Below are 56,306 nucleotides of genomic sequence, written 5' to 3'. Positions count from 1 at the left end.
TTTAGCTGCGATACTCGGCGGCTGCCTGCTCGGACTGTGGTTGCCCGCGGGCAAACCCGTTCTGGAAATCACGATCAATCCACTGATTGGGCTCTTGCTTTATGCCACGTTCTTGGCCTTGCCGCTAGGAAAACTCGGCTCTGCGTTCAAAGACCTGAAGTTTCTCGGTGCGCTGGTACTCGTGAATTTCCTCTTGGTTCCCCTCGTCGTCTTTGGCCTATCGCGCTTCGTGCAAAACGATCAGGCACTCCTGGTTGGCGTCCTGCTGGTGCTGTTGGCTCCCTGCGTGGACTATGTCATTGTGTTCACGAACATTGCCGGGGGAGCAGGCCATCGGCTGCTGGCCGCAACACCGTTGCTGATGATATTGCAGATGCTTCTGATACCAGCGTTTATCTTCTTGGTAATGGGCCCAAAAGCAGTGGAACTGTTCGCGCCAGGAAAGTTTCTGGGCGCCTTTCTGGGGCTCATCGTTCTCCCTCTGGTTGCGGCTACGCTGACCAGGTTTTTAGCCCAACGATCACCCCAAGCCGGTACCCTTATCTCGGCCGCCCAGTGGTTAATGGTGCCTCTCATGATGGCGACTCTTGCCGCGGTCGTAGGATCGCAGATCGCCCTCGTGGCGACGGAGCTGCAGCAAGTGCTACGTGTCCTGCCGATATTTGTGGCTTTCGCGATCATCATGGCTGCCGCCGGAACGCTTGTCGCCAAATTATCGAATTCCGATGTTGCTGCGGGTCGCGCATTGGTCTTCAGCGGAATCACCCGAAACTCGTTAGTCGTTTTGCCCTTGGCTCTGGCCTTGCCGGCAAAATACGAACTGGCACCCACGGTTGTGGTCACCCAGACGCTGGTAGAACTGCTGTGCATGTTGATACTCATACGTTTGGTTCCGAAAATTCTCCGGCAGACAAATCCTGTCCGGAACTAGGTGAGCACTCGGCTCCACGCCAGCCGAATTTGGCTCAACGCGCAAACCCGTCGACGATCTGCTCCAGCACCTGCACGCCGACGCCGAGGCCGTCTTCGGCTCGAATTGCCGCGCCTAGCCCGGCGGCGCGGATCGCGTAGGAGTCCGTGCGGACAAGGTCGCCGAGACGATCGTTCAGGCCGGTAACCAAGTTCCTGGCCGGTAGCGGAGCCGGCCCGACCCCCAGCGCGTGCAATCGCGCGCCCCAGAACGGCTGGTCTCCAAGGAACGGGACAACTAGTGTCGGCCGCCCCGACCGCAGCCCGGCCGCTGTCGAGCCGGCACCGCCGTGGTGCACTACCGCCGAGACGCGCGGGAAGAGCCATTGGTGGGCAGCGCCCTCCATGACGAGGACATCGTCCGTCCCGGACTCGCCCGCGGTGATCCCGCCCCACCCGGTCGCAACGATCCCGCGCAAACCGTTAATCCGCAGCGCGGCCAAAATCGCCTGCCGGCGTTCGTTTGCCCCCTTGCCAAAGCCCATGGAACCGAACCCGACATACACCGGAGGGGATCCATTCGCGAGAAAGTCCACCAGCCGTGCCGGTGGCTCCCAATTGGAGTCATCACCTTGATCCAGGAACCAGTATCCAGTGACGTGGGCCGAGGATGGGTAGTCGCGGGGGATTGGCAGCACGTGTTTGCTGTATGGGTACAGGACGTGGACCGGGCTCCCGTCGGGATTCTTGAGCGGGTCCGCGAGGCGTGCAACGCGGCCCAGACCGACCTCGCGCCGGAAATCATTGATCATGGCGCCGTAGAGGATCCCAGTCATCCGCCTGAATTCAAAAGTCGCACGGTTACCCCACGCCCCGAAGGAGGCGCCGCCGAGGAAAGGCACCGGATGCGCACGCGTCGGGGTGAAAAACGGGAGCGGGAGGGAAAGCACGCCGGGCACACCCAGCGCCTGCGCGATGTGCTGCCCGGCCAAGCACTTGGGGTGGTACACCACGATGTCCGGGCGCAAGGACTGCGCGGCAGCCCAGCATTCCGAGTTCAGCTCGCGCATCGCGGAGGTCATGATTCCCAGGGTCTTCAGCGCGTCGCGCGGACCGCGCAGCTCGGGCAAGACCTCGCGCAGCAGACGCAGCATCTCGGAACCGCAGGGGTAGTGCGTGACGCTTCCGGCTCCGCCCTGCGGTACCAGATCCGCGAACCGCTCGGGGACTGCAAAGGTGACGTCGTGCCCGGAACGTGCCAGCTCACCGGCCAGGGCGGCATAGGGCTGGATGTCGCCGCGAGTACCGAACGACATGATCAAGACGCGCATGGCTAGTTCCTTCCCGACGGGACCACCTGGCGAGCAGGCTTCCCGGCACACCGCCAATGCTACTCCTGCCGGAATTCCAGGGACCGCCGTAGAATCCGGAGAAACAGCGCGTGACCAACCGGCCCTGGTAATGCGTAGCTGAACAGGGACTTGCTGGCGGCAGCGATTCGCTGCGGAAGGCAGATCATTGGTGAGGGAACTGAAGACGATGCGGTTGTTTGTGAAGCTCCGCGCTCGGTGGCGGCGCCTCGCGATCGAGGGGTGCCGCGCCCCACATTTCGTTTACCGATCGGTGCCGGGCTGTTGAATCGCTGCCATGTCGGCGGTTTCTGCAAGTAAGAAGGCCGGGACCGGAGGCTAGTAGCCCGCGCCCCGTTCAGCAGGGAAGCACGTCTGGACTTGGGACGGGCGTTCGCCGTGGGCAACAAGCAGAAAGCGCTATTCCTCTCAGCCTGCCTTCTTCTGTGTCGTTGCGAACTCTTGTCCGGCCTTGGTGCCGCCATCGACCAGAATATCGATCCCGGTCAGGTAGCCAGGTGCTTCACTGGCGCAGAACGCGATAACAGCCGCGACTTCCTCGGGCTTGCCGAATCGCTTGATTGCTGCCGACTTGATGAGGTCGCCGGCCCCGTGGTTCTCCTCCAGACGCCCCATTGCGGTGTCGAAGCTCCCCGGGGAGACCGAAACGACCCGTGCTCCCAACTCGCCGAACCGCGCCGCAACGAAACGGCTGTACCAGTGGACGAAGTTCTTGCTGATCGCGTAGGCCAGACCAGCTTTCAGCTTTGGGCCGACGAGCCTCGCTCGCTTAACGATCGCTTGCTCAAAGGCGTCGGGCTGTTGCTCGGCGCGTCGGAAAGCACGCGACGGAATCAGCAGCTTGGGAATGCTATGCCCGGCGGTTGATGCCACATTGACCAGTGCGTCGCCGGTGGCCGCCCTGGAGAGAAACGCCTGCGCAATGTTGACTGTGCCAGTTGCATTTATGCGGGCGATGCGTTCAGCCGTACCCATTTGCGGACTGATGCCAGCGGCGTGGACCACCGCGCGAACGTGGCTTCCCTCAGAGACCGCGCACTGAAAAAGGTGCTCGACGGACGCTTTCTCGGCAATATCGCACACTATGCCCGTTGCATCGATTCCGGCCATATCCAGCTCGCGCACTGCATCATCGAGGCGCGTCTGGTCGAGGTCTGCCAGTACGATTCGGTGGTCGCGCCCCATGAGTCTTGCCGTTGCTATTCCCATGCCGCCGGTCCCACCAGTGATGATTACTGTCGGTAGTTCAATTGACATGGCGGTCCTCTTCATTTGGGAAGGCAGGGGATTGTGCCCTAGTTGGTAGACAGCTGGAAATTCGGGTTGAGTACAGAGCTGCAATATCGCTGGTTCCTAGCCGTAGCCATCGTTTGACTGATGGCTGCGGATGTCCCGGGTGCCGGGCCAGCGGATCAGCTGTGTTGCTGCGTTCCACGTCGAGGTCTGGCTGATCAGGATTCTAGCGTAATCTTCTTGGATCGTCGCGGGCCGGTTCCATGCCTAATAGTCTAAGCACCACTAGGACTAATTCCGTCTGGAAGGTTCTGAGTCATCTGAACCGAGGCGGGGGAGCGCGGAGCCGATCCCGGACATCGACCCGATTGACCCGCGTTTGGTAGAACGCTTCCAAGTGTTCGGGACTAGTGGTTGTCGCGGGTGTAGCAAAACAACCTCGCACCAAAATGCATTGGGCAGCCGGGCCGACACATCCATGGTCTATTGCAGGGTGCTAGCCGCGTCCGCCCGGAGGGCCAAGGACCAGCATGGTCGAGAAAATCCCGACTACCGCAAGCAACAGGATCGCTCCGGTCAGCACCGGACGGCCCACCATCCAACGCATGGCTGCATCGGTCCATTTTCTGTCATCAGGATGGTCGCTCGCAGTTGTGCGCCATGCGCCAACGAGCTTTCCCTTGTTCTCCAGCCACTTATCAAAGGGGATAGTGAGGTAAGGAATGATCGAGGTAGCCGCGGCGCCGATAATGAGACGTTTGCTCCAGCGCTGGTTCATGCCTACGAGAACCGACATGACCACGTAGGACAGGAAGACAAACCCATGGATAAAACCGGCAATGGATACGGGCCAATCGCCGACCTTTACCCCGTATTTTAGGATCATTGCGATGATGAGCATAGTCCAGGTGACGGCTTCGGCTCTGGCAACGGTGCGATAGAGGGCGCTTGGAGACATGGGCTGATTTCAGTCCTTGAGTGGTGGGGGAGAACAACTTCGAGATTATCTCTGCCTATAGACTATCGGCTCAGACTACGTGTGTTTAATTCGCGCATTCCGTTCAATCTGACAGCGCGTGAGCTGGCGCATTTTGCTTCCGCAGAAATGAGTTCCGCCATCTGTATGCCTTGCTTCTAAAAACAGTTGCCAACAGTCGCTATTTGGCAATCGATTCCCGCATCCGTGAAACCGATATCCTTGCCGTCCGGAGAGAATTATCCGCCCATATTGAACTGGATCTGCCTCAACTAAAATGAGACAGAAATTAGAATGCCCCCAACTGCAATTAGCCGGGGCAAATGCCATGAGCAAGACCGCCATGGGGAGTGCCAGATTTCCGTTACTTTACATAATGTAGATTATCGGCTCTATAGGCAAGGGTTGAGTAGGGGCGATTACTAGCTGCTTGGCGCAGGATTGATTCGGGCAATGCACCGCCGTGACTCGGCGTCGCCTAGATGGCCGGCTCGTCTTCATTGCTGATGCGAAGTCGGTATTCGGCGAAGTCCAATGTCTGCCCGATGAATTTCTTGAGTCGCTCGTCTTGCATCGAGTAGATGACGTGCCGACCGGATTTGCGCGTCTGCAGCACTCCGGTGGTCCGAAGCCTCGCAAGCAGCTGGCCAGCAACAGTTGGGCTGACTCCAACGAATTGCGAAAGCTCCGATAAGGAATGCTCTGCCTTGGTCAGCGCCCAAAGCATTTGCAGCCTGGCTGGATCCGACAAGGTCTTGAGGATCGTCATGGACATGTCGAGCAGATCATTGGATATGATGTCCTCGCGTGTTGGCAACCCAGCGTATTCACTGGTCATGATCCTCACTCCTCGACTAGGCGCTTGGCCGGAGTTTGTGATGCCAACGACTCGCCGCACAAAGAGGCCTCGGTGCAACCATTATGGTCACGAGAACGAATAAAGCGATAGCCAAGTCATGACTTTATGATTGCCTTGATCATAGGCGCGTCGAATGAGCGAGCCACTCCCCTAATAATACTTGAAGCTTAAATTACTGTAAATAGCTTGCTGACATGGTGCATTGCATACATTGCCGAATTTCTGTCAAGGTCACCTTACCTGCTTGGTCCCTCGTGCTCGCTGACATCGGCGTGAAGAAAATTGGCAGTCGCTAGAGCTAATGGGAAGATTTAGTCATGCCTTCACTTCTGCCTGCTAGATTGCTGCGCACCCGTCGAGTCGCGCAACGTAGGCGGCGTGTAATTTCGGCTCTGCAACGCCAGAGCTTCAGCCTCGATCAGCGTCAGCGAGATCTCGTCCAACTGCTGAGTCAAAAGTTTGCAAACCCGTCGGCTCAAGCCACACGTGGCGTCTACGTTTATGGTCCGCCGGGACGTGGCAAGTCGATGCTGCTAGACGCTTTCTGCGCGGATCTGGATCAGACCGTCACCGCGCGCTACCACTTCCATGAGTTCTTCCGGGCGATCAACAAGCCAGGCGAGCATGCCGAGAAGCAGAGCCTTGGCTCGGTTTTTGCGCAGGGGTTGGAGCGTGAACTGACCGGCATCAAAATATTGCTGTTCGATGAGTTCCATTGCGTTGAACCAGGTGATGCCATGTTCATGGCCAAACTCGTCAGCTACTGCCAAGAACATGAAATTTTCCTGGTTACGACCTCGAATTACGAGCCAGAGAAGCTTCTGGATGACGAGTACTTCCACCATCTCGCGGAGCCCACCATTGAGCTAATTCGTTCAACTTTTGATGTCTTCGAGCTGGATGCAGCCGTGGATTACCGCACGCTAGCGGCACCGGCTGGAATGCGTCGCGAAGGCTACCGCGCTGGCACGCTCAACCCGGGGTACTCCCCTATTGACGAATCAGATTTTGATGTGCACATTGAGGTTGGCTACGACAAAATCGGCCCCGCTAGATACCGCGGAGCAACCATTGAAATTTCTTTTGACCAGCTCTGCCGCACCCGCCGGAATACCGCGGACTACCTCGCCCTCGCCTCCCGATTCAGCTGCTGGCACATCACCTCGGTACCCTCAAGCCAGGCCATGCCAATGGACGAGGAACGGCGTTTCGCCAACCTCATAGACGTGTTCTATGACCGGGACCTGGAGGTGCACCTTTACACCCAAGATCGATTAGAACATCTGGGACACAGGCTGCACGACACAGAACGCGCCCGGCTCGAGTCGCGTTTGGCGCAATTGCAATATTCAGAAGAAGCGACTGATCGGATCACCCAGTGAATGACCGCAAAGTTCTAGATGCCAAAGACCTCACCGATCTGGTGGTGGGGATCTTGGCAGAGTCCAAGGATCAAGTAGTCCCGATTGTGCAGCTAGGACACCCGGTGCTGCGACAACAAGCTCAGCACTACGAGGGCCAGCTCCCCGCAGCGCTGCTCGACGAGCTGCTGGCGGTCATGAGAGCGACCATGTACGCCGCTCCCGGGGTGGGGCTCGCCGCGCCACAGATCGGCATCCCGCTGCAGATTGCGGTGCTCGAAGACTTGTACCCGATTGACGAGGAATCTGCTGCGCTACGCGAACGCACTCCCTTGGAATACCTAGAAATCTTCAATCCAAGCTATCGTGCAGTTGGTGTGCGCGAGGCGGTCTTCTATGAAGGCTGCCTGTCTTTCGAAGGATTCCAGGCTGTAGTTCACCGTCCTGCCGAGATCAGCGCCAGTTACAGCAACCGCGAGGGAGCAATGTTCACCCGCGAATTCTCCGGTTGGCAGGCACGAATTGTGCAGCATGAAACGGATCATCTAGCTGGCACCGTCTACATCGACAAGGCGCTCACTCGTTCGCTCGTTGGCGAGGCCGAACTCTACCGCTATCCAGGACTTGATCTGGGCCAGGCCCGAGAAGAGCTGAATTTCTAATGTCGAAAAGCACCACGGTTCTGTGCCCGGTCTGTGATCAGCCACTGGTCCTATCCACCGAGCCGCGACGCAGCCTGCACTGCCCGGACGGACACCGTTTTGATGCGGCTAGGCAAGGGTATTTCAACTTCTTAACCGGCCGCGGGACAAACTTCATCGAAGATACTGGTCCGATGGTCAACGCCCGCGAAGACTTCCAGAACCAAGGGCACTACGCACCCTTGGCGAAGGAGCTCAGTGCTTCCATTGCCGGACACCATTCTGAGAGCAAGCTTGAGGTGCTCGACGCCGGCGCCGGAACTGGCTACTACCTGGGTGAAATGATCGCTTCGGCATACGCAACCGAGATCGACGCGCTGGCCTTGGACATTTCACGCTATGCCATGCGTCGGGCGGCGAAACTGCCGCATACACTGGCCATGGTGTGGGACGTCTGGCGTCGCTTACCGTCGGCAGATCAATCGCGGGACGTGGTCCTGAACTGCTTTGCCCCACATAATCCAGCAGAGTTTCATCGTGTCCTACGCGAAAACGGTGTTTGCTTGGTCGTCACCGCGGCGCAGGACCATCTGCAAGAGATCCGTGAGTCTTTGGGAATGCTTGGGATCGCAGAAAACAAGGAGGTTTCGTTGATCGAAAAGTTCCGTGCCGCGGGGTTGCGGCATCAACAGTCGACAAACTTGACCTATGCCATGGATCTGCAGACCATCGACCTGTTCAACTTGGCCTTCATGGGGCCGGCAGGACATCATCTCTCCCCCGAGGATTTACGCGCTAAGACCGAATCCCTCGGCGCGCAAAGAGTCAACGCATCCTTTGGAGTACATATATTCGTCCGCGAAGGCTAGAAAATACCCCAAAATGACTACCGCTTTTCTTGTCGCCTTACGGCAGAATGGAGCAAAGGCCACTCGCAATTGGCCCTTGCTCTTTTGAACAAAGGTGGATGCCATGACAACGGCAGAATGGATTATCAGCAATGCCTGGGTCATTTGGCTCGCGCTATTCCTGCTGTTGGCCATAATCGAAATGATCTCGTTGGATCTTTACTTCGTCATGCTTGGCGTGGGCGCGTTGGGCGGTGTCGCCGTAGCGCTTTTCGACGGACCTATCTGGTTGCAAGTTGTCGTGTTCTGTTTAATGTCGCTGTTGATGATCTTCTTGGTCAGGCCGGTTGCCATTAAACATCTGAAGAAATCTCCCGAGGGCTTCCGAACGAATATTGAACGCTTGATCGGACAGGATGCGCTGATTCTGGAACCGACGTCACGTCTATCCGGATCTGCAAAAATTGCCGGTGAAATCTGGACTGCCCGAGCCGAAGCGAATGCAGCAACCATGTCTCCGGGTTCCTATGCGGTAGTCAGCCGCATCCAGGGCGCTACTGCGTACCTCACCCCCGCACCGAAAGACGAAGCTTAATCTCATCACGGCTTAACACCTCTATTACTACGCACTAGGAAAGAGAGTACACACCATGCAAAATGGATTTGGCACGACGATTGTACTTGTCGTCCTGGCGATCTTCGTGATCGTCGTTCTGTTGCGCAGTGTTCGTATCGTGCCGCAAGCACGCGCAGGCATTGTGGAACGTCTCGGCAAATACAATCGAACCCTCAACCCGGGGCTGACGCTACTGATCCCATTCGTGGATCGACTCCTGCCGATGCTTGATCTGCGTGAGCAGGTTGTTTCCTTCCCACCGCAGCCGGTGATTACCGAAGACAACCTCGTGGTTTCGATCGATACCGTGATCTACTACCAGATCACCGAACCACGCGCCGCCACCTACGAAATCGCGAATTATATTCAGGCGGTAGAGCAGCTCACCACCACCACGCTTCGTAACGTCGTCGGTGGCTTGAACCTGGAAGAGGCTCTGACCAGCCGCGACCAGATTAACGGCCAGCTGCGCGGTGTCTTGGACGAAGCTACCGGCAAATGGGGCATTCGTGTCTCGCGCGTCGAGCTGAAGGCCATCGATCCACCCATCTCGATCCAGGATTCGATGGAGAAGCAGATGCGCGCGGATCGAGATCGCCGTGCGGCGATCCTGACCGCCGAAGGCGTCAAGCAGTCCTCGATCCTGACCGCCGAAGGCCAGCGCCAGTCCTCGATCCTGAAGGCCGAAGGTGATGCCCAGGCATCGATCTTGCGTGCTGATGGCGAGTCCCAAGCTATTCAGAAGGTCTTCGATGCAATTCACGCCGGTAAGCCGGATTCCGAATTGCTCGCGTACCAGTACCTGCAGACCTTGCCAAAACTGGCCGAGGGTACGAGCAATACGCTCTGGGTTATCCCTAGCGAGCTGACCGAGGCCTTGAAGGGCATTGGCGGTGCGTTCAGCAACAGCCAGAACCCGGGCGAAGGACCGGTAGAATCGCCAAAAAACAACTCCGGAATCTAATTTCAGAGCATGTAGGGTGAATATCATCAGTTCGATGGCGGGGTGCGCATGACGTACCCCGCCATCGACGCGTATAATGGATGTTTTGGTGTCGCGAATATTCCCTGGGAATTATTTAGTGAGACCAATCGTTGGTACGTGTAGCGAATTCTTTAAAACACCGCGGAGGGAAATCATGAGCGATCGCAGCCTACGAGGCATGCGCCTGGGTGCACAGAGCATGGAATCTGAGGCAGGTGTGGAGCCGGCTGCCCGTCAGCGTGTGGAGTACCGTACCGAAGAGGGCGAAGGTATTTTCATCGTCTTCGCAGCCGAAGCCGAAATTCCTGCCACTTGGCTCACCAAGAGCGGCAAAGAGGCAAAGCTGGTCCACGGCGAGGCTAACGCCCCTGAAGCAGCGAACGAAAAGCCGGTACGTACCCACTGGGACATGCTGTTAGAGCGTCGTAGCACGGAAGAACTTGAGAAGATCTTGGGCGACCGCCTGACCCACCTGCGCGTTTCGCGTGGCGAATCAGCGTAGTTTTCGAGTCTTCTGCAGAAAAGGGAAGCGGTTTCCAACTCGATGAGTTGGAAACCGCCTCCCTTTTCTACGCTCTTGGCGCTACTTCTTGGAAGTCAGTTTCTTCCAACGTGCGCCTAGTCCCCAACGGGTCACGTTCCACATTGCTTCGAACACGATGTTTCCGCTCATCTTCGAATCGCCAAGTTCACGTTCCACGAAAGTCACCGGAACCTCGACGATCTTCTTGCGCAGCATCGCCACACGGAAGGTCATGTCGACTTGGAATCCGTAGCCGCGGGACTCTACCGCGTCGAAATCGATCGCTTCGAGGGTGGTGCGCTTGAAGGCGCGGTATCCGGCGGTAATGTCGCGCAGCGGCAGGCCGAGCATGGTGCGAGCGTAGAAGCTGCCACCGCGGGAGATCAGCTTGCGGTGCAGCGGCCAGTTGACGACCTCACCGCCCTTGACCCAGCGTGAACCAATGACGAGGTCGGCGCCGGCGGCGCTGGCCTCCAGCAGGCGTGGAAGCTGCTCAGGCATATGCGAGCCATCGGCGTCCATTTCCACCAGCACGTCGTAGTCGCGTTCCAGCGCCCAGCGGAAGCCAGCGATGTAGGCGGCGCCCAGGCCTTCCTTGCCGGTCCGGTGAAGGACGTGGACCGATGAGTCCTCGGCCGCGAACTTGTCCGCAAGTTCACCGGTGCCGTCCGGGGAGTTATCGTCCACGATCAAAACATCCGAATCCGGAACGGCCTGTCGAAGACGCCCCACCGTCAGTGGGAGCGACTCCAATTCGTTATAAGTCGGAATGATCGTAATGACGCGCACGCGGCGGCACCTTTCTAGATATACAACAGAAGTTCCAACCTGCGAACAGGGCGGAGAGTAAAGCCAAATTCAAAGTATAGTCACCCGGAAACCCGCAGCACTATTAGACACAGCAATCCCCGGTGACTTCGGCCCAATCTCACATACGTGAAGCGTGCGAAATGTTATCTAAGGTCACCGGGGATCGCTATCGTACTGCGTCGTTTCGAACGCAATGCAGTGCATTACGATGAGGCGCTGTCCCCCAGCCTAGTCGTTCCCCTACCCCGGCTGTCAACCATATGGTGACTACAATCTTCACTAAATCTATACTTGTCAAAGCCTAGATTTGTGATATCGAAGAACTTGAAGCAGAGGGGATTATGCTGAGGGCTAATTCCGCTAATCCATCCGGTCGAAGATCGTGGCACCGGCACGCACGGTTCGCAAGCACCGCGGAATCTCTTCATCAACCACCGGAAGCATCGGCGTTCCCGCCCGGGCATCGGTACTCCAGGAACTAATCCGCTCATCCGGGGTCTGAATCGCCAATTCGGACGCGCTCCACACCGCGAAGGTGGCCGGAGCGCCGATAACCAGCTGCCCGGCAAACGGGTTCAGTTCCCCCATCGCACGATAGGTCGAGCGGGTTTGGCCCATGAATCCGGCGCGAGCCGAAATACGTGCCTCCGGGTTGCTCATGGACATGGCCGCGCGCACCACGGCCCAACCATCGACCTCGGTGACCGGGGCGTCAGAGCCAAGCACCAACGGAACGCCGCTGGAAAGCATGGCAGAAAGATTGTTCATCGTTGCCGCGCGCTCGCCTAGGCGTTGCTCGTACATGCCTTCAGGGCCGCCCCAGAGCGCGTCGAAGCCCGGCTGCATGGACACGGTGATCGAGTAGGAAAGCAACCGTGCACGAGTTGGCTCATCTACCATCTCCACATGTTCCAAGCGGTGCCGCGCCGACTGCAGCTTGGCTACACCGATCCGCTGCGCCGCCGCATCAAAGCCCGCGAGCAGCAGATCCAGGGCCGCATCGCCGATCACGTGGAACGCTGCCTGGATCCCCTGCTCCGAGCAGGCGATCAGGTGTCCGGCGATCTGCTCGACGCTCAGATAGGCCTGGCCGCGGTGGCCGGGCTGATCGCTGTAGTCTTCGCGCAAGTACGCGGTGCGGCTGCCTAGCGATCCATCCACACTCAGGTCTCCGCCAAGTCCAAGCACCCGGCCCGGCGGGAAGGAGCGCATCAGTTCATCGGCCTGCTCGGCGCTGTCCACCAGCTCGCCCCAGTAAGCGTAGACCTGCGGCAAAGCAGTGAGGTCCTTGGCCAGCAGCTGGTCCAGCGCCGCACGGCCCTCGAGCTGCGGGGCGGCCATCTCCACGACCGTGGCAAAGCCACGCGAGGCGTAGTGCTCCAGGGCCAGCTGCTGGAATTGCTCCACCGCTGGGCCTTGGGTCAGCAACGCCCGGCGTACCTCGTCGTGCTCGGCGCCGCGGACCAGGCCCGAGGTGATGGAGCCCAGACCGAGGCGGTCCAGCAGCTCCCGGTTCACCAGGGCGCTGTGCACGTCGCGCCTGGACAGGTAATATGGCCGGCCAGCGGCGGCCGAGGTCAGATCCGTTTCGTTCGGAAGCGAAGGCTCGGACCACGCGGTTTCGTCCCAGCCCTGGCCAACCACCACATCTTCGGCGGTTTTGGCACGCTGCGCCAGCAGGCTGAGCAGTTCGGTGGCAGAGCCGGCGCCGGTCAGGTCCGCTCCCCCGAGGCTGCGGCCAAGGGCCGCCAAATGGGCATGGGACTCCACAAACGCCGGGGTCACCAAGGCGCCTTGGAGATCTATCACCCGATCGGCCTTTGCCGCATAACGGTCGGCGGCCTCTTCACCGCCCAGCCAGGCGACGGTATCCCCGTCGATGACCAGAGCCGTTGCGAAAGGATCGGCCGCGGAATAGATGGATCCATTGCGGTACAGGGTTAGTGCCACGAGTTATTTTCCTTTGTTCTCAAACCGGCTGCGATTAATCAAGGACGTTCGAATAGGCGATGACCCCACGCTTGACCAGGTCAACTGCCTGGCGTGCGGACCTGACCAGCTCCACCGGCAGGTCGGTGTTTTTGCCGAACTGGTCCAGGGTGTCGATCACCTGCTTGGCCCAGCGCACAAAGTCGCCCGGGGCCATATCTCCCCCGCGCAGTGCGCTGTTGAGCGAAGCGCCGCGCGACCACTTGTACATGGGCCAGATCAGTCCGGCCTCGGGCGGTGCGGTGGGGTTCAGCCCCAGTGCCTCCTCGGCGTCCGAGAGCGTGCCCCAGATATTGATCGTCTGGGTCCAGATATCGCCGACCCGGTCGGTGGGCATCTTCGGATCGGGCCTGTCGTAGTCACGGCGCCCCTGGTAGACCAGCGCCGCAACCACCGCGCAGAGCTCTTCGGGGTGCAGCCCGTTGAGCTTGCCAGTTTCCAGGACTTGGCTGGTCAACAGGTCGCGTTCGCCATAGATGCGACGCAGCCGACGGCCCGAGGCGGTAATTTCGTAGTCTTCGCCGTCATTGCTGGGAATCAGGTAGTCGAACCGCTCGAGGACCTTGCAGACCTTGTCGAACTCGGTGGCGATCGTATTGGTGCGCCCGCGGATCGCGCGGCGTGCCTTGTCCGTGTCCTTCTTCAGCTTCCAGTACCTATCGGCCCAGCGCATATGCGCGTCCCGGTCGGAGCAGGCGTGGCAGGGGTGGTCCTTCATGGCCAGGCGCAGCTTGTCGCTCTCGCGTTCGACGGAGTCCGCACCGTCAAAATTGAAGCTCTGGGCGTCCTGTCGCGGAGGGCGTTCATCGGCGATCGCATTGCGCAGGGCGGTGGCCAGATCCCGGCGTTCCTTCGGGCTCTTTCCGGTGAACCCCTTGGGGATCCGGATGCGGGAGATGATCTCTATCGGACCGTTGAGGTCATCGACGGAGAGCCGGCGCAGTTGGCCTTCTTCGGTCAGTACCGTGTGGCGCGGCTTGTACAGCGACTCGTCCAGGGCGACGATGACCGCCCGCCCGAATCGTCGTCCGCCGGGCAGATCAACGACATCGCCGCGGATCACCGACTGCAGGGAATTTTCTGCGGCCGAGCGGCGCAGGTTCTTGCGGTTCTTGGCCGCCCGCTTCTCGGCTTCGGAAAGGTCGCGTTGGAGTTTCAGATATTCGCGGAAGTCCCCCAGATGGCATTCCATGGACTTCTCGTAGCCGGCCAACGACTCCTCGCGCGAACGCACCTGCCGCGCCATGCCGACCACCGAACGGTCCGCCTGATACTGCGCGAAAGACGACTCCAGGATCTGGCGGGTCTGTTCGCGTCCGAACTGCGCCAGCAGGTTGGTGGACATGTTGTAGGTCGGGCGGAAGGAAGAGTTCAGCGGGTAGGTACGCCGGGAGGCCAACCCGGCCAAGGCTTCCGGTTCGATATCCGGATTCCACAGCACGATCGAGTGGCCCTCAACATCGATGCCGCGGCGTCCTGCACGCCCGGTGAGCTGGGTGTACTCCCCCGAGGAGATCTGCACATGGGATTCGCCGTTGAATTTCACCAGCTTTTCCAGCACCACCGAACGGGCCGGCATATTAACACCCAAGGCCAGCGTTTCGGTCGCGAAGACCACCTTGATCAGATTTCGGGCGAAAAGGTCTTCCACAATTTCTTTGAAGATCGGCAGAAGGCCTGCATGGTGCGAGGCGATCCCGCGCAGCAGTCCGTCGCGCCAGGACCAGAATTCGAGCACATCGAGGTCCTCACCGGGTATCCGGTAGGCGACCTCATCCAGCACCTCGGCGATCTGCGCGGCTTCCTCGTTCGTAGTGAGCCGCAGATCCGCCGAGACGCACTGCTGCAGGGCCATGTCGCAGCCCTTGCGGGAGAAGATGAAGAAGATCGCCGGCAGCAGTTCGGCCTTATCCAACCGGGAGATCACGTCGCGGCGGCTGACCCGGCGGCTCTGGCCCGGTCCTTGGGCACGGCCGCGTTGCGGACCCCGTCCGCCACGCTGGGGGCGTCCGGCCGGACGGTTGCTGCGAACCAGCTTGCGCAATTCGGGGTTGACGCTGATCTTGGCATCTTCGTCCGCCGCCCGGTCAAAGGCGACGTCTTCGGCGAAGAGATCCACGAGCTCAGGGCCGACCATCACGTGCTGAAAGAGCGGGACGGGGCGATGCTCGGAGACGATGATGTCGGTCTGCCCGCGCACGGTGTCCAGCCAACCACCGAATTCCTCGGCGTTGGATACGGTGGCCGACAAGGAAATTGTCTGTACGTTCGAGGGCAGGTGGATGATGACTTCTTCCCACACCGCGCCACGGAACTTATCGGCGAGGTAATGGACCTCATCCATGATCACGTAGCCCAGCCCGTCCAGCGTGCGGGAGTCCGCATAGAGCATATTGCGCAGCACTTCGGTGGTCATGACCACCACTTGGGCTTCGCTGTTGATCGAGGTGTCGCCGGTGAGCAGCCCGACCTGCTCCGGCCCGTAGCGTTTGACCAGTTCGGAATACTTCTGGTTGCTCAACGCCTTGATCGGGGTGGTGTAGAAGGCCTTGCGGTGCTCGTGAATCGCCTGATAGATAGCGAATTCACCGACTACCGTCTTGCCCGCACCGGTGGGCGCGGCGACCAGCACGCTATGGCCGTTGGCCACCGACTGGCAGGCTTGGGACTGGAATTCGTCGAGGTTGAAGGACACGCTGGCACGGAAGTCGGGCAAATAGGTGCCGCTTTCGACCTGTCGTTCCTTGGAATTCGCGTATCGCTCCGCGGGTGAAGTCACTATCGGCCGTTCACTTTCTGGAACGGGATCGCCGTTCCGAAACACTTAGCTATTGGTGCTAGACCTCGGTACTTGGTTCATCGATCGATGAGGCGGTCCCGTCCGCCATATTCTCGTTTGCCGCATCTTGTGCCGCCTGCTTCTTGGCCCGCTTCTTGTCGTTCAGGAAGCAGAACAGCGTGGCCGCTGCGAAGGTCAGGAAGAGCGGTCCAGCTAGCGCGAACATGGTGATCGCGTCGCCGCCTGGTGCCGCCATGGCTGCCACGAGGGCGATGAGGAAGACGGTAATCCGCCAGTTCTTGAGAATGACCTTTGAATGCAGCACTCCGACCATGTTCAAACCCACCATCAAGACCGGTACCAGCATGGCCAGGCCGAAGGCGAGCAGCAGGCGGAAGATAAATGGCAGGTAGGTATCGATGGTGAACAGAGTTTCGGAATTCTCCGGAGCCAGCCCGATAAAGAACTGCAATGCAAAAGGAAGCACGAAGTAGGCCATGGCCACGCCACCGAGGAACAAGGGTGCGGCTGCGGCGGCGAAGGAATAGCCCAGGCGGCGTTCCTTCTTTTTCAATCCGGGCACGATAAAGGCCCAGATCTGGTAGATCCAGACCGGGGAGGAAGCGACTATGCCAACGAAGATCGCGACCTTCAGCAGAATGTCGAAAGGAGACATTACCGCGGTGAAGTTCACCGATCCCCCGGCTGCCTTCACCGGTTCGATGAGCAGCGCGAGGAGTTCGTCGTAGAGGAAGAACCCTGCCACGGTACCGATCGCCAGGGCGATCAACGACTTGAAGAGCCGATTGCGCGCTTCGATCAGGTGGTCTTTGAGGGACATCCGCCCCTCGGCGTCTTTGGACCGCGTCTTTTTCTTGGACCGCGGTGCCTTATCTTTGCTATTTACCACTGAAAAGGTCTACGAGTTGTTCTTTTCGTCGGGATTCGGTTCATTCACGGTCCCGTCAACGGTTTCCGGCTTGTCATCGTCTTTCATCTGACGAACCTCAGACTTGAAAATACGCAGTGACTGACCCATTGAGCGCGCCAAACCCGGAAGCTTCGGCGCACCGAAGAGCAGCAATGCCAAAACGATAATGATGACCAAATGCCATCCCTGTAAACCACCAAACATGTTGGTTCCCTTCTCTCAAACTTAAGTCTACGTCAGAACAGATTCAGATCGCGCATGTTTTGCGCCTGTCCTCGATCACTGCGACGAGCCACGCGCTTAACACGTCGCGCCTCGATTCGTTCGGCTTTGCCCTTCAGCCTCTTCTTGGAGATCTTCTCTGGATCGCCATGAGTTGCATCGGTTCCGTGGGGGTACCGCCGCCCCACCGGCGCGTAGTCAACTACGCTGCCGGGCTTGGCGAATTCGCCGCTAATATGGTCAGCCGCGTCCGAGGCGCTGCCGAGCACGGCCATGCCGCGGCGGAACAAACGGAAGCCGGCAAACACCGCCAGGAGCAGCGTTGCAAGGACTAGGACGGTCCATAGGAGAACCCAAAACCACCAAGGAAGCATCTATCAATCCTCATACATTCTGATAGCGTCGTCCAACCACTTAGTCACGCGTTCGCGTGTAGCGTCAGGGGCGACTACAGCAATCTTACCGCCGTTGCGGGCCACCCAAGGGGCCGCAACGAGATGGTCCGATAGCTGCACTTTCGCGAGATGACCCGAGTCAACCTTGGATTGAGACCATGCTACCGGGTTGAACGCCTCGATCACCGGCAGAACGTCCTGATGCACGAAAAATTCAACTACTAGATCATCGCTGTTTGCCGAATAGCTGAAATCCAGCTTCTCGACATCCCGATGGCGCTCGGTGAGTTCAAAGCGCTCCCCGGTGAGCGTGACTTCGAGCACGCGGTCAACCCGGAAGGTGAGGATTGCCTCGCGGGTACGGCACCACGCACGCAGGTACTGGACCGGACCGTCTTCGATGATCCGCAAGGGTTCAATGACGCGCAACTGGTGGGTTTGCGAATTCGCCGAATAGTAGTCGATTTCCACGACCTCGGCGTTGCGCAGCGCCTGGATCAGCTGGCCCGGAGTGTCATGCTCGCGGACCTGGGTCAAGGCAAAGCCCAACGCCCCATTCCACCCCTCGAAGCGTGCCACCGCGGCATTGATCTTCTCCAACGCGGTCTGCAGCACGTCGCGGTGTTCAAATTCCGGGATGCTGCCCAGGGCGTTCAAACCGCCCAGCACCGCGACGGCTTCCAGCGGGGCAAGCTTTTGCGGTTCGGCAAGCAGGGCCGCGTTGGAGATGGTGACTACGTCCGAATCCAGATCGCCATCGTTCACGTTGATCAGTTCATCGTGCTGGCCATTTGGCACACCGCACATCATGATCATCGCCAGCTCGTCGCGGACCTTCGCCTGCGTCAACGAGTAGCGTTCGCTCAACTCGCCGATGGTCGCCGAGCCCTGGGCGACCACGAACTGGATCATGTCGATATTCCGCATCACCTGCTGGGCGGTTGAGCTTCGTCCCATGGCGCGGTGCGGCGTGAACTTTGCGCTCTGCACCGCCGGGCGCGTGGGAATATCGGCCTGCGCCGCACGGGCCTGGCGGAGAATAGCGGCCACCTGGGAAACCAGTGGTGCTGGTTCCAGAACCCTGATGGACGCCCCGTAGCTGGCTAGCTCGGCCGCAAAGGAATGCCGGTCGGCATATCCGATATTGAGCGTCGCGGAGCTGCGCGTCCCATTGATCGCCCGGGCCCGCAGCGGGGTGGCCCGCTCGTCGAGCAGTTCCACCACCGCGAGATGCCCGGGGTTGCGCAGGTCAAAATCCTGCAGCACCCGGGTCATCGAAAAATCTTCTGGCCGTGCCCGGTAATCCCCGCTGGACGCGCCGTCGCGGCGAACCTGGGTGGCAAAGTTTCCCTGCACGCGGTTGAGCCTGAAAACGCGCGGCGCGGCGCGCGAGTGGTCCCAGCCGGTGAAGTACCAATTGCCGAATCGTTGGCCGATCCCCCACATATCCACCACACGCTTGCTCGTGTTTCCCTGGGCGTCCTGGTAGTCGAACTTCAGCGTTTTCCTGTTGAAGACCGCCAGCGCGCAGGTCTTGAAATTTGGGTCGTCCATGGATAGCCGCGGGAGCATTGCCGCGGCATAGGGTGCGATGCTCAGCTCGGTGCTCTGCGTGCCGGTGATGCGCGCGGCGGCGCTGAGCGCGAGGGCTTGGAGTTTCGAATCCTTCCAGAGGCTCGCCGCGAGGGCGATCAGCCCGGTTTCGGCGACGGTGAAGTTCACTGCGGGCAGGAACCAGTCGCTGGTATCTATCCGGTAGTACGCCGTCCCGTCGATGCTTTCGGAGATCAGCCGCAGCCCGAACTCGTTGCGGATCTCATCCTTCAACCGTTCGATGGCCTTTTCACGGGCCTCCGGGTTGCCGCCGGGGTTCAGATAGTCTCCGATGCGTTCGGCATTGAACTTCCGTTCGGTAGTCGCCAACGCGTAGATGAGACTTGTCAGGCGTTCCGCCTTGCTGGGTCCGTCACTCTGCTTTGTGCTCACGTGCCTACCCTAACGAACTTCCGCGCCGATCTAAGACTTTGAAGACGAGGAAAGCCCCAAGAATTGCGAAAATGTACGCAACTCTTGGGGCTTTCTTCAATGAATTATTTGGTGCCCATCAGGTCAACCACGAAGATCAAGGCTTCGTTCGGCGCGATGGCGCCCGGTGCGCCGCGTTCGCCGTAGGCCAACTCGGAAGGGATCTCCAGACGGCGGCGGCCGCCGACCTTCATGCCCAACAGGCCCTGGTCCCAACCCTGGATGACCATGCCGACGCCCACTGGGAAGTCGAGGGTCGAACCACGGTTCCAGGACGCGTCGAACTCTTCGCCCGTGGACCAGGAAACGCCTACATAGTGCGCCTGGACGGTGGTGCCCGGGGTGACCTCGGCGCCGTCGCCCTCGATCAGGTCGGTGATGACCAGTTCGGTGGGCGCGTCGGTACCTGGAAAGTCGATTTCAGGCTTGGTGCGGTCGTAATTACGTTCTCCAAAGGACATGTTTACGGCCTTTCTGTTACTTGCTTTCGGTTACCTTGTCTAATTCTACGTAGAACACCAGCGGTCCGGTTGGACGTCCGGAGGAAGCGTCGTCACCGTAGGCCATATTCGACGGGATGGTCAGCAAGACCTTGCTGCCTTCCTTCAGGCCCTTCAGGCCTTCGAGCCAGCCCTCGATCACGCCGCCGGACATCTGCATGTCAAAGCCCTTGTCGTCGCCGAAGTTCCCGTCAAACTTCTTGCCGTCTTCCCAACGCACGCCGTGGTAGTGGACGTTGGCGCTGGCGGTTTCGGTGGCTTCCGGACCGGTGCCCTCTTCGAGGACATCCACTACGAGGCCCTCGGGTGCCTCGGTGTCCTTAGGGATGGTGATGATCGGGTCGCCCTTGCCGGTCTTTACGGTTGGCAGTTTCCCGTCGTCCTTCAGCTTCTTGACCTCGTCCTGGGTCAGCGGCTTGCTGGCACCGACGGAGTCGGCGATCTTGATGACGATCAGGCGTTCGGCGCGAGCGCCCTCGGCAGGCTCGGCGATGCTGCCGTCGGGCTGCTGCACTCCGTCGATGGCCGCGTAGGCGATCCAGTCCCCGACCTGCGAGGTCAGCAGGGTCTCATAGAGTTCAGGCATCTGCTCTTTAAGCGTGGCGTCCACCGGCATCTGCGTGGTGGCGCCGGTGAAGTTTTCGTTGGTCAGCTGCCCGTCGATGGTCTTGTAGAGGCCCGACTGGATGTCGATGGTGTCGCCATCTTTGATATCGGGACCATCACCCTCGACGACGGTGACTGCCTCTTCCTTCTCGGTAAGCAGCGGAGCCTTGAAATTAACCTCGGGCGCGGTCTGCTCGTCTGCGGCTGGCTTCACCTCGACCTTGCTCACGGAGCTGGAGCCCGAACCACAGGAGACGAGGGCCAAGACGGACGCGGTTGCACATACTGCCAAAACTTTTCGCACGAATCTTCTTTCCGATAAGAATTATTTGTTCTGCTGACGCATCTTGCCGAAGCAAGGGCGCGCGACGATCTGCATCTAGCTTAGGGGTATTTACTGTGAAAATACTTGTTTTCAGCTGGTCATACGGGGCGGCGCATCACATCAATGAGCTCATCAACCGCCGAATTAGAGGTGGCAAAGGGATCCTTGCACAACACGACCCCGCCCTCGCCTTCCTCATACTTCATATGGACCCAGTCGGTTGAGTAGCGCCGGCCGGTGGCGCGCGCGGCGCGAATGAATTTGCTGCGCAGAGCCGCACGGGTGGTGGCCGGCGGGTTCTCCACCGCGTCGTGGATCATCGCCGGATCAAGCACCGAACTGGCCAGTCCGCGGCGGCGCAACAGATGGAAGAGCCCGCGGTTCGGGTCGATGTCGTGATAGGTCAGGTTCAGCTGCGCGATCCGAGGCGAATCCAGTGCCAAGTCGTTCTTCTTCGCATATCCGGTGATCAGCTTGTGCTTGATCGCCCAGTCGATATCCTGGTCGATCGGCGAGAAGTCCTGGCTTTCGATGGCGACGAGCACCCGCTCCCACAATTCGAGAACCCGTTCGACCTGGTCGTGGTGTGCCCCATGGCGGGCCACAAACGCCTTGACCAGTTCCAGGATCTTCCACTGCAATTGCAAGGCCGTCGGCTCGTCGCCGGACATCAAACGCACCACCGTTTGGCCGGTGAATTCATGGGAGATGCTGCGGATCGAGCGGATCGGATTTTCCAGGCGCAGATCATGGTAGATCTCCCCCGACTCGATCAGCCGCAAGACCAGGTCGGTGGCCCCGATCTTCAGCAGCTGCGTGGTTTCGCTCATCGAGGAATCCCCCACGATGACATGCAGGCGGCGATGGTATTCGGCATCGGCATGCGGTTCGTCGCGGGTGTTGATAATCGGCCTCGAACGGGTGGTCGCCGAGGAGACGCCCTCCCACATATGGTCCGCACGCTGGGAGAACACAAATTTGGTTTGGTCCTGAACCTGCACCAGATGCCCGGCACCGCAGAGCAGCTGGCGGGTGACCAAAAATGGAATGAGCATGTCGGCGAGCCGCTTGAACTCGATTTTGCGTGGAATCAAGTAGTTCTCGTGGCAGCCGTAGGAGTTGCCGGCCGAGTCCACGTTGTTCTTGAACAGGAACAAACGGCCCTCGTGGCCTTCTTCGAGCAGCTGCTCCTCGGCCTGCTCGACCAAATCGAGCATCACCGCCTCCCCCGCCCGGTCATGGGCGATCAGCTGCAGGAGCTGATCGCATTCGGCGGTGGCGTATTCCGGATGGGAACCGACGTCGAGATAGAGCCGCGAACCGTTGTTCAGGAACACGTTGGAGCTACGCCCCCAGGCGACGACCGGCCGGAAAAGGTGCCGGGCCGCGTCTTCCGGGGTGAGCCGCCGCCCGTCGGACGGCACGTAATTCAGCCCAAACTCGGTCTCCAGACCGAAGATTCTGCGATCCACCAGAAGTTACTTCCCCTCAATGATGTTGCCCATAGGCAACGGTTACCTGCTGCACCCGCGGGTTACTGGCCACCCTTTTGGACGAATCCACGCACGAACTCTTCGGCATTCGACTCGAGCACCGAGTCGATTTCATCGAGCAGGTCATCGACGCCTGCGCTGGTGCCGGTCGTGTTCGCCTGCACCTGCTCGGTTTCGAGCGCTTGCGCTTGGGTTTCGCGGCGAGCTGAGAAATTTTCCTGGGTCATGGTCTTCTCCTAAAGTCTGTCGAAACGCCACGTTTTTGCGCGCCTCTGGTTTTCATTCTGCGCCGTTTAGCGCCGTCGTGCCAACTGCTCGATGAACTCGGCGATTTCCAGTTCGGCGTCGAAGAGCTCCCCCACCTGCGCCCGGCTGCCGGCCAGCGGCTCGGGCATGTGGAATCGGCTGACCTTGCGGGCGCCGGGCACCGAGAAGGACAACGCGTCCCAGTTCGCGGCCACCACATATGGCGCATAGCGCTGCAGCGTCATGCCGCGCAGGTAGGCGCGGGTATCCTCGGGCGGATGATCCACCGCGGCGTTGATTTCGGCTTGGCTGAAGATGGTTTCGATCAGGCCCCGCGAAGCCATCCGGTAATACAGGCCCTTGTCCAGGCGAAGATCCGCCCATTGCAGATCCATCAGGGCCACCCGGGCATCATCGAAGCCCACCGAGTGCCGTTCGGTGAAGGACTTCATCAGCTTGTACTTCGCCACCCAATCGACCTGCGCGGCCGCTTCCAGCGGATCCCTTTCGAGCGTGTCCAGGATGTCGCGCCAGCGGCGAAGGATCTCGGTGGTATCCGGATCTTGCAGATCCCGCTGCGCGCAGAAGCTTTCGGCGGCCTCCAGGTAGCTGCGCTGGATCTGAATTGCAGTGAGACTGCGGCCGCCGCGCAGCGCCACCGTGGCGCGCAGCGAGGGGTCGTGGCTGATCTGCTGCAGCGCGGCCACCGGGTCCGCCAGCTCGAGCTTCGGGGACATTCCCGCTTCGATGAGGCTGAGCACCAGATTGGTGGTGCCCACACGCAGAAGCGTGGAAATCTGTCCGAGGTTCGCGTCCCCGATGATCACGTGCAGCCGGCGGTACTTGTCCCAGTTGGCGTGCGGTTCGTCGCGGGTATTGATGATCGGGCGGTTGATGGTGGTTTCCAGGCCCACCTCGGCCTCGAAGAAGTCGGCGCGCTGGGAGATCTGGAATTCGGCCCCGCGCCCGAGCATGCCGCGGCCCACGCGTCCGGCGCCGCAGAAGATCTGCCGTGTCGCGAAGAAGGCGGTCAGCCCGCTGACCAGCGCGGAGAATTCCACCTCGCGTGGCACCAGATAGTTTTCGTGCGAACCATAGGAGACGGATTTGTTGTCCGTGTTGTTCTTGTAGAGCAGCAATTCGCCGCTGCCCAGCGTTGCGGCGCTAGCCGCAGCCCGGCGCATCACCTCGTCCCCGGCATGGTCCCAGAGCACCGCGGCGCGCGGCGAGGTGACCTCGGGGCTGGAATATTCGGGGTGCGCGTGATCCACGTAGAGCCGCGCGCCGTTGCCGAGCACCATGTTCATCACCACATCGGTGGCGTCCTTCTCCTGGTACAGCGTGGCGCCGACGCGGGCGTCGTTGCCGTCCAGCGCAATCGATTCGGCCGTCCAGACCGCGGAGTCCCCCAGCGTGGGCTCGGAGTCGGTCAGCTGGCTCGGATGCGCAAGGGCACGATCCACCGAATGCCCGCGCGCATCGGCCAGCGGCGATTCATCGGAGTAGTCCCAGCGCGCGGCCCGGGCATCGGAGCCGGAGTCGCGCACCAGCTGGGCGTAGGCGTCGACGATCTGCGCCGAGAGCACCGTCGAGTTGGCTTGCGGCATCGCGGGTCGAATGATCCCGTATTCGGTTTCCAGGCCGACCAGGCGCCGGGCGCTCACAAGGCGTCCTTCGCCTTGACCAGCGAACGGATGTGGCTGATCCGCTCGCCCTTGCGCCCGGAGATCCGCGCCCAGTCATCCGGGTTGGTGGTATTTGGCATATCCTCGTGCTCGGCGAATTCCTCGCGCACCGCGCGCAGCAGGTATTCCATCTTCAGCCCGCGTTCCCCGCTGGTGATCAGCGCCTTGATCGCGTGCTTCTTGGCCCGGTCCACCACATTGTGGATGACCGCGCCGGAGGAGAAGTCCTTGAAGTAGAGCACCTCCACCTGGCCGTTGACGTAGGTGACCTCCAAGAATTCGTTGAACTGCTCGGTGGAGTACATGGCCGCTACGGTGCCGGCGATCATCCGGTCCACGGTCTCTTGGGCGTCCCCGGAGTCGGCGGCCACCTCGGATTCGTGCAGCGGCAGCTCGGTGGTCAGGTATTTGCCGAAGATTTCGCTGGCCCCTCGCGCGTCGGGGCGGCGGATCTTGATCTTCACATCCAACCGTCCCGGGCGGAGGATCGCCGGGTCGATCATGTCCTCGCGGTTGGACGCGCCGATGACGATCACGTTATCCAGGCGTTCCACCCCGTCGATTTCGGCCAGCAGCTGCGGCACGATGGTGGTTTCCACATCCGAGGACAGCCCGGACCCGCGGGTGCGGAAGAGGGATTCCATCTCGTCGAAGAACACCACCACCGGGTCCCCGTGCAGCGCCTTCTCCCGGGCTCGGGCGAAAATCAGCCGGATATGCCGTTCGGTTTCGCCCACATACTTATCGAGCAGTTCCGGACCCTTGATATTCAGGAAGTAGCTTCTCGCCTGGCCGGTGCCCTTGCGGGCCGCGGCGCGCTGGGCCAGGGAATTGGCCACGGCCTTGGCGATCAGCGTCTTGCCGCAGCCCGGAGGGCCGTAGAGCAGGATGCCTTTCGGTGCGCTCAGCCCGTGTTCGCGGTAGAGCTCGGGGTGGGCAAAAGGCAGCTCCACCGAGTCTTGGATCGCTTCGATCTGCGAATTCAGGCCGCCGATATCGGAATAGTCGATATCCGGCACCTCTTCGAGCACCAGCGACTGCATATCGGTCAGCTGCACCCGGTTGACCGCCAGACCGGTGCGGGCATCGATGGTGAGCTGGTCCCCGACGCGCAGGTGTTCCCCGCGCAGCGGCTCGGCGAATTCGATGACTCGCTGGTCATCGCCGCGCGCCATCACCACCGCCTGGTGGTCTTCGAGGATTTCCTTGATCGTGACCAGGTCGCCGGACTGCTCGTAGCCCAGGCCCGCAACGACCACCAGCGCCTCGTTGAGCAGCACCTGCTGGCCAACGTGCAGCTTGGCGAAATCCAGCAGCGGGCTGATGGCCACACGCATCTTGCGTCCGGAGTGGATCACATCCACCGCCTGCGCGGCGGTGGTTTCGATGCCCAGGCCTGCTTCGGGATGCTTGCGTGGGTGCTTGGCCACGATGGTGCCGTGGCTGAACGGGGTATCGCCGTCTTTTTCCAGCGCGGATTTGAGGTTGATGATCTGTTCGCGAGTCTGCTCCAACAGGGCCACGAGGCGCTGGTTGTTTCCGCTGATCCCGGCAAGCTGCTTGTCCAGGTTGCGGTTCTTCTCGCGCAGCACGTTGACCTGGCGTTCGGTCATCTGAAGCCGTTCGGCGACGCGTTGCGCCTCGTTGTTTTCGCTCACGTTGTATTCTCCCAAACCTCGCCGTTCGCCACGCGTGGCCAGCTACTGGTGCTGGCTGTGCGGGTCGTTCTGAGTCCATCCTATGAACGTAAAGCCCCGGGATTGAATTTCCCGGGGCTTTAGTTCACATATTGAAACGCTAGTTCTCGGTATCTGAGACGTTTTCGCCTTCGCGGATCCGGTTCGGACGGTTGGCGTCCTTGGCGGCACGACGCAGCTTCTTCGGCGAAATACCGCGTTCGCCAAGCGCGGTTTCGGTCCACTGCTCCTTGTCATGCTCCCGTGTCCAGGCGTTCAGGTCCTCGGCCGAGTAGCCGTGCTCCTTGATGCGCTTGGCCTTCGGGATGCCGTCCTGGGCGTCGGCCAGGCGGCGGGCGGTGATCAAGAATGCGGTGTGCGCCACCATGCGGTGATCCGGGCGGACCGCCAGGCCATCAACGTGCCAGCCGCGCACCATGGTTTCGAAGCATTCGGGCTCGGTGAACTGCCCCGAGGCGCGAATCGCCTCCACCACGCGGGACATCTGGGTCACGGTGGCCACATAGTTGGTCCACACCCCGCCCGGAGCCAGTACGGTCGCTACCGCGTCCAGGCATTCCCAGGGCGAAAGCATGTCCAGCACCACGCGGTCCACGCTGCCCGGTTCCTCCAGCTCGAGCACCTTCTCCTGGAAGTCGCCGATGGACAAATGCCAGGCCGGGTGCTCACCGCCGAAGACCGTGGAGATATTGCCGCGGGCGATATCCGCAAATTCTTCGCGGCGCTCATAGGAATGCAGGTAGCCCTGGTCGCCGACCGCGCGCAACAGCGAGATCGACAGCGCTCCGGAACCCACGCCGGCCTCCACCACGCGCGCTCCGGGGAAGATGTCGCCGAACTGGATGATCTGCGCGGCATCCTTGGGGTAGACCACGGCCGCGCCGCGCGGCATGGACAGCACGAAGTCCTTCGCCAGCGGACGCAGCACCTGGTAGCGCACGCCTTCGACGTTTTCGATCACGCTGCCTTCCAGCGCCCCGATGATCGCGTCATGTCCCAGCACTCCCTGGTGGGTGTGGAATTCTCCGCCGTCCTCCAGGGTGATGGTGTTGATCCGGCGCTTCTGGTCGGTCAGCTGGACGCGGTCTCCGACGCGGAAGGGGCCGCGCCGGGCATTCGCGCCATGCGGCGCTGCGGTGTTCTGAGCACTCACTGAGTTTTCCTTTGTTGTAGAGCTTTTAGGCTTTGCGGCCGGTGACGGCCGCGATGATCTTGCGTTGGTGCAGCAGACCCACCACGGTGCCGCGCGCATCGATGACCGCGTACTCTGCGGTGCTCACGCTGGCCAGGTAGTCGATGAGCTGGCGGCCGTCGGAGTCCTGGGCTACGACGGCGCCGCGGCCCAGGGCGCGGGATACCGCCAGCGCGGAGACCTGCGCGGCCGAGGCCGGGTCCACCCGGCTCAACGCCTGCTCGTCGACCACGCCGCAGGGCATGCCTTGCGGGTCGACCAGGATGATCTGACCGCCGCGGTTCCGCCTGCGGGTGAGCACGTCGGCCACCGTGGCCACCGACATCATCGCGCTGGCCGGGGACATCAGGTCCCCGGCGATCACCTTGGGCAGGTTCAGCATCATCTTGGCGTGGTTGATCAGCGCCGTGGTGGCCTGCCACATGAAGACCGCCACCATCACCCCGACCACCATGGTCAGCAGCTGGGGTTGCTCGCCCTTGAGGAACGGCACCACGATGAACCAGGCCAGGACGCCGATGACGATGAAACGGCCCACCCAGGAGGCGGCGATCGTTCCCTTGAACTGGGAGCCGGTCAGCTTCCAGACCGCGGACTCCACCAGCCGGCCGCCATCCAAGGGCAAGCCGGGCAGGGCGTTGAACGCGCCGAGCAGCAGGTTCGCGTAGACGAAGAAGTTCAGCAGCAAGCCCGGGTACAACCCGAGCTCCGGCAGCTGCAGCGCCAGCCAGGCGAGGCCGGCGAGCACAAAGTTCGACAGCGGCCCGGCCATGGCCACCGCGAGCGAGGCGCCGGGTTTGGCCTTGAAGGAGCCGAATTGGGTGTGCCCGCCCATCAGGGTCAGCACAATATGCGCGTCGGGCCATTTGAAGGCGCGGGCGGTCAGCGCGTGGGCCACCTCGTGCACGAGCACGGCCAGCGCGATCACCACGGCGCAGGCGAAACCCAGCAGGTAGGCGACCAGCGGCGGGATCAGCGCATTATTCGACAGTTGCACCCCGATGGCCACGGTGATCACCGCGGTGATGATGAACCAGGAATTCGACAGGTACACCGGCACCCCGCCGATGCGGCCGAGTTTCAGCCCCGGGGCTTTTTCAGTAGCTTCGCTCACGCGTTAACCTGCACCAGCCAATCGGTCATCGTCTCTAGATTTACGTCCACCAGCGTATCGATACGCCGCCAGTTCCCCACCCCGGGGTCCGTCGCGTTGGGGATCAGCACCGCGTGCAGTCCCGCCGCGGCCGCCGAGGTGATTCCGGGCTTGGAATCCTCGAAGCCGATGCAGCGTGCGGGGTCGAACCGGCGGCCGAGCTGCTCGCCGAGCAACGCCAATCCGCGCCGGTAGGGTTCGGGGTCCGGCTTGCCGCGGGTGACTTCTTCGCCGGTGACGCTGGCGGTGAAGATCCCTTCCGGGAGCGCCGCCATCAGCTCGCCAACGATGCTGCGCTCGCTCATGGTCACCAGCGCCTGCGGAATTCCCTCCCGATGCAGTGCGCGCAGCAGTTCAAGGGCGCCGGGCCGCCAGGGCACGTCACTGGTCAGGCCGGCGACGACTTGACCGGAGAGGTGTTCGATGATCTCCCGGACGCCCAGGTCCACCCCGGCCTGCTGGAGGATTTTCGCCCCGTTGGGCAGTGCCTGGCCGACCAGGTTGAACGCCTGTTCCTCGCTCCAGCTTCCGCCGTGGGATTTGACCAGTTCCATCTCCGCGGCGATCCAATAGGGTTCGGTGTCGATGAGGGTACCGTCCATATCCCAGAGCACCGCGTGGGGGCCGGGGGCTGGAACTTTTGCATCGAACGCTGATTTGGTGCTTGGCATGAGTCCATTCTAGATGGAAGAGTGGGGCTAAACCGCTTCGCCGCCTCTGCCGGGGCGGTGCGCAGGCTGGAGAGGGGCAAGTCATGAGCGAGGAATACCACGCACCAACGCTGAACGGCTTCGTTGCGCAAACCGAACATGAGATGCGTCCCACCGTGCTGATTTCGGCCTTCGAGGGGTGGAACGATGCCGGTTCGGCCGCCAGCGACGCGGTGCGCCGCATTCTGAACAGCGGCGCCCCGAAGCATCTGGCCACCGTGGGCGAGGACGACTACTACGACTACCAGTTCACCCGGCCGCAGTCGCGGGTGACCGCCGAAGGCCGGATCATCGAGTGGCCAACCACCGAGCTCTACCGGTTGGACAATCCGCTCGCCCCGGCGGATCTGCTGCTCGTCGTCGGGGTGGAGCCGACCTTTAGGTGGCAGGGATTCTGCGCGCAGATCGTGAAGCACGCCAAGGCGGAAAACGTCCATGTGGTGCTCTCCCTGGGCGCCTTATTGGCCGATGTGCCGCACACCCGGCCGGTGCCCACGGTGCTCAACAGCGATCATCCGAAGTTGCAGGAGTACTTCAAGCTTTCGGCCTCCCGCTATGAGGGGCCCACCGGGATTCCGGCGGTGCTCGGGGCCGAATTCGAAAAACACGGCATTCCCACCATGTCGCTCTGGGCGCAGCTCTCGCACTATGTGGCCCAAGCGCCCAGCCCGCGGGTGGAACTGGCGATCGTGGAGATGATCGAGGAGCTGGTTCCGATGCAGGTTTCCTCGCAGAAGCTCCGCGAGGATGCCGGCGCCTGGACGCGCGGGGTGGACGAGCTCTCGGCCGCGGATCCGGAGGTCGCCAAATACGTGCAGCAGCTCGAGCAGGCCTCGGATGCCAGCGAACTTCCCGAGGCCAGCGGCGAATCCATCGCCCGCGAATTCGAACGCTACCTGCGCCGCCGGGGACGCGCCCGCGGCGAAGAGCACGGCCCGGACTTCGAGATCTGATTCTTCGGGCATAAAAAACTCCCCACAAGCCGGTGCCGAACGCCGCGGACCGGTTTGTGGGGAGCCAGGCTGCCGCTAGAGCTTCAGCCCCAGCAGGGAATCGATTCCGCGGGCGAGCAGCTCGCTGCCTTCCCCGCTGCCTTCGGCCGCGGTGGCGGCCCACTGGTCGATGGCTTCCAAGGCCGCAGGGGCGTTGAGGTCATCGGCCATGCGCGAGCGGATCCGGGTCAGCAGCGCGGTGGCTTCGGCCAGCCCGGCGCCGGCGATCCGGGCCCGCCAGGTGGCCACGCGTTCCTGGGCTTGGGCGAGCAGCTGCCCGGTCCAGGACCAGTTCGTCCGGTAGTGCTGCGAAAGCAGCACCGCGCGGATGGCCACCGGTTCCACCCCGGCGGCGCGCAGCTTGGAGACGAGCACCAGGTTGCCCAGGGACTTGCTCATCTTCTCGCCGTCCAGGCCCACCATGCCGGTGTGCACATAGGCCTGGGCCAAGGCGGTCTGGTCATCGGCTGCGGCGTGCGCCGCGGAGAATTCGTGGTGCGGGAAGATCAGGTCCGATCCGCCGCCCTGCACGGTGAACGGGGCCGGAAGGGTCCTGCGCGCGATCACCGAACACTCGATATGCCAGCCCGGGCGCCCGGTGCCCAGCTCGCCGCCCGCCCAGGAGGGTTCGCCTTCTCGGGCCATGCGCCAGAGCAGCGGATCCAAGGGGTCGCGCTTGCCCGTGCGGTCCGGGTCCCCGCCGCGTTCGGCGAAGAAGCCGAGCATCGTCTCGCGGTCGTAGTTGGAGACCTGGCCGAGTTTCCAGGCGCCGTTCTCCGAACCCAGGGTATCGAAGTAGATATCCCCTTCCACCCCGTCCGCGTCGGCCGGCACCCGGTAGGCCAGGTCCGCGGCGAGCAGCCGCTCGACCACCGGAACCAGCCAGTGCACCGATTCGACCGCGCCGATGTAGTGCTGCGGCGGAATCACGTTCAGCGCTTCCATATCCTCGCGGAAGAGCTGAATCTGGTCTTCGGCGAGGTCCTGCCAGTCGACCCCGGTGGCGGTGGCCCGCTCGAGCAGCGGGTCATCCACGTCGGTGATGTTCTGCGTGTAGGTGACCTCGCGGCCGTTATCCAGCCAGGTGCGGTGCAGCAAGTCGAAGGTGACGTAGGTGGCGGCGTGTCCCATATGGGTGGCGTCGTACGGGGTGATCCCGCAGACATACATGCTTGCCGGGGCGTTGGCCTGATCGGCCGGAGCGGTGGCCTGCTTGGTTCCGCTGGAGGTGTCGAAGACCTCCAGAATAGGTGCGGAGCCAACAACATGTGGCACTTGCGGAGACTTCCACGCGAGCACTGAGTACATCCTTTCGCAGATGTATAGACGATCTTCCTTTAAGGGCAAGTCAACGAGCGCAAGGTTTATTCCCGCGCGGGCTACAGAGTTTTAGGCGCTGATCATTCCGAGGCTCAGGAATACGAACAATCCCAGGCCCAAGAGGATCCGGTACCAGACGAAGAGCCGGTAGGAGTGGGTGGAGACGTACTTCAGGAACCAGCCCACGATCAGGAAGCCCACGACGAAGGCGATCGCGGTGGCCAATCCGGTCTGCGCCAGCGTGTAGACCCCGGGCTCGGAGAAGGATTTGGCCAGCTTGTACAGCCCCGAGGCGTATACCGCGGGGATGGCCAGCAGGAAGGAATAGCGTGCGGCGGCTTCCCGGGTATAGCCCATGAGCAACCCGGCGGTGATCGTGCCGCCGGAGCGCGACACGCCGGGGATCAGGGCCATCGCCTGGGCGAAGCCGTAGAACACGCCGTGCTTGACGGTGAGCTTATCCAGCGTGCGCTCCTGCTTGCCGTAATGGTCGGCGATGGCCAGGAACAGGCCGAAGAGCACCAGCATGGTCGCCACGATCCACAGCGAACGGAAGTTCGAGTCGATATAGTCTTCGAGCAGGAGGCCCAGGATGGCGATCGGCAGGGAACCGACGATGATCAGCCAACCCATTTTTGCGTCCGGGTCCGAATGCGGGATCTTGCCGGTGATCGCCCGGAACCAGGCGCCGATAATCCGCACGATATCGCGCCAGAAGAAGACGACCACCGCGGTTTCGGTCCCCAACTGGGTGATCGCGGTAAAGGCCGCACCGGGATCTTGCGCGTTGGGCAAAAGCTCGCCCACGATGCGCAAGTGGGCCGATGAGGAGATGGGCAAGAACTCTGTCAGGCCCTGGATTAATCCGAGGAAAGCTGCTTCAAACCAATTCACCCCTTGACACTACGTCATTTCGAGGGGCGTATTGGTGATTACACGGCTTTCGCAGGGAAATTCAAACCGTGGCCGTACTCACTCGTCATCGTCGTCATCCGTAGGTATGGTGAACGGAAGAAGTTCGGAATATTGCTCGTAGAGTGCATCCTCATAGCTCTCGAACGCTTCGGCGAGCGAGCCGAAGGCCGCATCAACCGCGGCGTCGGCCGACCCGCGGCTCTGGGAAACTACGGTCAGGTGCTGCTCGAGGCGTGAGATCAGCAGTTGCAGGGCGTAGCTCGGTTCGGTGCTCATGAGTCACACGCTACAACCGAAATCATTCTTTCGATAGGGGTGTAATGCTTCAGGAATTAATCAAGGCTCCGCTGCACTTGAATAATGACGACCGTTACGAGTATCTGGTGATCACCGCGTTCCCTGCAGAATCCAAGCAGGTGGCACGGGCCGCCTTGCGCGAGCATTCGGATAACGGCAAATGGGAGCTGATGCGCACCTTGCGCTACGAGGGCGGAGCGAGCAAATATTGGCTGCGCCGCAAGGTGATCCGGGTGGTCAGCACCTTGGAGCGCTCAGGGCTCTAGGGGACCCACCAGCCAGCTGGCCACGGTATTCTCCGCCGAGGCGGCATTGGATGGGTGATACCAGCTGGCTTGCACGTCGCGGTAGAGCCGCTCGAATTCGCTGCCGCGGAAATATCCGCCGCCGCCGAGCAGCTGCCCGGCGGCCTCGACGTTTTCGCGTGCGCTCTGCCCGGCGAGGGTGCGCAGCGTGACCAGGCGCGGGAACCAGCCCGGCCCGTGCGCTACCTGCCCTTCCAGATCCGCGGCGATCGCGCGCTGCAGGGCGTCCAGGCTGAGCATTCGCATCCCGGCCTGGGCCAGCACTCCCCTGGCGCGCACGTCCTGGGTGTAGCTGCCCCCGTCCTGGTGCGTGCGCTGGCGCAGCGCCGCCTGCGAAAGCTCCACGGCGCGTTCGGCGATCCCGACATATACGCTCGCGGTGAGCGTGAGGAACGAGGCGAAGATTCCGAAGACCAGCGGATCTGCGTTCGGACCCACCTCGAGCCGGGTGTGCACCCAGCTGGCCGGGGCCACTGCGCCTTCCAGTTTGGTGGTGTGCGACTGGCTGGCGCGCATGCCCAAGGTATCCCAGTCCTCCAGCGAGCGGACCCCGGCGCCGCGGGAGACGAACCCGTGCACCAGTTCCCCGCTGGCCTCGTCCTTGCCGAATACGCCAAGCCGGGTGAAGGCCGGGGACAGCGAGGTGAAGATCTTCGTGCCGGTGAAGCTGACGGACCCATCGGCCAGGGTTCTCGCCGCGGTGTTCGAATCGAAGAGCACCGAGTCGTTTCCGGGTTCGGAGATCCCGAAGGCCATTATCTCCCCGGCGGCGATCCACTCGGTGACCATCTGAAGGCGCGCGTCCCCCCGGGCGGCGAGCAGATAGGCGACGCCGGCCCAGACCTGGTGCATATTGATCGCCAGGGCGGTGCCCGGCGCGGCGGTGGCCAGCCGGCGTTGGGCCAGCACCAGCTGCTCGAAGCTCCAGCCCAAACCGCCGGAGGATTCGGGCACCAGGGCCTTGAGATAGCCCAGGGCCGCTAATTCCTCGAAGTCCTCCGTGGCAAAGGCATTGGCGGCATCATAGCCGCCGGCGCGTTCGCGGAAGCGGGACAGCAGCTCATCGCTGAGGATTTGTTCGATAGGCACGTTGGCTACTCCTAGTAGTTGCGCAATAGTCGGTCAAGGACGCGGGTTCCGAACTGCAGCGCCGAGATCGGCACCCGCTCGTCAACTCCGTGGAACATTCCGGTGAAATCAAGATCCTTGGGCAGCTGCAAGGGGGCAAAACCGTAGCCGGTGATCCCCAGCTTCGCCAGCGCCTTATTGTCGGTGCCGCCGGAGAGCATGTAGGGCAGGACCACCGCCTCGGGGTCCTCGGCCACCAGCGCCTGCACCATCGAATCGACCAGCTCGCCGCCAAAGGGCACCTCCAGCGACTGCTGGTCTTGGAGCAGCGTGAGCTCCACGTGCTCGCCGGCCAGCTCGCGCAGTTTCTCGATGGTGGATTCGTGCTCCATGGGCAGGGTGCGGCAATCGATCAGCGCCTCGGCATAGCCGGGCAGCACATTGTGCTTGTAGCCGGCCTTGAGCACCGAGGGGTTTGAGGTGTTCTGCAGGGTGGCGCCGACGAAGCGGCTGGTATCCCCCAAGGCCTGCAGCAGCGGTGCGGGGTTCGCTTCGTCGAATTCGGTGCCGCAGATGACCGCCAGCTCCTCGAAGAGCGCGCGGGTGGTTTTCGTGTAGGACAGTGGCCACTGGTATTCACCGATCCGGGCCACCGCGGCGGCCAGGGCCGTCACCGCGTTGCGCGGATTGAGCTGCGAGCCGTGTCCGGCCACCCCGTGCGCGGCGAGCTTGATCCAGGCGATGCCCTTCTCCGCGGTTTGCACCAGGTAGGCGCGTTGCCCGGCGATCTCGGTGGAGAATCCGCCGACCTCGCTGATCGCTTCCCCGGCCCCGGCGAAGACCTCCGGATGCTGCTCCACCATCCACATCGAGCCCCAGTCGCTGCCGGCCTCCTCGTCGGCGAAGAAGGCGATGACCAGATCCCGGCGCGGGCTGATCCGCTCGCGCATCAGCCGCCGGATCACCGCGACGATCATCGCGTCCATGCCCTTCATGTCCACCGCCCCGCGGCCCCAGATCATGCCGTCGATGAGCTCGGCGCCGAAGGGGTCCACGGACCAGTCCGCGGCGATCGCCGGGACCACGTCCAGGTGCCCATGCACCACCAGCGCCGGCAGGCTCGGGTCGCTGCCGGGGATCCTGGCGATCAGGTTCGCGCGTCCCGGCGCGGATTCGTGGATTGTCGAGGCCAGGCCGACCTCGGCGAACAGCCCCGCGATGTAGTCGGCGGCCTCGCGTTCGCCGCGGCTGTTGTTCTCGCCGAAGTTGGTGGTGTCGATGCTGATCAGCTTGCGGCAGATCTGCACCACTTCTTCTTGCATGAGCTCATAGGCGTGCGTGCTCGGCATCTTTGGATCCTCTGTTCGCGGTGGCGGCCGTAGTTGCTATCCACCCTAGTTCCCCACGGCCCATGGCGCGTTGGCCGCGCTAGCCATGGAGCCTGCGGTAGGTGGTTGCGGCCGCCGGATGCAGCCGCTGCCCGCCGGTGGAGATCAGCGTATCGGGGGTGAGATATTGGATGCCGGCGCTATTGCGCGGGATCAGTTCTCGCGCATGGTCCACCAAGAGCTCCACGATTCCCGCCGCCACCGGAGCCGGCAGCGCGGCGTTGGCCATCAGCAGGTTCGCTACACCCACGGTGTCCACCTCGGCCACCCCCGGATAGGTATAACGCGGAATGATCACATGCTCGTAGAGCCGCGGATACTCCGCCCGCAAGGCCGGCAGCACCCCCGCCAGATCGATCAGCCGGAGGTCCACCTCCCGCCCCAACGCCGTGATGGAGCTGACCGGGATTCCGCCGAAGAGCAAGAGCGCATCGATCTCCCCGGCTTCCAGGGCCTGCAGTCCGGCCACATAGCCCAACTGGCGTTCTCTGGGCTGGGTTCCTTCCTCCGCCAGCCCGGCGGCGGATAGGATGCGCTGCCCGGTCACCCAGGTGCCCGAACCCGGCGCCCCGGTACCCAGCCGCTGGCCGGAGAGGTCCGCCAGCGAGCGGATCCGGCTCCCGCGGCGCACGATGCAGTGGTAGTAGTTCTGGTAGACCCGGCCCAGGGCGACCAGCGAGGAATCCGCGGAGCGCTCGTGCTGGGCCACGGTGTCCGCCAGCGCCAGCGAGAGCCCGGCCTTCCCGTTCTCCAGCAGCTCGAGGTTCTCGACGCTCGCCTCGGTCACCAGGGCTTCCGAGTGCGCGGCGATGCCGTAGCGGACCAGGGCCGCGGCGAGCAGGTTGGCGAATTCAAAGTACATGCCCCCGCTTTCGCCGCCGGCCACATCCAGCCGCTCGATCAGCGCGCCCCTGGTGCAGGAGGCCAGCGCCGGCAGACCCAGGGCGCCCAGCCCGGCCCAGCGCAGCACGCTGCGCCGGCTCGGGTTCCCGTGCTCAGCCACCTTGGCCACCCCCGCCCGGCGCCTGGCCGCGCGGCATCACCAGGCTGAAGCACAGCCCACCGCCTTCGGCCGCCGCGACGCGCAGCTCTCCGGAGTTGGCGCGGGCCAGGCGCTCCACGATCGCCATGCCCAACCCGGTGCCGGGGGTCGCCCCGGACGGGTCCGCGCGCCAGAACCGTTCGGTCACCTGCGCCAATTGGGCTTCGCCAAGCCCGGGGCCGTGGTCCCGGATGCTGATCTCGACGAGTTCAGGCGCGGCCCGAAGGGTAGTTTCAATGGGCGCCCCGGCGGCATATTTCAGGCAATTCTCGTAGAGTTCGGCGAGCATCTGCTGCAGCTCGAACCCGTTGCAGGCCAGCAGAGCATCCGGTTCGTTCCCGGTTTCCAGCAGCAGCTCGGTGCCGCTTTGCCGGGCCGCCGTCGACTGCCGCTCGATTTCCTCGATCAGCAGTTCGCGCACCTTCACCGTTTCGACCTCCGCCGCGCGGGCAGCCAGGGCGCGGCCCGCGGCCTGCTCGGAGAGCCGATGATCCGCGCTGGCCAGTCGGAGCACCGCGTCCAGCAGCGACTCCACCCGGTGCAGTTCCTTCTCCACTGCCTGCACCGCCTGCGGGTCCGCCGCCGCTGGGAGACGCAGCTTGAGCAGATCCACCCGCAGTCGCAGCGCCGCCACGGGATTGCGCAGCTGGTGCGAGGTTTCGGCAATCAGCTCCCGCTGCGCGGCGAGGCTGGCGGTGAGCACATCGGACATCTTGCTGAAGGAGTGCGCCAACTCGCGCAGCTCCGGAGGCCCGGCGGCTTCCAAGGGGGACGAGGTCTTTGTCCTGGCCAGTTCCTTGGTGGCTTCATTGAGCCGGTGAATCGGCTTGAGCACCCAGGCGGTGACCCGGTCCGCGAGCAGCAGCAGCCCCGCCCCGGCCGCAATGCTCAACAGCACCACCCAAATCCAGCGTTCCAGCACCAGCTGGCGGGAGATGTCCAGGTTGATCTCCAGCAGCGCCGAGCCGAGCACCTGGGTGGAGTTGCCGAAGGGGCGGGCGATCAGCGCATTGCCGGTGGCGAAGGGGTTGATCGCGGGGATGTCGGTATGCGCGAGGTTCAGCTCGGTATTCTCCAAGGCCCGCACCACCTCCGGAGCCGTGGGGTCGAGCTGGCCGGAGGTCAGCGTTTCGCTGCCCAGGCGCACCAGCAGCGCTTCGTCATAGAGCTTGGAATAGGTGTCCATCTCCAGCTGCAGCTTGCCGTGCTCGGCCTCGGCCTCGGCTTCGGCCTGGGCGCCCAACTGGATGAATCTATTCAGCGACGCTTCGCGGCTCAGGCGCAGATCCTGGGCCGCATCCACGCTCGCGCTCTGCATCAGCACCGCGGAGACGATCACGACCAGCAGGGCCAGCAGCGAGCCCAGAATGGCGATGACGCGCAATCTCACGGGAGGCTTGCCTCGAGGCGGTAGCCAACTCCGCGCACGTTGATGATCATTCCGGGACGCTCGAGCTTGGCGCGCAATCCGGTCAGGTGCACATCCAGGGAGCGGGAAACGGCCACGAAGGCATCTCCCCAGAGGGCATCGAGGATCTGCTCCCGGGTGACCACCGAGCCGGCATGCTTGGCCAGCAGCGCGAGCAGGTCGAATTCCTTGGCGGTCAGGTTCAGCGCCCGCGCTCCCAACTGGGCCTCGCGCTTGTCCAGGTCGATGCCCAGCTCCCCTACCTGCAGCAGTGCGCTGACCGGCGAGCTCATCCGCGACCGGCGGGCCACCGCCTCGATGCGCGCGAGCAGCACCGTCAACCCGATCGGCTTGACCAGATAGTCGTCGGCGCCTTGGCGCAAACCGCGCACCACGCTGCGTTCGTCGTTGCGAGCGCTGAGGATCACCACCGGAGTGGTAGTCACCAGGCGCAGTTTGCGCAGCACCTCCAGCCCATCCATATCCGGCAGGCCGAGGTCCAGCAGGATCATATCCGCCTCCCGGTGCCGCAGCAGGGCGTCCTCCCCGCGGGTGACGCATTCGGAGGTGTGCCCGGCAGCTGCGACGGCGTCGGCAAGGGCCGTGGAGACGGCGTCGTCATCCTCGACGATGAGCAGCTGCAAGGCCACGTCCTTTCAATTCTTGGTGCACCACGCACTGTGAAGCACTTTATCAGCTGGTTTCGGCGGCTTACCGGCCCGTTGCTTTCCTAAGATTCACTTAAGAGTTGGCGCACGCCTTGGTTATGTCGCGCATCACCCATACATTAGATCTGTCTCTCTAGTGGCAGTGATGAAGATCAACGTCGATTCTTGCTCACACCCACAGCTCCGAGGCATCCCGGTACTCGCACCGGATACGAGCAAAAACTTTAAGGACTTCATTCATGGCCGAACAGCATCAACCGGGCGCCGAGGGCGCGCCGGTGCACGCCGACCACGACGGCGGCAGAGCACCAAAATGGAAGATTGTCGGCCCCGGACTGGTTGTTGCGGCAACCGGTGTGGGCGCCGCAGATATGGTCGCGACCCTGGTGGCCGGCAGCCAGTACGGCTACGCCCTGCTGTGGGCGGTGATCCTGGGCGTCATCCTGAAGATCGTTCTGGTCGAAGGCGCCGGACGCTACACGCTGGCCACCGGCCGGACGATCTTCGAGGGCTGGAAGTCCTTGGGCCGCTGGACCACCTGGTACTTCGGTCCCTACATCATCCTCTGGGGCTTCGTTTACGGCGCCACCGCGATGAGCTCGGCGGCGATGCCGCTGGCGGCCCTCTTCCCCGCGGTGGACCTGAAAATATGGGCCGTGCTGATGGGCCTTGCCGGCTTTGCCATGGTCTGGTTCGGCCGCTACTCCTTCTTCGAGAAGGTCACCGCGGTCCTCGTGGGCATCATGTTCGTCACCGTCGTCGGCTTGGCGATTATCGCGGTGCCGAACGTTCCGGAAATGCTCAAGGGCCTGGTGCCGATGATCCCATCCGGCGGCGTGGTCTATACCCTCGCCCTGGCCGGCGGCGTCGGCGGCACCATCACCCTGGCCGCCTATGGCTACTGGTTGCGTGAAAAGGGCTGGAACACCCCGAAGTGGATGCGCGTGATGCGCATCGACAACTCGATGGCCTACGTGATGACCGGCATCTTCGTGCTCGCCATGCTCGTGGTCGGCGCCGAGGTCGTTCGCTCGGCCGGCGTATCGATCTCCGCTGGCGACCGCGGCCTGCTGGACCTGGGCGAAGTGCTGAACGAGCGCTACGGCACCTTCGTCGGCACCGGATTCCTGGTGGGCTTCTGGGCCGCCTCGTTCTCCTCGATCATTGGCGTGTGGAACGGCGTTTCGCTGATGTTCGCCGACTTCTGGGGCCACATGCGCAAGAAGCCCGCCGGTCACAAGGACACGCTGACCGGCGGCAAGTACTTCAAGTTCTACGTCCTCTGGCTGACCTTCCCGCCAATGGTGCTGTTCCTCTTGGACAAGCCCATCGCGCTGATTCTCGCCTACGGCGTACTCGGCTCGCTGTTCATGCCGTTCCTGGCGATCACCCTGCTGGGCCTGCTCAACGGCAAGCGCATCCCCAAGGGATGGGCGAACCGCTGGCACACAAACATCGCACTGGGAATTACCGCGCTGCTGTTCATCTCGCTGGGCCTCCAGCAGCTCTGGAAGAACATCGCTCCGCTCTTTGGCGGTTAGCCAATCTCCATCTAGGCCACCGGCCCGAGTTCCGCACTCGGGCCGGTGGCCTTTTTCATGCGCCAACCCGGCAACTGCGGTTAGGCTTCAAGTACGAAGCTAGGAGGATCCATATGGGCCAGAGTCCACACCCAGCGGTGGCACGAATTGAACGCATTGGCATCCTGGGTGCCGGCCGCGCGGGCACCGCGTTGGCTCGTGCGGCCGCGTCGGCCGGCATCGCGGTCAATATCGCCTCCTCGCGGCCCGTGAGCCAGATGAAATACCATCTGGCCCAGTACGCTCCGCAGGCCCAGGCGGTGCCGGCCCAAGACATCGGTGCGGGTGTCGACCTCGTCGTCCTCATGGTCCCCCAGGAGGACCTGGATGAGGTGGCGCGGGACAGCCTGGCGGATCTGGTGCTGCTGGATGCGACAAACCGGTGGCAGGACGAGCCGTTGCCAGACTGGCTCGAACTCAGCCTGCGGGCCGGGCTATCCAGTTCCGAGGCCATTGCCGCGCATTTCCCGGAGTCCCGGATCGTCAAGGCGCTGAACCACATCAGCCACTGGGATTTGGACTCGGACGGATCGGCCAAAGCCGGCCAGCGGCGTGCGCTCGCGCTCGCCACCGATGATCCCGAAGGTGCTGGGCTCGCCGCGGCTTTGATCAGCGCACTGGGGTACGAACCGGTTCGCTTGGCGGATCTTGCCGCCGGCCGCTGGATGGAACCGGAGGGCGAGATCTTCAATCAGGTACTCGGCGCCGAGCAGCTACGGGCGATTGTGCAGGCCTAAGCTGCATCCGGCAGAACAAACTGCACTTTCGCTAAGGGGTGGCGCAAATCCTTCGCCGAACCCCAGAAATCGGCCGTTTTGCTGTGACGCTCAACACTGATTCGGTGAAAATTAATGCGAAACCACTGATCAAACACGAGTTTCCCGCATGATTCCGCGGAATTTGGAGCCCTGGCGGCCAATCCTGCCCGATTGGCAAACGTCGCCGGACGGTGGTAAAGTTTTACTTCGTTGCCAGCGATAACAACGCAGACAACGCATAACCTGCGCGGGTGGCGGAATAGGTAGACGCGCTAGCTTGAGGTGCTAGTCCTCGCAAGGGGGTAGGGGTTCAAGTCCCCTTTCGCGCACAGGTGAAATCCCCGGTTGACTTCGGTCAACCGGGGATTTTTTATAACTACTACCGTCGGCAATCTGAGGGTTAAGTCCCAACTAGGCGATCACCGAGGATTCATCTCAGCTCCGGCTCAGTTATTCAGGCGAAAACCCGCTCGTCTTAGTTGGATTAGCATCCCGGCGCCGGTAGAATAGTAGACACCAACACTTGCAGGAGCGCACATGTCTACACTTGAAATGCGATCTGGTTGGGTGGAAGAAGCCACTCACAGCGTTTACCTTGAAGGTTTGACCGTCAGCTCGGAATATGCTGAAGAATCAAAAAATTACGTTGCGGGTGATATCACTGCAGATGAGCTAGTGAGAATTACCCGGGAACGATATGGCCTCAAGTAGTAGTATCGAGGATCCATATTTGACCAGCCCCGATGGAGTTCTGAGGAACTTAGTCGGGGCCGACTCGTATCAAGCGCTCGCTGAGGCTGAAGCCGACCTATTCCACGCACGTGTCGTTCAACTTCGCGACCATGAACTAGTGGAACAAACTCGTGATGCCTGGGAAATAAGAGGCCTCCACAGGCATCTATTTCAAGATGTTTACGATTGGGCCGGCGAGTACCGGACCATCAATATGCGGCGGGGTTCAGGGCAATTTTTTGCGCCCAGTTCTCACATTCCCTTTCTTATCGACAATGTCATGTCCGAGCTGGCGAATCGCAACCATCTCAAAGACTTGGAGAAAGAAGAATTCATTGATTCACTTGCGAAATTCTACGACGAGCTCAACCACATTCACCCGTTCCGTGAAGGAAATGGCAGAATGCAACGAACTTACTGGTCGAGAATAGCGTTTTCCGCCGGTTGGTATTTGGTTTGGCAGCCTATACAAGGTAACGAATTGAACGAGACAAGTAGAATCGCAAGGGAAGATCTGAATCTAGAGCCTTTGCGTCGGGCTCTGGATAAATGTGTCACGGCCGTACCCCCGGTTTTAAGAACCTGAATTGTTCCACGTACCGTTGCACGGTGATTCATTTACCGCACCTGCTACTTTCATTGGCCCTGAGTCCCCGACTTCGGTCTGCCCGTCGATGCGTGGGATCAGGTGAGCTAGCGGTTGCCAGCTGTCCAAGTAGGTCTTGCTTGACTTCGCTGACTCCTCGGGAGGGCGACCACTGATCTACTCCGAGCACCGCAACGTCCGTGACCGTCGTGTAAGTTGTTTTAGCCATGGTGCAAGTATGGGAAACCCTGCTAGGCGTCTAGGAAGTCCAGGTAGCCCTCGAATAACTTTTTGCGGACTTCCGGCACGTTCGATTCACCGATAAGGTTCAGTTCGTCTGCGTGGTCATGGGCTCGGTGCGGGAAATAGCCGGCAGCGTCGCGTTCACGTTTCGAAATTAGCTGCATAAATGCCACGGACGTCCACTTCAACAATCGCGGCTGGTCCCAAACATTCCGGTTCAGCACAAAAAGCCTTGTTACATTTGGTTCACGAGAGTTTTCATTTTCCACTGAAACCACTGCGGCAGGATGGCTCCAATCGCGCTGCAATAGTTCAGTTGCAAACCCTAAGAATTCACCGCGCTTATTTAGTGAATTCGCCCCTTGATTCAGCTGCCCGCTAGGGCCATACCTTGGTCATGGAGATTGAAGTTCGGTACGTACACGCCGACGACGTCTATGCGGTCAGCGTTCCCGAGGTTGAAGGCGCTTTGACTCAGGCAAAAACCTGGGAGGAAGTGCCGCATATGGCACGTTCGGTGGTGGCCGACCTGACCGGCGTCGACATTGCGAGCGTGACCGTGGCAAGTGTTATCGAAATGGATGACGGCGACTAGCCTCCACGTTGGCCCCGAAGTATGCACCACCCTTGGCATGGCCAGCCCAGTTGCTATGGCATGCCCGGCGCTGCCTAAACCATCAGCGCTTCGATATCGCGATCGAATTCGTACGGGGCATTCGCTTCAACTGACCGGACATACCGACCCTTGAATGCTCACCGAACCCAAGGTCCACTCTCCAGAACTCGCTAAGTGGGCATGCAGTTGAGTGAAAAGTTGCCGGAATCGACTCATCGCCCTGCTTTATCGAGTCGACGGGTAGCAGCCCTATACGCGTGGGTGTTCTGCTTGCGCCACTTCCCCGTCCCCGATCTGCTGCACGGCGAGCCTGCCTGAGCCAACGCAAGGCGGCTATTGGTAATATCGACTCGACCCTCAATTGTCCTACGGTCATATTCTCGATCCGGCTGGAGCCTCTTTTCATGCGCATCGCCATGCTCTCCCTGCACACCTCCCCCATGCAGCAGCCCGGGTCCGGAGACGCCGGAGGCATGAACGTCTACATCCAGAATCTCTCCTATGCCCTCGGTGCGTTGGGGCACGAGGTGCATATGCTCACCCGCACCGCCGAGCCAAGCAGCAGCGCCGAAGTAACCCCGGGCGTGTGGATGCATCAGGTGCAGGTCGCCGCCGGCCAGGCGCTGAGCAAGGACGAACTGCCGGGTATCATCGATCCGGCCGCCGCACGGATCGCCGAGCATTTGAGCGAGCTGAAGATCGACATCGTGCACGCGCACTATTGGCTTTCGGGCCTGGTCGGGCGGCAGCTTGCCGCGGCGTGGCGGGTGCCGCTGGTGCTCACCATGCACACCTCGGCGGCGGCCAAGGAGTTCGAGTCCGGACTACCCGAGCCGGAGCTGCGCAAGGAGTCCGAGCGGACCTTGCTGGCCCAGGCCGACCGGGTGATCGCCAATACCCCCGTCGAGGCCGCCCAGCTCGAGCGCTTCTACCGGCTCGAACGCGAGCGGCTCGACGTGGTGCTCCCGGGGGTCGACCACCGCATTTTCCACCCGGAGCAGGACAAGCTTGCCCGCCCCCTGGGCGAGGATGACCTGCATCTGGTTTATGCCGGGCGCATGCAGCGGCTGAAGGGCGCGCATCTGCTCATCGAGGCGCTGGGCATTGCCCAGCGCAGCGCACCCGAGCTGCGCATTACCGCCTCGCTCTTCGGCGCGCTGTCCGGCGGCGGGGACTACGACCTGCCAGCCCTGGGCCGCCGCGAAGGCGTCGCCGAGCGCTTGAGCTTCTTCGGTCCGCTGCAGCCGGCCGAACTGGCAGCGGTTTTCGCCAACGCCGATGTGGTGGCCGTGCCCTCGCTTTCGGAGACCTTCGGGCTGGTCGCCGCCGAGGCGCAGGCCTGCGGCACTCCGGTGCTGGCCAATCGGGTCGGCGGATTGGGCTACGCGGTGGACGATGGGGTTTCGGGCTGGCTGATTCCCGAACCCTCGGCACAACTGTGGGCGCAGCAGCTGATCGAGCTGGCCCGCAATCCGGCGCGGGTGACCCGGGCCGGGCATGCGGCCCTGGAGCATTCGGGCGAATTCACCTGGGAGCGGGCCGCGGTGTCCACGCTGGCCAGTTACCGCATGTCCTGCCAATGCCGTTCCTAAGCGGTTCAGCGCCGCGGCTCGCCGGTGGACGCGGTGATCACCATGTCCTCGAGCTTGGGCAGCGCCGCGGCTAAACGGAGCTCGGCCTCGGCGGTGATCCCTTGGATCTGCGAGAGTGGCGCGTCGGCGACGAGGATCGTTGAGCTGCCCTGCAGCCGGTGCCCCACCCAGCGCAATTGCAGCCGCGATACTTCCAGCACCCCGGGAGCGCCCGCCAGCGCGGTCTGCGCGCGGGAAACCAGTTCGGGCTCGATCCCGTCCATCAGCCGCCGGCCGATGCTTTTGACCGTCCCGGCGAGCAGCACGATGATCGCCGCGGATATCAGCAGGCCGATGATCGGATCGGCCAGCGGGAAGCCGAGCATCACGCCCACCGCGCCGAAGACCACGGCCAGGGAGGTGAAGCCGTCGGTGCGCGCATGCACCCCGTCGGCCACCAGCGCGGCCGAGCCGATCTTCTGCCCGACCCGGATCCGGTAGACCGCCACTAGCTCGTTGCCGGCAAAGCCGATCACCCCGGCGGCGAGCACCCACCACAGGTTCTGCAGCGGCTGCGGGTTGACAAGCCGCTCGATCGAATGCCAGGCGGCGAGCACCGCGGAGAGCGCGATGACCAGCACGATGAACAGCCCGGCCAGGTCCTCGGCCCGTCCGTAGCCGTAGGTATAGCGTTTGCCCGCCGCCTTGCGGCCCAGGATGAACGCGATCCACAGCGGCACGGCGGTCAGCGCATCGGAGAAGTTGTGGATGGTGTCTGCCAGCAGCGCCACGGACCCGCTGAAGACCACCACGATCACCTGCAGCACCGTGGTGGCCAGCAGGATCACCATGCTCAGCTTCAGCGCGCGGATGCCCTCCCGGTTGGCCTCCATGGCGTCGTCGATGGAATCGGCGGCATCGTGGCTATGCGGCATGAACAGCTCGATCAGCCACCCCTTGAATCCGGTGCGGTGCGTGTGCACGTGGTCAGCGGTGGTGTTCACGGTGTGCCTCGCTCGCCGCGGTGGTGCGCGGGCACGCCGCCCAGGGCATGTTCGGCCTGGTAGATCGCGTCGGCCACCAGCTTCCTGGCATGCTCGTTCTCCAGCCGGTACAGCACCTTGGTGCCGTCCTGGCGGGTGGAAACCATCCGGGCCAGCCGCATCTTGGCCAGATGCTGGGAGACCGCGGCCGGGGATTTGCCCACGATGCCGGCCAGCGCGCCCACGGCCATTTCGCCTTCGCGCAGGGCCAGGATGATCCGTACCCGGGTGGCGTCGGCGAGCATGGAGAAGACCTCTACCGCGAGTTCCACATACTGGCTGTCCACCTGCAGCGCACAAACTCTCTTATCTGCATTCATACGCACATTATGGCATTGCAGGCCTTCCCCCGCTAGAGCCCGCCGCCACCGGGCGCTAAACCTCGCGGGCCAGCCGAAGCTCGAAGTGCGGTTTGCCCTTGCGCGGATTCCAGCCCTGCACCGCGAACCCCGTTGCGCTGGGCACAAAGGCCAAATCCACCGCGGCCGGCAGCACCACCGGCGTCCGGAATTCGATCTCCCACTCGTAGTTCCCGCTGGCGGGCTCGATCGCGGCCAGTGCGCGGGCGGCCAGATAGACGCCGTGCGCGATCGCCCCGGGCATGCCCAAGGCCCTGGCGCTCAGCGCGCTGAGGTGAATCGGGTTGTAGTCCCCCGCCACCGCGGCCCAGCGCCGTCCGGTGCCGCCGTCCAGTTTCCAGGCGGCGGTGCGTTGCGGCGGCACAAAGCGCTCATGGGCCTTAGCCGGCGTGTCTCCGCCCAGCGTCACGCCCTTGGCCAGAAAGGTGCTGCGCAGCGTGAGCCGGGTTTCCCCGGCGACCACGATCTTCACCACCAGATCGCAGCAGGCCCCCTTGGCGTGCGCCACCAGGTTTTCGGCATTCACCTCGACGTCGAAGACCTCCTCCTGGCCCAGCGGCTCGGTGACCGAGACCTGGTTGCCCAGGTGGATCATGCCCAGCAGCGGCAGCGGGAAGTCGCCGCGCAGCATCAGCGACATCGCCAGCGGGAAGGCCAGCGAGTGCACGTACAGGCTCGGAAGCTTGCCGTTGGCCGGCGCGCTCACCGCTTGGCGGTAGGCGGCCAGTTTCGCTTGATCCGCTCGGGCACCTTGGAAGATCAGCGTCACCTCGGGCAGCACCGGATTTTTCGGCTTGCGCGTGAGGGTTTTCACCGCCCGGGCATAGACCGCGGCCATAGTCGGGATTTCGGTGACTAGCTCGGCGCCCATCTAGGCACCCACCAGCGACTGGCCGCAGACGCGCAAGGTCGAACCGTTCAGCCCGGCCGCCGCGTCGGAGCCGAGGAAGGCGATGGCCTCGGCCACGTCCACCGGCAATCCGCCCTGCATCAGCGAGGGCAGCACCAAGCGCGCCACCGTGCGGGTGCCCAGCGGGATCTTCGCGGTCATCTCGGTTTCGATGAACCCGGGGGCCACCGCGGCGATCGAGCCGCCGTGCTCGGCGAACAGCCCCGCGCTGGCGCGCACCATGCCGATCACCCCGGCCTTGCTCGCCGCATAGTTCGTCTGCCCGCGGTTGCCGGCGATCCCGGAGGTGGAAGCCAGCGAGACCACGCGCAGACCCGGCAGCTTCGCGGCGAGGAAGACCTCGTTCATGCGCAGCTGGGCGGAGATGTTCACCGCGATCACCGAGTCCCAGCGCCCGGCGTCCATATTCGCCAGCAGCTTGTCCCGGGTGATGCCGGCATTGTGCACCACCAGATCCAGCTCGCCGTGGCGGGACAGGGCGTGATCCAGGATCCGCGCCCCGGCGTCCGTGGCGGTGACATCCAGCTGCAAGGTGGTGCCGCCGACCTCATTGGCCACCTTGGCCAGCGCATCCCCGGCGGCCGGCATATCCACCAGCACCACCTGCGCCCCATCGCGGGCCAGCGTGCGGGCGATGTCCGCGCCGATGCCGCGGGCGGCGCCGGTGACCACCGCCACCTTGCCGCGCAGCGGGGCACGGAAATCTGCCGGAAGCTCCCCGTACTCGGTGCGCACGCGAAGGAATTGGCCGTCCACATAGGCGCTGCGCCCGGAGAAGAAGAAGCGCAGGGCGCCCAGCGCACTCGGGCTGTCCAGCTGGGTTTCGTTTTCCAGCACGATGCCGTTGGCCGTGGCCCCGGCGCGCATTTCGCGTCCAAGCGAACGGATGAGACCATCGATGCCCTGGCGCACCGCGGCCACCGCGGGAGCATTCTCGGCCAGCGCGGGACGGGAGAAGGAGACCAGGCGCGCCCCGGGGACCAGCTGGCGCAGCGCGGCGCCGGTACTCAGCATCAGCTCCGAGAGCTGTTCGGGGTCGGTGAGCTCATCGAGCAGCAGCACGATCCCGCCGAGTTTGCTCTGCCCCGCGTCGTGCCGGCGTACGTCCAGCCCCCAGGAGACCAGGGTGTCGCACAGCTGTTGGGCGCGTGCGGAGGCGCCGAGCACCAGCACCGGGCCGGGCAGCAGCGCGGTGTCCGGGGTGTAGCGGCGCAGCCGCGGCGGACGGGGCAGCCCGAGCAGCTTGGCCAGCTTCTTGGTCATTCCGCTATTAACTAGTTCCAGGTACTTATCTGCCATTTAGCTTCGTGCCTCCAAGATTGCCACTACGCCCTGTCCCCCGGCGGCGCACACCGAAATCAGTGCGCGCCCCGAACCCTTTTCATGCAGCATTTTCGCGGTGCTGGCGATCAGCCGCCCGCCGGTGGCGGCGAACGGGTGCCCGGCGGCCAGCGAGGAGCCGTTGACGTTCAGCTTAGCCCGGTCAATGGAGCCCAGCGGCGCATCCAGCCCGAGCTTTTCGCGGCAGAACTCCTCCGACTCCCAGGCCTTCAGCGTGGCGAGCACGGTGCCGGCGAAGGCCTCGTGGATCTCGACGAAGTCGAAGTCACCCAGGGTGAGGCTATTGCGCGCCAGCAGCCGGGCGGTGGCGTAGGCCGGGGCCATCAGCAGCCCCTCGGCGCCGTGCACGAAGTCCACCGCGGCGGCCTCGAAGTCCACGAAGTTCGCCAGCATCGGCAGGTCGTTGGCCGCCGCGAACTCTTCACTGCCCAGCAGGACCGCGGAGGCCCCGTCGGTCAGCGGGGTGGAGTTCGCCGCGGTCATCGTCGCCTCCTCGCCCAGGTTCTTGCCGAAGGCCGGCTTGAGCTTGGCCAGCTTTTCCATGCTCGAGTCGGGCCGCAGGTTATTGTCCCTGGCCAGGCCGTTGAAGGCGGTGAGCAGGTCGTCGAAGAAGCCGCGCTCGTAGGCGGCGGCCAGATTCTGGTGGCTGGCCAGCGCCAGCTCGTCCTGTTCCGCCCGGGTGACGCCCCAGGCGTGGGTGGTGATCGCCTGGTGCTCGCCCATGGACAGCCCGGTGCGCGGCTCGCCGGTGCCCGGCGCCGAAGGGGCCAGATGCGCCGGGCGCAGCTTGGACAGGGCGGTCAGCTTGGCCTTGGTGCTGCGCGCGCGGGAGAGTTCCAGCAGCACTGCGCGCAGCCCCTCCGAGACGACGATCGGCGCGTCACTGGTAGTGTCCACCCCGCCGCCGATGGCCGAGTCGAGCTGGCCGAGCTTGATCTTGTTGGCCAGCGAGCCGATGGCCTCCATGCCGGTGGCGCAGGCCATCTGCACGTCGTAGGCCGGGGTGGCGGCGTCCAGCGAGCTGCCGAGCACCGACTCGCGGACCAGGTTGAAGTCCTTGGAGTGCTTGAGCACCGCGCCGCCGGCCACGGCGCCCAGGCGCGCACCCTGCAGGCCGAAGCGGGCCACCAGCCCTTCCAGTGCGGCGGTGAACATGTCCTGGTTCGAGACGTTGACGTAGGCGGTGTTCGAACGGGCGAAGGGAATGCGGTTGCCACCGATGATGACTGCATTGCGCACTGGCTGGTCGGCCATGAAGGAACTCCTGGAGGTTGTGAGAAGTATTACTGTAACCAAGAGTACATGATACTCTGGGTTACGTGAACAAGATCACCCCAGATATCGACTCGGCTACCGACGGGCGTTCGGCCCGCTGGCAGGCGCACCGCAGCCAGCGCCACGAGGAGCTGCTCAAGCTCGCCCGCAAGGCGGTGCACAAGCTCGGCCCGCAGGTCTCCATGGAGGAGATCGCGGCGCACGCCAAAACCTCCAAGCCGGTGTACTACCGCTACTTCGGTGACAAGGAGGGCCTGCGCCAGGCGCTGGGCGCCGTGGTCATCTCCGACTTCCGCGACTCCATCATCGCCGCCGGGCTCGCCGAGGGCGACGAGGCCGGGGCGCTGCGCGCAATGGTCACCGCCTACTTGGAATTGGCCAAGGGCAGCCCGAACCTGTACTTCTTCGTCACCGCGCAGACCCCGGATGTGCTCACCGCCCCGGACCGCGCGGCCACCGGCTCCACCGGGGTGCTGAATGCCTTCTTCGACGAAGTCACCTCGCTGATGAACGAACGGCTCAGCGCGCACTTCGCCGCGCACACGCTCACCCCCTCCAACGCCACCGCGCTCTGGCCGCGCGCGGCGCTGGGCATGATCCGCTCCGCCGGGGAGCTCTGGCTGCGCCAGCCCGACGCCCCGGGCAAGCCGAGCCTGAATGAACTAGCCGAGGCGCTGAGCGGCTGGCTCACCCACGGCATCTCCACCAACTCCCGCTCCTAGCATCCGAAAGGCCCCACTTATGACCAGCATCAATGTCCAAGCCCTCGCCGAACAGCTGCTCGGCCCCTACGCCGAGATCCGTAAGGCCTCCCGGGCCCGCGCCGCGGACCCGAAGCTGCAGCGCGACCCCGCCTGGTCCATGGACGAGCACCGCGAGCAGGTGCTCGGCCAGCTGAAGATCCTCGTCGAGCAGAAGGCCGTGCAGCGTGCCTTCCCGAAGGAATTCGGCGGGCAGGATGACCACGGCGGATCCATCGCCGCCTTCGAGGAACTCGTCGCCGCGGACCCCTCGCTGCAGATCAAGGCCGGGGTGCAGTGGGGGTTGTTCGCCGGAGCCATCATGCATCTGGGCACCGCCGAGCACCACGCCAAATGGCTGCCCGGTGCGATGAACCTCCAGGTACCCGGCGCCTTCGCGATGACCGAGATCGGCCACGGCTCGGACGTCGCCGCGGTGGCCACCACCGCCACCTATGATCCGGCCAGCGAAGAGTTCATCATCCACACCCCCTTCGCAGCGGCCTGGAAGGAATTTCTGGGCAACGCCGCACTGCACGGCACCGCCGCCACCGTATTCGCCCAGCTGATCACCAACGGCGTCAACCACGGGGTGCACTGCTTCTACGTGCCGATCCGCGACGCCAACGGCGAGTTCCTGGCAGGCATCGGCGGCGAGGACGACGGGCTCAAGGGCGGGCTGAACGGCATCGACAACGGCCGGCTGCACTTCACCCAGGTGCGCATCCCGCGCAGCAACCTGCTCAACCGCTACGGTGACGTCGCCGCCGACGGCAGCTACAGCTCCCCGATCTCCTCCCCGGGCCGGCGCTTCTTCACGATGCTCGGCACCCTGGTCCAGGGCCGTGTCTCGCTGGACGGCGCGGCCACCGGCGCGTCGAAGATGGCCCTGCAGATCGCGGTGACCTACGGCAACCAGCGCCGCCAGTTCAACAGCGTCTCGGACACCGAGGAGACCACGCTGCTGGACTACCAGCGCCACCAGCGCCGGCTGCTGCCCCGGCTGGCGCGCACCTATGCGGCCAGCTTCGCCCACGACGAGCTGCTGGACAAGTTCGATGCGGTCTTCTCCGGCCGCGAGGACACCGACGAGGACCGCCAGGACCTGGAAACCCTGGCCGCGGCGCTCAAGTCGCTGAGCACCTGGGATGCGCTGGACACCATCCAGGAGGCCCGCGAGGCCTGCGGCGGCGCCGGCTTCATCGCCAAGAACCGCTTCACCCAGCTGCGCGCGGACCTGGACGTCTACGTGACCTTCGAGGGCGATAACAACGTGCTGCTGCAGCTGGTGGGCAAGCGTCTGCTCACCGACTACGCCGCGGAATTCCGCAAGCTCGATACCGGGGCGATGGCCCGCTACGTGGCCAAGCAGGTGGGCACCACCGCGCTGCACCGCTCGGGGCTGCGCAGCGTCGGCCAGGCCTTCGTGGACATCTCCGACGAGCGCAAGAGCGCGAACTTCTTCAAGGATCCGGAGAACCAGCGCGAACTGCTCACCGACCGGATCAATGCGAAGGTGGCCGAGGTGGCCACCGCGTTGCGCGCCGCCGGCAAGGACAAGCTCAAGGCCGCCAACGCCTTCAACGAGAACCAGGAATTGCTCATCGCCGCCGCCCGCGCGCACGGCGAGCTGCTGCGCTGGGAGGCCTTCACCGCCGCGCTGGAGAAGATCTCCGACGAGCCGACCCGCGAGGTGCTCACCTGGCTGCGCGATGTCTTCGCGCTGAGCGTGATCGAAGACGATCTGGGCTGGTTCCTGGGGCACGGGCGGCTGTCCATGCAGCGCGCGCGCACCCTGCCGGGCTACATCAACCGGTTGCTCGCGCGCCTGCGCCCGCACGCCCAGGAGCTGGTCGACGCCTTCGGCTACACCCAGGAGCACCTGCGCGCGGAGATCTCCAGCGGCATCGAAGCCGAACGCCAGGATGAGGCGATGGCGTACTTCGCCAAGCTGCGCGCCAGCGACCAGGCCCCGGTCAGCGAGAAGTCGCTGAAGAAGGCCAAGGCCTAGTTGCTCGAGCAGGCCCGCCGGCGGAATGCTCCGCCGGCGGGCCTGCGGCGTTTAAATCGGCTGCGCGAGCGCGACCAGGATCCCCTCGGGCCCGCGCACGTAGGCCATCTGCCAGCTGCCCTGGTATTCGCCGATGCCGCCGACCAGCTCATAGCCCTCGGCCTGCAGCCCGGCGACCATGCCGCGCAGGTCCTCCACCTCAAAGGCGACGTTGCGGATGCCCAGTTCGTTGGCCATCGCCTCCGGCAACCCGGGCCCGTGGTCGGGCCGCTCGAAGCTGGACAGCTCGATCCCCGTGGCACCATCCTCGGCCAGCAGCATCACCACGTCGGTGCGCGATCCGGGGATCCCGCAGACGGTTTCCAGAAACTCGCCCTCCATCCCGTCCACGCGCCCGGCGACGTGCATCCCCAGGCTCACGAAGAATTCGGTCACCGCATCCAGATCGGCGACGGTGATTCCCACATGGTCGAACTTCTTGATCCGTGGCATGGCGCTGTCCCTTCGGGTTTCGTGTGGCGCAAGTCCACATGCTACGCCCGCCCGGCGCCGGGCACCACAGCTGCTCAGGTTTTCTGCTTACAAAGAGGTCATAGCCGCCCGATAATCGACGCGGTCGACTCAAGCGAGGCGAACCCGCCGCCCGATAAGTTGGTGGCGCTCACCTGCGTGAGCTGTTCGGCGCTAATCTCCAAGCCATCGTCCCCTGCGAGATCGAAGGTATGGCAGGCATCGATGGCCACCTGCGTGTTGAAGCCCAGGTTTCCGGCCATCCGCGCCGTGGTCTCCACGCACATATTGGTTTGTATGCCGCACAGGACGATGTGGCTGATGTTCTGCCCGCTGAGCCAGCTTGCCAGGTCCGGGGTTCCGCAGAACGAAGAATTCACGGTTTTAGTGATCTTGACGCTCGGAATGACATTTGCCAGGAAGGGCTTCAGCTTCGACGTCGCGTGCTGCGGGTGGAAAGTTGAATCGATGAGCTTGGAAATGTGGGTGACGATGACGATCGGCAAACCGCGCTCTTGCCAGCAAGCGAGCAGCCGCTGCATATTCTATTCGGCCTCGGGGTTGTTTCGCCTCCCCCAGTGCTCGGCGCAGTCGAAAGTTTGCTGCACGTCGATCATGATCAGTGCGGGATTTGCCGATGGCGCGAATTGGTCGATGTTGATTTCATTCATGGTTGCTACTTTTCCGCCGGAACGGCGCAGATCATGAGCGGCAGTTTTGACACTGTTCGATGATTTACCGCCAAATAATTGTGGAATGCTCACCGTAGCCCTTTTGCTAATGCCAGGATCCAGGCTTTTTGACGTTGCCATCGTCGCCGAGACCTGGGCAACCGAACGAATCTCGTCGCCGCCCTTGGATCTGGAGCTTCGTCGATGCTCCGCTGAATCGGGGCTCGTAGAGCTGACCGACGGGGCTAGGTGCGCTGCGGATGGCTCCCTCGCGTGGGCAGCCAATGCGGACGTTTTGCTGATCCCCGGGTTAGCCAATCCCGACAGCATTCCAGATACCAAATACCTGCGAGCCATCAGCGCAGCGCACCAACGCGGGGCGATCGTCGCTTCGCTCTGCTCGGGCGCCTTCGTCCTGGCGCAGACCGGACTGCTGGATGGACAGAGCGCAACCACGCACTGGGCCTTGACCGATGAATTCGCCCAACGATTTCCGCAAGTCGACGTGGACCCATCGGCGCTCTTCGTCGGCAGCAATCGCCTCTGGACCTCGGCCGGCGTGGCAGCGGGAATCGATTTAAGCATCCACTTGATCCGCCAGTTGTGCGGCGGAAAGATCGCCACAACGGTTTCTCGTTCCATGGTGATGGCCCCGCACCGCGCCGGAGGCCAGGCGCAATTTGTCCGCACCCCGGTAGCCCTCAAGGATGCCGATGGGCAGGCGCTTCACGCCGTGCGCAGCCTGCTGCAAGAAGATCCAAGCCAATCCCGTACGGTCGCTGACTATGCCAGGCACGCCTGCATGACCGAACGGACCTTTCTTCGACGCTTCGCGGCCGAAACGGGAACGACACCGCAGCAATGGGTGATGCGGTGGCGCGTCGAGGAGGCCAGCGCGTTGCTGGAGGAAAGCACCAACTCGATTGCCGAGATCGCGCGGGCGGTCGGCTATGCGACACCGGTTTCTTTCCGCCAGAGATTCCGGGCGATCAAGGGAGTGGCCCCGGCTGAATACCGCAAGGCTTTCCAGCAGCGGGGCTAGCGCGGAGCCCCCGATTGCCACCGGTCTGCCCGCGGAAAATCGCGGCTTTCTTGCACCAATTCCGCGCAACGCGCGCAGTGTGACGCTCGATCAGAGCCTTTGAAATAGGCCAGGGCCCGCCTAGTTGCTGCTCTTCGCCGCCTCCAGCGCCCGGTAGGCATTGATCAGCGCGGCGGTTTCGATTGCAGTTTTAAGGTCGGGCATGGAGATGACGTGCTGCTGGTGGTAGCCCATATCGATCAGCACCGCGGGACCATCGCCGGTGATGAACCCCCTGTCATAAATATCCGACCGGTAACCCCAGCCACCATAGTCCAACGCCTTGATGTCTTTAATATGGACGCCTTTGATGCCGCCATAGTCCAGCTTCATGACCTTCCAAAAGCCGGAGGCCACGAACCGGGTTCCCGCCGCGTCCACCACAAAGGTCCCGGCGAAAAAGATCCAGCAGATGGCTCCCGCAATCACCGAGGAAAAAACGAGATAGAACTGATCCATATACCAGCCGACAAGCACCGCCAGCAGCGCAATCGTCACCAGTAGATAGCGCAGCGGTGCCACCCGCAACGGGATTTCGTGGACTACGCGGTGCGCGGCGCGGTCCTCCTGGGTTCGCGATGCCGCGGAAGCCGGATCATTGGCTAGTTCATCCGCCCGAACGGCTTCCAGGCTTTGTTCGCGCACGATCTCCTTGGGACGGTAGGCCATAACGGTTGCAAATCCAGCCAGAACGGAAACGACAATAGCTCCGGCAATGACCGGACTGGACAGCGCAGCATGTTCTGTGGTCGGGCGATCAAGCTGCCCGGCCACGAGTGCGAGAAACAGGCCGGTAACCATGGTGCTCAAGGCGACGCCGAAGCCCAATCCGATGCGTGCAAGCATAAGTGAATGCGCACGGAGCAAGATCGCCGACCAGCATATGGCAACGCCAATAAACACCGTCAGCAGCATGGTCGAAATGGCCACGTTGGCAAGAGTGGCAAACTCGTCAACCTCACCCCTGCCGTTCCAGTGAACGGCAAGTTTTGCAGGCAATCGGCTTTGCACGCTGTACATCCACCCGCAGGCGCTCAACGCCAGGACTAGCAACCCGACGATGCTTCCGATAGCCCAATTCCTGCTGTACGTCTTCTTCTGTTCCGCCACGGCGCCCTTTCGCCTACCAGACCCTAAAGCCCATTCATTAGAATGAACACTACCAAGTGAAATTGGAGTCATCAAAGAACCTGCAGGATATTTTCCGAACAACGCGATGGCCTAAATACGCATACCGAAGGGGTCGCGGCAACGAATCCATCGCTTGCGACCCTGATGGCAACCTGCTCTAACTCGGCAATACTCTGAGCAGTAAAAGCGGGACGCCATTTTTTGCTTCGCATAAATACTTGATCGAGCCCCATGTGGACTTCCACGAAACCCTTTCCTGCGCCAAAGGCTTAGAGCGCCAGCACGCTCCCCCGTCTCGCAGAGCGGAAGGCTTCAATTACCCCCTACGCTCCAACGGAAAAGTTGCGCCCCTCTTCTTCTTGACCTGCCAGTCGCCGTCCAAAAAATTATTTAATTTCACGCTTATCCACAGTTGGTGAACACCGCCCCAAACCCTCCACACCACCCCTATACAGTGGAAATATGTTCGAAGAACACACCGAAGCCAACAAAGACTTCGAAACCCAGCCCCCACCCAGGCCACCCACCCCCGGCGTCCTGGACCAACCCATGCCCTTCATCGAGGACCTCAACATCCGCCTAGCCACCATCCTGGAACACGGCAACCAAGCCACCCTCACCCAAACCATCGACGACCTCGAACGGCTCAAAGCCAGCTGCAGCGCA

57 protein-coding genes and 1 tRNA gene (1 of these 58 running past the window's edge) are annotated in these 56,306 nt (G+C 62.7%); 20 read left to right on the top strand and 38 right to left on the bottom strand.

Going from position 1 to position 56,306, the window contains the following annotated elements:
• On the top strand, positions 1-931 hold the 3' portion of the coding sequence (locus tag ACT3UA_RS13530) for an arsenic resistance protein (protein WP_096284470.1). It extends 53 nt beyond the left edge of the window; only the last 931 of its 984 coding nucleotides appear in the window; its start codon lies beyond the left edge, outside the window; it ends in the stop codon at positions 929-931.
• A 34-nt stretch (positions 932-965) separates the two neighbouring features.
• Here the strand turns inward: ACT3UA_RS13530 and ACT3UA_RS13525 are convergent, their stop codons facing one another.
• The 4 genes from ACT3UA_RS13525 to ACT3UA_RS13510 all read right to left on the bottom strand — a co-directional run bounded on the left by ACT3UA_RS13525 (position 966) and on the right by ACT3UA_RS13510 (position 5,326).
• Positions 966-2,240: a glycosyltransferase gene (locus tag ACT3UA_RS13525; RefSeq protein WP_096284468.1), complete on the bottom strand. Its 1,275-nt coding sequence runs from the start codon at positions 2,238-2,240 to the stop codon at positions 966-968.
• Between the two features lie 447 nt (positions 2,241-2,687).
• Positions 2,688-3,536, bottom strand: coding sequence for an SDR family oxidoreductase (locus tag ACT3UA_RS13520; RefSeq protein WP_096284466.1), 849 nt, complete (start codon positions 3,534-3,536; stop codon positions 2,688-2,690).
• 472 nt (positions 3,537-4,008) lie between these two features.
• The gene (locus tag ACT3UA_RS13515; protein ID WP_096284464.1) at positions 4,009-4,470 is read right to left on the bottom strand and encodes a DUF3817 domain-containing protein; all 462 of its coding nucleotides are present in this window, start codon (positions 4,468-4,470) and stop codon (positions 4,009-4,011) included.
• A gap of 496 nt (positions 4,471-4,966) precedes the next feature.
• Positions 4,967-5,326, bottom strand: a complete 360-nt coding sequence (locus ACT3UA_RS13510; RefSeq protein ID WP_096284462.1) for an ArsR/SmtB family transcription factor — start codon at positions 5,324-5,326, stop codon at positions 4,967-4,969.
• A gap of 338 nt (positions 5,327-5,664) precedes the next feature.
• On the opposite strand from ACT3UA_RS13510, the gene zapE reads away from it, so the two are divergent.
• The 6 genes from zapE to ACT3UA_RS13480 all read left to right on the top strand — a co-directional run bounded on the left by zapE (position 5,665) and on the right by ACT3UA_RS13480 (position 10,300).
• Entirely contained in the window at positions 5,665-6,729 is a 1,065-nt protein-coding gene (gene zapE, locus ACT3UA_RS13505; RefSeq protein WP_096284460.1) for an AFG1/ZapE family ATPase, read from the top strand.
• Positions 6,726-7,370, top strand: a complete 645-nt coding sequence (locus ACT3UA_RS13500) for a peptide deformylase (protein ID WP_096284458.1) — start codon at positions 6,726-6,728, stop codon at positions 7,368-7,370. The genes zapE and ACT3UA_RS13500 overlap by 4 nt, the downstream gene beginning before the upstream one ends.
• The gene (locus ACT3UA_RS13495) at positions 7,370-8,218 is read left to right on the top strand and encodes a putative RNA methyltransferase (RefSeq protein WP_096284456.1); all 849 of its coding nucleotides are present in this window, start codon (positions 7,370-7,372) and stop codon (positions 8,216-8,218) included. Before ACT3UA_RS13500 ends, ACT3UA_RS13495 begins: the two co-directional genes overlap by 1 nt.
• Positions 8,219-8,321: 103 nt before the next feature.
• Positions 8,322-8,792, top strand: coding sequence for an NfeD family protein (locus tag ACT3UA_RS13490; protein WP_096284454.1), 471 nt, complete (start codon positions 8,322-8,324; stop codon positions 8,790-8,792).
• 55 nt (positions 8,793-8,847) lie between these two features.
• The gene (locus ACT3UA_RS13485; RefSeq protein ID WP_255248366.1) at positions 8,848-9,777 is read left to right on the top strand and encodes an SPFH domain-containing protein; all 930 of its coding nucleotides are present in this window, start codon (positions 8,848-8,850) and stop codon (positions 9,775-9,777) included.
• Positions 9,778-9,952: 175 nt separating this feature from the next.
• Positions 9,953-10,300, top strand: coding sequence for an RNA polymerase-binding protein RbpA (locus tag ACT3UA_RS13480; RefSeq protein WP_096284452.1), 348 nt, complete (start codon positions 9,953-9,955; stop codon positions 10,298-10,300).
• Positions 10,301-10,381: 81 nt separating this feature from the next.
• Here ACT3UA_RS13480 and ACT3UA_RS13475 read toward each other — a convergent pair whose 3' ends face one another.
• The 16 genes from ACT3UA_RS13475 to ACT3UA_RS13400 form a co-directional block, all read right to left on the bottom strand.
• On the bottom strand, positions 10,382-11,110 hold the full coding sequence (locus tag ACT3UA_RS13475) for a polyprenol monophosphomannose synthase (RefSeq protein WP_096284450.1): 729 nt from the start codon (positions 11,108-11,110) through the stop codon (positions 10,382-10,384).
• Between the two features lie 381 nt (positions 11,111-11,491).
• Positions 11,492-13,081 (bottom strand): amidohydrolase, encoded by a 1,590-nt coding sequence (locus ACT3UA_RS13470; protein WP_096284448.1) that lies wholly within the window; start codon positions 13,079-13,081, stop codon positions 11,492-11,494.
• Between the two features lie 34 nt (positions 13,082-13,115).
• On the bottom strand, positions 13,116-15,899 hold the full coding sequence (locus tag ACT3UA_RS13465; protein ID WP_444616952.1) for a DEAD/DEAH box helicase: 2,784 nt from the start codon (positions 15,897-15,899) through the stop codon (positions 13,116-13,118).
• A gap of 58 nt (positions 15,900-15,957) precedes the next feature.
• Entirely contained in the window at positions 15,958-16,809 is an 852-nt protein-coding gene (gene tatC, locus ACT3UA_RS13460) for a twin-arginine translocase subunit TatC (RefSeq protein ID WP_105569070.1), read from the bottom strand.
• Positions 16,810-16,818: 9 nt separating this feature from the next.
• The gene (tatA, locus tag ACT3UA_RS13455; RefSeq protein ID WP_096284442.1) at positions 16,819-17,034 is read right to left on the bottom strand and encodes a Sec-independent protein translocase subunit TatA; all 216 of its coding nucleotides are present in this window, start codon (positions 17,032-17,034) and stop codon (positions 16,819-16,821) included.
• A 32-nt stretch (positions 17,035-17,066) separates the two neighbouring features.
• Complete coding sequence (locus ACT3UA_RS13450; protein ID WP_096284441.1) at positions 17,067-17,426, bottom strand: hypothetical protein; 360 nt, start codon at positions 17,424-17,426, stop codon at positions 17,067-17,069.
• A gap of 3 nt (positions 17,427-17,429) precedes the next feature.
• Positions 17,430-19,433: a helix-turn-helix transcriptional regulator gene (locus ACT3UA_RS13445; RefSeq protein ID WP_444616949.1), complete on the bottom strand. Its 2,004-nt coding sequence runs from the start codon at positions 19,431-19,433 to the stop codon at positions 17,430-17,432.
• 104 nt (positions 19,434-19,537) lie between these two features.
• Positions 19,538-19,933, bottom strand: a complete 396-nt coding sequence (locus ACT3UA_RS13440) for an FKBP-type peptidyl-prolyl cis-trans isomerase (RefSeq protein ID WP_096284437.1) — start codon at positions 19,931-19,933, stop codon at positions 19,538-19,540.
• Between the two features lie 16 nt (positions 19,934-19,949).
• Positions 19,950-20,882: an FKBP-type peptidyl-prolyl cis-trans isomerase gene (locus tag ACT3UA_RS13435; RefSeq protein WP_444616947.1), complete on the bottom strand. Its 933-nt coding sequence runs from the start codon at positions 20,880-20,882 to the stop codon at positions 19,950-19,952.
• Between the two features lie 119 nt (positions 20,883-21,001).
• The gene (gene pafA, locus ACT3UA_RS13430; RefSeq protein WP_444616945.1) at positions 21,002-22,375 is read right to left on the bottom strand and encodes a Pup--protein ligase; all 1,374 of its coding nucleotides are present in this window, start codon (positions 22,373-22,375) and stop codon (positions 21,002-21,004) included.
• Positions 22,376-22,437: 62 nt separating this feature from the next.
• Complete coding sequence (locus tag ACT3UA_RS13425) at positions 22,438-22,623, bottom strand: ubiquitin-like protein Pup (protein ID WP_444616943.1); 186 nt, start codon at positions 22,621-22,623, stop codon at positions 22,438-22,440.
• Between the two features lie 66 nt (positions 22,624-22,689).
• On the bottom strand, positions 22,690-24,306 hold the full coding sequence (dop, locus tag ACT3UA_RS13420) for a depupylase/deamidase Dop (RefSeq protein WP_444616941.1): 1,617 nt from the start codon (positions 24,304-24,306) through the stop codon (positions 22,690-22,692).
• Positions 24,303-25,940: a proteasome ATPase gene (gene arc, locus ACT3UA_RS13415; RefSeq protein ID WP_105569272.1), complete on the bottom strand. Its 1,638-nt coding sequence runs from the start codon at positions 25,938-25,940 to the stop codon at positions 24,303-24,305. Before arc ends, dop begins: the two co-directional genes overlap by 4 nt.
• A gap of 184 nt (positions 25,941-26,124) precedes the next feature.
• Positions 26,125-27,177 (bottom strand): tRNA (adenine-N1)-methyltransferase, encoded by a 1,053-nt coding sequence (locus tag ACT3UA_RS13410; protein WP_255248365.1) that lies wholly within the window; start codon positions 27,175-27,177, stop codon positions 26,125-26,127.
• A gap of 25 nt (positions 27,178-27,202) precedes the next feature.
• A complete protein-coding gene (locus ACT3UA_RS13405; RefSeq protein ID WP_444616938.1) occupies positions 27,203-28,330 on the bottom strand; it encodes a site-2 protease family protein in 1,128 nt (375 codons plus the stop codon).
• Entirely contained in the window at positions 28,327-29,040 is a 714-nt protein-coding gene (locus ACT3UA_RS13400; RefSeq protein WP_444616936.1) for an HAD family hydrolase, read from the bottom strand. Before ACT3UA_RS13400 ends, ACT3UA_RS13405 begins: the two co-directional genes overlap by 4 nt.
• An 83-nt stretch (positions 29,041-29,123) precedes the next feature.
• Between ACT3UA_RS13400 and ACT3UA_RS13395 the strand changes: the two genes are divergently transcribed.
• Positions 29,124-30,032, top strand: coding sequence for a proteasome assembly chaperone family protein (locus ACT3UA_RS13395; RefSeq protein ID WP_096284418.1), 909 nt, complete (start codon positions 29,124-29,126; stop codon positions 30,030-30,032).
• Between the two features lie 75 nt (positions 30,033-30,107).
• Here ACT3UA_RS13395 and mshC read toward each other — a convergent pair whose 3' ends face one another.
• The 3 genes from mshC to ACT3UA_RS13380 all read right to left on the bottom strand — a co-directional run bounded on the left by mshC (position 30,108) and on the right by ACT3UA_RS13380 (position 32,582).
• Complete coding sequence (gene mshC / locus ACT3UA_RS13390; RefSeq protein WP_176484110.1) at positions 30,108-31,370, bottom strand: cysteine--1-D-myo-inosityl 2-amino-2-deoxy-alpha-D-glucopyranoside ligase; 1,263 nt, start codon at positions 31,368-31,370, stop codon at positions 30,108-30,110.
• Positions 31,371-31,460: 90 nt separating this feature from the next.
• On the bottom strand, positions 31,461-32,285 hold the full coding sequence (locus ACT3UA_RS13385; protein WP_096284413.1) for an undecaprenyl-diphosphate phosphatase: 825 nt from the start codon (positions 32,283-32,285) through the stop codon (positions 31,461-31,463).
• Between the two features lie 78 nt (positions 32,286-32,363).
• Positions 32,364-32,582: a hypothetical protein gene (locus ACT3UA_RS13380; protein ID WP_096284411.1), complete on the bottom strand. Its 219-nt coding sequence runs from the start codon at positions 32,580-32,582 to the stop codon at positions 32,364-32,366.
• A 44-nt stretch (positions 32,583-32,626) separates the two neighbouring features.
• On the opposite strand from ACT3UA_RS13380, the gene ACT3UA_RS13375 reads away from it, so the two are divergent.
• Positions 32,627-32,869, top strand: coding sequence for a DUF5703 family protein (locus ACT3UA_RS13375; RefSeq protein ID WP_096284409.1), 243 nt, complete (start codon positions 32,627-32,629; stop codon positions 32,867-32,869).
• On the opposite strand, the gene ACT3UA_RS13370 is transcribed toward ACT3UA_RS13375, so the two are convergent.
• The 5 genes from ACT3UA_RS13370 to ACT3UA_RS13350 all read right to left on the bottom strand — a co-directional run bounded on the left by ACT3UA_RS13370 (position 32,858) and on the right by ACT3UA_RS13350 (position 38,458).
• Entirely contained in the window at positions 32,858-33,997 is a 1,140-nt protein-coding gene (locus tag ACT3UA_RS13370) for an acyl-CoA dehydrogenase family protein (RefSeq protein WP_096284407.1), read from the bottom strand. The two genes, ACT3UA_RS13375 and ACT3UA_RS13370, sit on opposite strands and share 12 nt — an antisense overlap.
• An 11-nt stretch (positions 33,998-34,008) precedes the next feature.
• Complete coding sequence (locus tag ACT3UA_RS13365; RefSeq protein WP_096284405.1) at positions 34,009-35,325, bottom strand: M20/M25/M40 family metallo-hydrolase; 1,317 nt, start codon at positions 35,323-35,325, stop codon at positions 34,009-34,011.
• A gap of 79 nt (positions 35,326-35,404) precedes the next feature.
• Positions 35,405-36,367: a TAXI family TRAP transporter solute-binding subunit gene (locus tag ACT3UA_RS13360; RefSeq protein WP_255248364.1), complete on the bottom strand. Its 963-nt coding sequence runs from the start codon at positions 36,365-36,367 to the stop codon at positions 35,405-35,407.
• Entirely contained in the window at positions 36,360-37,796 is a 1,437-nt protein-coding gene (locus tag ACT3UA_RS13355) for a sensor histidine kinase (RefSeq protein ID WP_141393492.1), read from the bottom strand. Before ACT3UA_RS13355 ends, ACT3UA_RS13360 begins: the two co-directional genes overlap by 8 nt.
• Positions 37,793-38,458 carry a response regulator transcription factor gene (locus ACT3UA_RS13350; protein WP_096284503.1) on the bottom strand — a complete coding sequence of 222 codons (666 nt, stop codon included), beginning with the start codon at positions 38,456-38,458 and terminating at the stop codon, positions 37,793-37,795. The genes ACT3UA_RS13355 and ACT3UA_RS13350 overlap by 4 nt, the downstream gene beginning before the upstream one ends.
• A gap of 263 nt (positions 38,459-38,721) precedes the next feature.
• Here ACT3UA_RS13350 and ACT3UA_RS13345 point away from each other — a divergent pair, with 263 nt between their 5' ends.
• The 5 genes from ACT3UA_RS13345 to ACT3UA_RS13325 all read left to right on the top strand — a co-directional run bounded on the left by ACT3UA_RS13345 (position 38,722) and on the right by ACT3UA_RS13325 (position 42,138).
• A complete protein-coding gene (locus ACT3UA_RS13345) occupies positions 38,722-40,023 on the top strand; it encodes an Nramp family divalent metal transporter (RefSeq protein ID WP_096284401.1) in 1,302 nt (433 codons plus the stop codon).
• A gap of 113 nt (positions 40,024-40,136) precedes the next feature.
• Positions 40,137-40,799 (top strand): NADPH-dependent F420 reductase, encoded by a 663-nt coding sequence (locus ACT3UA_RS13340; RefSeq protein WP_096284399.1) that lies wholly within the window; start codon positions 40,137-40,139, stop codon positions 40,797-40,799.
• Between the two features lie 266 nt (positions 40,800-41,065).
• Positions 41,066-41,149: transfer RNA gene (locus tag ACT3UA_RS13335), tRNA-Leu, on the top strand.
• 208 nt (positions 41,150-41,357) lie between these two features.
• Positions 41,358-41,531 carry an antitoxin VbhA family protein gene (locus tag ACT3UA_RS13330; RefSeq protein ID WP_176484109.1) on the top strand — a complete coding sequence of 58 codons (174 nt, stop codon included), beginning with the start codon at positions 41,358-41,360 and terminating at the stop codon, positions 41,529-41,531.
• Positions 41,532-41,550: 19 nt separating this feature from the next.
• Positions 41,551-42,138 carry a Fic/DOC family protein gene (locus tag ACT3UA_RS13325; protein ID WP_176484108.1) on the top strand — a complete coding sequence of 196 codons (588 nt, stop codon included), beginning with the start codon at positions 41,551-41,553 and terminating at the stop codon, positions 42,136-42,138.
• A 251-nt stretch (positions 42,139-42,389) separates the two neighbouring features.
• On the opposite strand, the gene ACT3UA_RS13320 is transcribed toward ACT3UA_RS13325, so the two are convergent.
• Positions 42,390-42,554, bottom strand: a complete 165-nt coding sequence (locus tag ACT3UA_RS13320; protein ID WP_176484107.1) for a hypothetical protein — start codon at positions 42,552-42,554, stop codon at positions 42,390-42,392.
• Positions 42,555-42,778: 224 nt separating this feature from the next.
• Here ACT3UA_RS13320 and ACT3UA_RS13315 point away from each other — a divergent pair, with 224 nt between their 5' ends.
• Complete coding sequence (locus ACT3UA_RS13315) at positions 42,779-42,976, top strand: type II toxin-antitoxin system HicB family antitoxin (protein WP_096284395.1); 198 nt, start codon at positions 42,779-42,781, stop codon at positions 42,974-42,976.
• Between the two features lie 425 nt (positions 42,977-43,401).
• On the top strand, positions 43,402-44,589 hold the full coding sequence (locus tag ACT3UA_RS13310; RefSeq protein WP_096284393.1) for a glycosyltransferase: 1,188 nt from the start codon (positions 43,402-43,404) through the stop codon (positions 44,587-44,589).
• Positions 44,590-44,594: 5 nt separating this feature from the next.
• On the opposite strand, the gene ACT3UA_RS13305 is transcribed toward ACT3UA_RS13310, so the two are convergent.
• Genes ACT3UA_RS13305 through ACT3UA_RS13285 form a run of 5 tightly spaced genes read right to left on the bottom strand, consistent with a single transcriptional unit; the run spans position 44,595 to position 49,475 of the window.
• Positions 44,595-45,572, bottom strand: a complete 978-nt coding sequence (locus tag ACT3UA_RS13305; protein WP_255248363.1) for a cation diffusion facilitator family transporter — start codon at positions 45,570-45,572, stop codon at positions 44,595-44,597.
• Entirely contained in the window at positions 45,569-45,931 is a 363-nt protein-coding gene (locus ACT3UA_RS13300) for an ArsR/SmtB family transcription factor (RefSeq protein WP_096284391.1), read from the bottom strand. The genes ACT3UA_RS13305 and ACT3UA_RS13300 overlap by 4 nt, the downstream gene beginning before the upstream one ends.
• Before the next feature lie 55 nt (positions 45,932-45,986).
• Positions 45,987-46,841, bottom strand: a complete 855-nt coding sequence (locus ACT3UA_RS13295; RefSeq protein WP_096284389.1) for a MaoC family dehydratase — start codon at positions 46,839-46,841, stop codon at positions 45,987-45,989.
• Entirely contained in the window at positions 46,842-48,179 is a 1,338-nt protein-coding gene (locus ACT3UA_RS13290) for a 3-oxoacyl-ACP reductase (protein ID WP_096284387.1), read from the bottom strand.
• Complete coding sequence (locus ACT3UA_RS13285; RefSeq protein ID WP_096284385.1) at positions 48,180-49,475, bottom strand: acetyl-CoA C-acetyltransferase; 1,296 nt, start codon at positions 49,473-49,475, stop codon at positions 48,180-48,182.
• A 65-nt stretch (positions 49,476-49,540) separates the two neighbouring features.
• Between ACT3UA_RS13285 and ACT3UA_RS13280 the strand changes: the two genes are divergently transcribed.
• Complete coding sequence (locus tag ACT3UA_RS13280) at positions 49,541-50,218, top strand: TetR/AcrR family transcriptional regulator (RefSeq protein WP_444616926.1); 678 nt, start codon at positions 49,541-49,543, stop codon at positions 50,216-50,218.
• Positions 50,219-50,237: 19 nt separating this feature from the next.
• Entirely contained in the window at positions 50,238-52,247 is a 2,010-nt protein-coding gene (locus tag ACT3UA_RS13275; RefSeq protein WP_096284381.1) for an acyl-CoA dehydrogenase family protein, read from the top strand.
• Positions 52,248-52,298: 51 nt separating this feature from the next.
• On the opposite strand, the gene ACT3UA_RS13270 is transcribed toward ACT3UA_RS13275, so the two are convergent.
• From ACT3UA_RS13270 to ACT3UA_RS13260, 3 genes are all read right to left on the bottom strand, one after another.
• Positions 52,299-52,739 (bottom strand): VOC family protein, encoded by a 441-nt coding sequence (locus ACT3UA_RS13270; RefSeq protein WP_096284379.1) that lies wholly within the window; start codon positions 52,737-52,739, stop codon positions 52,299-52,301.
• Positions 52,740-52,837: 98 nt separating this feature from the next.
• Complete coding sequence (locus tag ACT3UA_RS13265) at positions 52,838-53,299, bottom strand: isochorismatase family protein (protein WP_217990346.1); 462 nt, start codon at positions 53,297-53,299, stop codon at positions 52,838-52,840.
• Positions 53,300-53,302: 3 nt separating this feature from the next.
• The gene (locus ACT3UA_RS13260; RefSeq protein WP_217990345.1) at positions 53,303-53,521 is read right to left on the bottom strand and encodes a hypothetical protein; all 219 of its coding nucleotides are present in this window, start codon (positions 53,519-53,521) and stop codon (positions 53,303-53,305) included.
• Between ACT3UA_RS13260 and ACT3UA_RS13255 the strand changes: the two genes are divergently transcribed.
• Positions 53,514-54,470, top strand: a complete 957-nt coding sequence (locus tag ACT3UA_RS13255; RefSeq protein WP_096284377.1) for a GlxA family transcriptional regulator — start codon at positions 53,514-53,516, stop codon at positions 54,468-54,470. The two genes, ACT3UA_RS13260 and ACT3UA_RS13255, sit on opposite strands and share 8 nt — an antisense overlap.
• Positions 54,471-54,590: 120 nt before the next feature.
• Here ACT3UA_RS13255 and ACT3UA_RS13250 read toward each other — a convergent pair whose 3' ends face one another.
• Positions 54,591-55,619 carry a hypothetical protein gene (locus ACT3UA_RS13250; protein ID WP_096284375.1) on the bottom strand — a complete coding sequence of 343 codons (1,029 nt, stop codon included), beginning with the start codon at positions 55,617-55,619 and terminating at the stop codon, positions 54,591-54,593.
• Between the two features lie 483 nt (positions 55,620-56,102).
• Between ACT3UA_RS13250 and ACT3UA_RS13245 the strand changes: the two genes are divergently transcribed.
• Positions 56,103-56,306, top strand: a 204-nt coding sequence (locus ACT3UA_RS13245) for a hypothetical protein (RefSeq protein ID WP_444616922.1), incomplete at its 3' end; no start/stop codon positions are given.

Source organism: Glutamicibacter sp. 363 (assembly GCF_052379505.1).
Classification (GTDB): domain Bacteria; phylum Actinomycetota; class Actinomycetes; order Actinomycetales; family Micrococcaceae; genus Glutamicibacter.
This window is presented reverse-complemented; position numbering and strand designations above follow the sequence as displayed.

What these genes read in the sequence shown, in the direction of transcription:
- ACT3UA_RS13525 (WP_096284468.1), bottom strand. Translation starts at nt 2,240, where the DNA reads ATGCGCGTCTTGATCATGTCGTTCGGTACTCGCGGCGACATCCAGCCC.
- ACT3UA_RS13520 (WP_096284466.1), bottom strand. Translation starts at nt 3,536, where the DNA reads ATGTCAATTGAACTACCGACAGTAATCATCACTGGTGGGACCGGCGGC.
- ACT3UA_RS13515 (WP_096284464.1), bottom strand. Translation starts at nt 4,470, where the DNA reads ATGTCTCCAAGCGCCCTCTATCGCACCGTTGCCAGAGCCGAAGCCGTC.
- ACT3UA_RS13510 (WP_096284462.1), bottom strand. Translation starts at nt 5,326, where the DNA reads ATGACCAGTGAATACGCTGGGTTGCCAACACGCGAGGACATCATATCC.
- zapE (WP_096284460.1), top strand. Translation starts at nt 5,665, where the DNA reads ATGCCTTCACTTCTGCCTGCTAGATTGCTGCGCACCCGTCGAGTCGCG.
- ACT3UA_RS13495 (WP_096284456.1), top strand. Translation starts at nt 7,370, where the DNA reads ATGTCGAAAAGCACCACGGTTCTGTGCCCGGTCTGTGATCAGCCACTG.
- ACT3UA_RS13490 (WP_096284454.1), top strand. Translation starts at nt 8,322, where the DNA reads ATGACAACGGCAGAATGGATTATCAGCAATGCCTGGGTCATTTGGCTC.
- ACT3UA_RS13485 (WP_255248366.1), top strand. Translation starts at nt 8,848, where the DNA reads ATGCAAAATGGATTTGGCACGACGATTGTACTTGTCGTCCTGGCGATC.
- ACT3UA_RS13480 (WP_096284452.1), top strand. Translation starts at nt 9,953, where the DNA reads ATGAGCGATCGCAGCCTACGAGGCATGCGCCTGGGTGCACAGAGCATG.
- tatA (WP_096284442.1), bottom strand. Translation starts at nt 17,034, where the DNA reads ATGTTTGGTGGTTTACAGGGATGGCATTTGGTCATCATTATCGTTTTG.
- ACT3UA_RS13450 (WP_096284441.1), bottom strand. Translation starts at nt 17,426, where the DNA reads ATGCTTCCTTGGTGGTTTTGGGTTCTCCTATGGACCGTCCTAGTCCTT.
- ACT3UA_RS13440 (WP_096284437.1), bottom strand. Translation starts at nt 19,933, where the DNA reads ATGTCCTTTGGAGAACGTAATTACGACCGCACCAAGCCTGAAATCGAC.
- ACT3UA_RS13425 (WP_444616943.1), bottom strand. Translation starts at nt 22,623, where the DNA reads ATGACCCAGGAAAATTTCTCAGCTCGCCGCGAAACCCAAGCGCAAGCG.
- arc (WP_105569272.1), bottom strand. Translation starts at nt 25,940, where the DNA reads ATGACCGAACGCCAGGTCAACGTGCTGCGCGAGAAGAACCGCAACCTG.
- ACT3UA_RS13400 (WP_444616936.1), bottom strand. Translation starts at nt 29,040, where the DNA reads ATGCCAAGCACCAAATCAGCGTTCGATGCAAAAGTTCCAGCCCCCGGC.
- ACT3UA_RS13395 (WP_096284418.1), top strand. Translation starts at nt 29,124, where the DNA reads ATGAGCGAGGAATACCACGCACCAACGCTGAACGGCTTCGTTGCGCAA.
- ACT3UA_RS13380 (WP_096284411.1), bottom strand. Translation starts at nt 32,582, where the DNA reads ATGAGCACCGAACCGAGCTACGCCCTGCAACTGCTGATCTCACGCCTC.
- ACT3UA_RS13375 (WP_096284409.1), top strand. Translation starts at nt 32,627, where the DNA reads ATGCTTCAGGAATTAATCAAGGCTCCGCTGCACTTGAATAATGACGAC.
- ACT3UA_RS13365 (WP_096284405.1), bottom strand. Translation starts at nt 35,325, where the DNA reads ATGCCGAGCACGCACGCCTATGAGCTCATGCAAGAAGAAGTGGTGCAG.
- ACT3UA_RS13345 (WP_096284401.1), top strand. Translation starts at nt 38,722, where the DNA reads ATGGCCGAACAGCATCAACCGGGCGCCGAGGGCGCGCCGGTGCACGCC.
- ACT3UA_RS13340 (WP_096284399.1), top strand. Translation starts at nt 40,137, where the DNA reads ATGGGCCAGAGTCCACACCCAGCGGTGGCACGAATTGAACGCATTGGC.
- ACT3UA_RS13330 (WP_176484109.1), top strand. Translation starts at nt 41,358, where the DNA reads ATGTCTACACTTGAAATGCGATCTGGTTGGGTGGAAGAAGCCACTCAC.
- ACT3UA_RS13315 (WP_096284395.1), top strand. Translation starts at nt 42,779, where the DNA reads ATGGAGATTGAAGTTCGGTACGTACACGCCGACGACGTCTATGCGGTC.
- ACT3UA_RS13310 (WP_096284393.1), top strand. Translation starts at nt 43,402, where the DNA reads ATGCGCATCGCCATGCTCTCCCTGCACACCTCCCCCATGCAGCAGCCC.
- ACT3UA_RS13300 (WP_096284391.1), bottom strand. Translation starts at nt 45,931, where the DNA reads ATGAATGCAGATAAGAGAGTTTGTGCGCTGCAGGTGGACAGCCAGTAT.
- ACT3UA_RS13295 (WP_096284389.1), bottom strand. Translation starts at nt 46,841, where the DNA reads ATGGGCGCCGAGCTAGTCACCGAAATCCCGACTATGGCCGCGGTCTAT.
- ACT3UA_RS13290 (WP_096284387.1), bottom strand. Translation starts at nt 48,179, where the DNA reads ATGGCAGATAAGTACCTGGAACTAGTTAATAGCGGAATGACCAAGAAG.
- ACT3UA_RS13285 (WP_096284385.1), bottom strand. Translation starts at nt 49,475, where the DNA reads ATGGCCGACCAGCCAGTGCGCAATGCAGTCATCATCGGTGGCAACCGC.
- ACT3UA_RS13275 (WP_096284381.1), top strand. Translation starts at nt 50,238, where the DNA reads ATGACCAGCATCAATGTCCAAGCCCTCGCCGAACAGCTGCTCGGCCCC.
- ACT3UA_RS13270 (WP_096284379.1), bottom strand. Translation starts at nt 52,739, where the DNA reads ATGCCACGGATCAAGAAGTTCGACCATGTGGGAATCACCGTCGCCGAT.
- ACT3UA_RS13265 (WP_217990346.1), bottom strand. Translation starts at nt 53,299, where the DNA reads ATGCAGCGGCTGCTCGCTTGCTGGCAAGAGCGCGGTTTGCCGATCGTC.
- ACT3UA_RS13255 (WP_096284377.1), top strand. Translation starts at nt 53,514, where the DNA reads ATGCTCACCGTAGCCCTTTTGCTAATGCCAGGATCCAGGCTTTTTGAC.